Origin of the sequence: Streptomyces sp. NPDC048191, from assembly GCF_040652655.1 — a bacterium.
In the GTDB taxonomy this organism is placed as follows: Bacteria; Actinomycetota; Actinomycetes; order Streptomycetales; family Streptomycetaceae; genus Streptomyces.
This window is the reverse complement of sequence record NZ_JBEZMO010000041.1, coordinates 1-53,226: the sequence shown is the minus strand read 5'-3', so window position 1 is coordinate 53,226 and position 53,226 is coordinate 1. Positions and strand designations below refer to the sequence as shown.

Below are 53,226 nucleotides of genomic sequence, written 5' to 3'. Positions count from 1 at the left end.
GCTCCTCGACGCCCATCCTGCGGCGAACCCCGGTACTCATGCGAACACCTTACCGATCGGATCCGGCAGCGGTGTTCGCTGCCGGCACCGGCCTTCGGGTGCTGGGGTCCGTCGACTCAGTAGGCGGAGTTGACGTTGTCGATGGAACCGTAGCGGTGGGCGGCGTAGTTGGCGGCCGCGGTGATGTTGGCCACCGGGTCGGTGACGCTCTGGGCGGTGCCGGAGACGTGGTAGGCGTTGAACGTGGGGTCGATGACCTGGAGCAGGCCCTTGGAGGGGGTGCCCTGCTTGGCGTTGACGTCCCAGTTGTTCTGGGCGGCCGGGTTGCCGCCGGACTCGCGCATGATGTTGCGCTTGAGGCCCTCGTAGCTCCCGGGGATGCCCTTGGCCTTCATGATCTGCAGGGACTGCTTGATCCAGCCGTCGAGGTTGTTGGCGGAGCCGGCCTTGCCCGGGGAGGTGGTGTTGGCGTTGTTCGAGGAGGCCGTGACCACGGAAGAGGCGTGCACCTGCGTCGCTTCGGCGGCCTGTGCGGTCGTCGGCATCAGAGTGAGGGCGGCAGCCGCGGCGCCGGTGGTGGTGATGCCGGCGAGGGCGAGGTTGCGCAGACGGGCGATGCGGGTGCGGGTGGTCATGGTCAAAGGAAGTCTCCACAGAAGGACGTCGTCGGTGTCTGCCGACCGCTGTCGGTCGCGGTGGCGTGGGGCGGGGCCCCGTGCTGCGTCGGGGCGGCGGATCCGGCGGAGTCCCGCTCGGTCCGGCCAGTGGTTCCCGGCAACGACAGCAATGTTTAACGGCGGGCCGGGCGGCGCGCAATGATGTGACGTACTACCCGACTACGGAGAAAGCGCCGAAATCGGACATTGGGCTGATATATGAGCAGGTCAGGCGTGTGGCGGGGGTACGGCCTCGGCTAGGACGTGATGCGCGTCCTATGGGTGGCATCACATCCAGGGGCCGGTTTCCGGGGGTCCGGCGTCGACTCGCGGGGGGAAGATCATGGCCTGACGATGGAGGAACCAGCACCATCGACCCCTTGGACGGCACTATGTCCGTGACCCACTCCCAAGGCTCCGCGAGAGCCCGGCGCCGGATCATCCTGGGCAGCGCGCTCGGCGGCCTTCTCCTCGCCGGTGGGCTCGTCGGCTGCGGCAACGGCAACGGCCAGAGCGCCGGCTCCACGCCCACGGCCGGCACTCCCCGTACGCCGAACGTGTCGTCCTTCTCCGGTACGCCGCCGTCGGCCCTGGCCTCCTCGGCCTCCGCGGCGATCAGCTCGGCCCGGGCGTCCGCCTCCGCCGCGTCCGCCTCCGCCTCGGCGCGCGCCTCCGAGTTCGAGGCCTCGGTGGACGCCGAGACCCAGCGCAGGAGCGCGGCGGCGGAGAAGGAGCTGAAGAACGTGAAGGGCCGGGGCAACGCGCTCTCCGAGGTCGCCATGACGGGCATCCCCAGATCGCAGACCGGCGGAGTGCGCGCCGTCCTGGTCACCATCACCAACAAGACCGGCAGCGCGGCCTCCTACGCCGTTCAGGTCGATTTCAAGGACGAGGCCGGCAAGGTGGTCGAGACGCGGTACGTCGGCGCCGAGCACCTCGAGCCCGGGAAGAAGGAACAACCCATCGCCTTCAGCCACCAGCCGCCCACGGCGAAACTGACCCCCGTCCTCGCCAAGGCGCAGCGCTACTGACGTCGGGCCGCTCGTCCGGATGCCGCAACGAGCGTCCGTGCGCGCCGGTCGTGCCCGGGGGCCGGGCGTGAGGGCTCCGGGGTGCTGCACAGGTTGCCGCGCATGGCCGAGCGGGTGGGCCGCCGGTGCCTGCGGGGCAAGGATGGGGCCGGAGGTGTGCTACCCATGGTCCACGGTGACGTGCTCATGCACGTCGATGAGCACGGGCGGGTGACCGCGTGGCACCGTCCGGCACAGGAGAGGTTCGGATGGTCGGCCGAGGAGGCCGTCGGCCGGTCCGTCGCCGCCCTCGTGCGCGAGGCCGCCACCGAAGAGGAGTGGCGCCGGGAGCGGATCGGGCACGCGGACCATCTGCTGGTGAGGCCCGTGCTCACGGGCTCCTCGGTGGTGTGGGAGGTCCGTGCCGCGGCGGACGCCGTGTCCGGGCAGGACCTCGCGATCCTGCGGGCCATGTTCAGCCAGTCACCGGTGGGCCTGCACGTGCTGGACGATCAGCTGCGCATCATCCGCATGAACACGGCGACCCAGGCGCTGCGCGATGCGGCGGCCGACCGTCTGCTGGGCCGGCGCTTCACCGAGGCGTACCGGCTCGCCGACCCGGCCGAGGAGGAGGCGGCGGCGCGCGCGGTCCTGGAATGCGGGAGGCCGGCCCTGAACCGGCTGGTGCGGGGCACGTCGGGTGTGGCCGGTCACAAGCGCTGCATCTACTCCGTCAGCTATGTGCGCCTGGAGAGTGTGCGCGGTGAGGTCCTGGGCCTCGTGGCCTCCGCCGTCGACGTCACCGAACGCGAGCGGGCCCTGCAGCGCCTGGCGGTGCTGGACGAGGTCCGCAAGCACGTGGGGGAACGGCTGGATGTGATCGCCGCCAGTGAGGAGTTCGTGAACGCGGTCGTGCCGGCGTTCTCGGGGATCGCGGTGGTGGAGGTGATCGATGACGTGGTGCGGGGCGAGGTGCCGCCGCTGGTGCCCGTGGACCGCGACGTGCCGCTGCGCCGGGCGGCGTTCCGGGGCCGGATGTCGGCGTATCCGGTGGGTGACGTACGACACCTGCCCTACGGGACGCCCTTCGCGCGGGTACTGGCTGATCTGCGGCCGCGGCTGGTGTCGGTGACGGACGAGGACAGTCTGTGGCTCGCGGCCGATCCGGCCCGGGCGGAGGCCATCCGGCATTCCGGGGCGCACTCCCTGATCGTGGCGCCGCTGGCCCTGCGCGGCGAGGCCCTGGGCGTGGTGAGCTTCTACCGGCACGAGGACGAGGACCCCTTCGAGGAGGCGGACATCGCCCTGGCGTCGGACGTGTGCGCGCATGCGGCGCTGTGCATCGACAACGCCCGCCGCTACGCACGGGAACGGACCATCGCGGCCACGGTGCAGCGCAGGCTGCTTCCGCAGCGGCGGCAGGCGCCGTCCACCGTGAGCGTCTCCCACCTGCACATTCCCGGTTCCGAGGGGGGAGGCGCCTGGTTCGACGTGATCCCGTTGGCGGGGGCGCGGACGGCACTGGTCGTCGGCGACGTCGCCGGACGCGGAATCGCCGCGGCCACGACCATGGGACAACTGCGGACCGTCATCCACTCCCTGGCCGCGCTGGACCTGCAGCCGGACGATCTGATGGCCCGGCTGAACGACACGGCCGCCAGCCTGGCCGCGGAACGCGCGGCGCTGCCGTCGGGCGACCCCCTGCACCGGGAGACGCTGACCGCCGGATGCCTGATCGCCGTCTACGACCCGGTCGAACTCACGTGCACCATCGTCCGCGCCGGACTGTACGAGCCCGTCGTGGTCCATGCCGACGGCGGCTCGGCCACCCTCTCCGTGCCGGCGGGTCCCCTGCTCGCCGGCACCGGCAACGCCCCTTTCCCCGCCACCACCGTCGACCTCCCCGCGGGCAGCACCCTGGCGATCGGCACCGCCACCCTGGCGGAGAAGGTCCTCGCGCCCTCCGCACCGCTGCGGCCCCTGCTCGACGAGGCCGCCGTCCTGTCGCCGGGTGACCTGTGCGACACGATCGCGTACGCCCTCACCGACGACGACCGGTCGGAAGAAGCGCTCATGCTGTTCGCGCGCACCGACGCCCTGCCCGCGGAACAGGTCCTCACCTGCCCCTTGCCGGCCGGGCCCGAGGCGGCACCGCTCGCGCGCGCGGCCGTCAACCGCCGGCTGAAGACCTGGAACGTCGACGAGGAAACCGCCTTCACCACGGAACTCATCGCCAGCGAACTCGTCGGCAACGCGGTCCGCTACGGCGCCCCGCCCCTGCGGCTGCGCTTGATCCGCGACCAGGCCCTGACCTGCGAGGTCAGCGACGGTTCCCCTTCGGCCCCGCACCTCAAGCACGCGCGCACCATCGACGAGTCCGGACGAGGGCTGTTCATCGTCGCGACCCTCACCGAGAGCTGGGGCACCCGCTACCACGCCGAGGGGAAGACGGTCTGGGCGCAACAGTCCACCTGACGCCGGCCCGGTCGCGGCACAGCCTGTCGTAGGCAGGATCTACACTCAGTTGGTAGCCGCAAGCAACGGAACGTGCATGATGACCGGGACGGGGGACGTCCCGCGGCCGGCGGAAGGCCGGTGCCGTCGCACGCGTCCGCTGCAGCACCTCGACGACGACCTGGTGGACCGCACGTAACACGAGCCTCGAAGCCGGGCAGGGGCCCGGCCGGTGAGGCCAGGCAAGGAGATCCGCACGCATGACCACGTCCGCATCCCCGGCCCGTGGGGGAACCGGAGTGATATCCGCATCGGCTCCAGCCGGCAGGCTGACGCATCGTCAGATCATGACGATCCTCAGCGGCCTGATGCTGGGGATGTTCCTCGCGGCGCTCGACCAGACCATCGTCAGCACCTCGATCCGCACGATCGCCGACGATCTGCACGGACTGAGCGCGCAGGCATGGGTCACCACCGCATACCTGATCACCTCCACCATCAGCACGCCGCTGTACGGCAAGCTCTCCGACCTCTACGGCCGCAAGCCCTTCTTCCTGGCGGCCATCACGATCTTCATCGCCGGCTCGGCGGCCTGTTCGTTCGCCACCTCGATGACGGAACTGTCCGCCTTCCGGGCCTTCCAGGGCATCGGCGCGGGCGGCCTGATGTCCCTGGCGCTGGCGATCATCGGTGACATCGTGCCGCCCCGCGAGCGCGCCCGGTACCAGGGCTACATGCTCGCGATGTTCGGCTCCTCGAGCGTGCTCGGTCCGCTGATCGGCGGTTTCCTCGCGGGCCGGAGCAGCATCCTGGCCATCGCCGGCTGGCGCTGGGTGTTCCTGGTCAACGTGCCGGTCGGCATCATCGCCCTGTTCGTCGTCGCCAAGGTGCTGAACCTTCCGCACAGCCGGCGCGAGCACCGCATCGACTGGTGGGGCGCGCTCACCATCGCGCTCGGCGTGGTGCCGCTGCTGCTCGTGGCCGAGCAGGGCCAGGACTGGGGCTGGACCTCCACCAAGGCCGCCGTCTGCTACGGGATCGGCGCGGTCGGCCTGATCGTGTGGGTCCTCGTCGAGCGGGCCATGGGCGAGGAGGCCCTGATCCCCATGCGGCTGTTCCGCAGCGCGGTGTTCAGCAAGATGAGCCTGCTGTCCGTGCTCATCGGCATGGGCATGTTCGGCGGCATGATGATGGTCCCGCTGTACCTGCAGATCGTGAAGGGCGTCAGCCCCACCAAGTCAGGTCTGCTGATGCTGCCGCTGATGGTCGGCATGATCGCCGGGACCATCGTGGTCGGACGCATCATCCAGAAGACCGGCAAGTACAAGATCTTCCCCGTGCTCGGCACCGCGCTGATCATCGCCGCCATGCTCCTGTTCCACTACCGGGTGCAGTGGGACACGGCGCTGCCGGAGACCATGGCCTACATGGCCCTGTTCGGCATCGGCCTCAGCGGCTGCATGCAGATCCTGACCCTGGCCGTGCAGAACGCCGTCGAGCCCAAGGACATGGGCGTCGCGACGGCGTCGGCCACCTTCTTCCGGCAGATGGGCGGCACCGCCGGCACCGCGGTCTTCCTCTCCGTGCTGTTCAGCACCGTCGGCGACAAGATCAGCTCGGCCTTCCGGACCGCGGCCCACACGCCCGCCTTCCAGGCCGCGCTCCACGACCCGGCCGTACGGGCGAACCCCGCGAACGCGCCGGTGCTGGACATGCTCAAGCATCCCGGGGCGGGCGGCGGGAGCGGCTCGGGCGTGCTCGACGACTCCTCGTTCATCCAGCGGCTCGACCCGCGCCTGGCCGAACCGTTCAAGGTCGGATTCACCGACTCGATGCAGCTCGTGTTCCTGATCGCCGCGGCCGTGATGGTCCTGGGCTTCCTGGTCGCGCTGTGGACCAAGGAGGTGCCGCTGCGGCAGGTCTCCGGACTCGAGGCGCGGGCGGCGGAGGAGGGCGGCACCCCGGCACCGGAGCCGACCGGGCCCACCGCCGAGCCCGTCGCCGCCGAACAGGCACCCACCGAGAGCCGGCCGACGGCCGTGCCGGCGCCCGACCGGTTCGAGCCCGTTCCCGGCGCCGCACGGTACGGCGTCCACGGCCGCGTGCTGGACGGCACCGGCGCGCCGGTGCCGGAGGCCGTGATCACCCTGATCGACGTGGGCGGCCGGCAGCTCGGCCGCGCCGTCAGCGGCGCGGACGGGAGCTACGAGTTGGCCGTCACCGGCCCCGGCACCTATGTGCTGATCGGGGCCGCCGGTGCCCGGCAGCCGCAGGCCGTCACCGTGCTCGTCGGCGAGGAGCCGGTCGAGTGCGATCTCGCGCTCAGCGGCACCGTCGCCCTCAGCGGGACGGTCCGGGACTCCGTCGAGGGGCGCCCGCTGCCCGGAGCCCTGCTGGTCGCCACCGACGTGCGCGGCGAGGTGGTGTCCTCCGGGACCTCGGCCGCCGACGGCGCCTTCGTGCTGGCCGATCTGGTCCCCGGCGGCTACACGCTGGTGGTGAACGCGCCCGGACACCGCCCGGCCGCCCTCCCGGTCGACGTCACCCCGGGGACGGGTGGTGCGTACGAGGTCCGGCTCGAACCCGGCGCCCGGGTGGGCGGCGTCGTCAGCGGCGCCACCGGCAGCCCGCTCGACGACGCCAAGGTCACCCTGCTGGACTCGGCCGGCAACGTGGTCGGCACCGCGCTCACCGGCCCCGACGGCGCCTACGGGTTCACCGACCTCGACGGCGGCGAGTACACCGTCATCGCCAGCGGCTACGCCCCGGTCGCCACATCGGTCCGGGTGGACGGCAGCGGCACGAGCGGCGTCGACCTCGAACTGTCCCACGAGGACCCGTCCCGCTAGCCCGGTCCGCCGCGGCGCGGGAGCCCCTGCTCCGGTCTCCCGCGCCCCGGCCGCGACCTGGTCCGAGGCACGTGAGGTGCCCGGGCCGGGGCCGGTGACGATCCGCCGGGTTCCCGGCCGGCCGACTCCCGCGCACCGGGGGCGTGGCATCGGGACGGTCCAGGCCCCGGCGGAACCGCCGGTCTGCCGAGGACGTGCGCGGGCTCTCCTGCCCTGTTCGGTGGACGTGCGGTTCGCCTGGGGGTGTGGCCCGCCTGAGGTCACGCTCCCGGTCCGTGGGCGGGACGGGTGGCGCCCGCGGACTGGCGGGGTGAGGGTCCGCCGGGTTCCCGTCGCCGCTCCTCCCCGGGGCCGGTGTGCGGCCGGCGGTCAGTGGGGGGCTGCGGAGTCCTCGTCGGTGCGTGACGCGATGCGGAAGTCGAAGGCGAGCGTTCCCGGGTCCAGGGCCGTCGCGCCGCCGTCCACGGTGAGCACCGCCCCATTGACGTACGACGCCGCCGGCGACAGCAGCCAGCCGATCGCCTCCGCGACCTCCCGCGGCTCGCCCGGCCGTCCCGCGGGAACCACCCCGGTCGCTTCCGCGTAGGCGGCCTGTACGCCGCCGCTCAGGTCCGCCTCCTCGGCGAAGCGCGCCATGCGCCGGTCCGCCATCTCGGTCCGTACCCAGCCGGGGCACACGATGTTGGCCCGTACCCCCTGCCGCCCGTAGTCGACGGCCACGGACCGGCAGAGCTGGAGCAGGGCCGCCTTGGAGGTGGCGTACGGGGCGTTGCCCGTGCCGTTGCGCAGCGCGGACACCGAAGCGACGGCGACGACCGCCCCCCTGGACTCCAGCAGGTACGGGATCGCCGCCCGGAGCAGGAGAAGCGGGCCGGTGACGTTGGTGCGCATCACCTCGTCCCAGTCCTGCAGCGACATGTCCCCGACGGCCCCGCCCCGCCCTGTGCCGGCGTTCAGCACCAGCCCGTCGAGCCGTCCGTGCGCGGCCAGGGCGGCCCGTACGAGTTCCTCGGCCGCCTCCGGGTCCCCGGCGTCGGAGGGGCACGCCAGCGCGCCGGTCTCCTCCGCGAGGCGCCGCAGGGGTCCGGCCCGCCGACCGGAGACGACCACGTGGTGGCCCTCCTCGCGCAGCAGCCGGGCCGTGGCCTCGCCGATACCCGTGCCCCCGCCGGTCACCACGACGACCCGCTTCTCCGTCACTGTGGTCAGCCCCCTTCACCGAGATCCGCGACGCGTTCGACCCTAGGACCGACGGCCCGGCCGTCGACGACTTCCGGCCAGGGTCCTCCCGGGAGACGGCTTCGTGCCGACCGTCAGGCACGGTGAGCACTCGCCGTTGGCTCCTGTGCGTCAGTGCTTCGTCAGTGCTTGGGGCGCGTGTCCGACCCGGAAGTCGTCACGGTGCCCATCGACAGCGTGCACGCCTCATGTCGACCCGCGCACCGAGCATCGGCGTTCCCTCATGGTTGAGCAGCTCCCGGGCTGCCCCGCCGTGACAGGAGGCCGGTGTTCCGTCCGCGTGGACGACACGCCACCACGGCACGCCGACGCCGAGCAGGCTCATCGCCCGCCCGACCTGCCGTGGGCCGGCTCCGACCCGCTCGCCGATGTCACCGTACGAGGCGACGCGGCCGGCCGGGATGGCGGCCACTTCCGCACGTACCGCTTCGACGAGGTTCATGTCGCCTCGGGCACTTGGGAGGCGGGGGGCGGGTAGGTCAGGTGCCCGTCCTGAACGTGCGCGTGCCGGTTCAGGGTTGCCGGCTTCGCTGTCGAGGCCGAGATGATGTGCGCCACCTCCGCACCCGCGACGATCAACGCGTCGGTGATCAGTCTGCGATGGCAGCGCCACGGAACCGCCTCGCTGCACATGATCGCCGGCACTTCCGTGCTCAGCGATTTCGAGCAACTCGTTCAATCCTTCATTGAATTCGTCGCTCGCCATGTAATCGGCGTAATCCCGGAAGGCTTTCACCTGCCACGCGCCGTTCGCGCTCAGTACCCCTTTCGGGGTGTGCCGTCGGCCGCCGAGTCGCGGGATCCACCGGTATTCGATATCGGGGGGCAGTGCCTCGATGATGGCTGACTGATTCCATTGCGGGAACTTCCGCGACGAAGGGAACGAGCGAACGTCGACCAAGTGGGTTATCTCGTTGTTCCGCAGCATGGTCAGCATTTCATCGAAGTCGCGTGTGGAATGCCCCACCGTGCAGATGCGGTTCGTCATTCTGCCGCCTCAGCCTCCCGGCTCCGGGTTCAATCCCTTCCGGCTTCAGAGTTCCAGCGGACGTGATCGCCGACGGCGAAGTGCCGAGCCACGGCGATCCTCCTCACGGCATGCCGGACGCACGACAAGTACCCGCACGGACGACCTGCGCACAGGGTGAGGCCGACGCCTTCAGGGCCGGGACGGCGGCGTGCAGGGGCAGCCAACTCGCTCTCCGTGTGGCGGCCCGTCCGACGGCCGGTGAGACTGGGAGGCGGCGGAGCCTGGAGATGGGTGGGTCATGCATACCATCGAGGAAACGGTCGAGATCGCGGTACCGGTGCGTACCGCGTACGACCAGTGGACGCAGTTCAAGAGCTTTCCCCGGTTCATGACCGCGGTACGGCGGGTCGAGCAGGTCAAGCCCAATGTCACCACGTGGGTCATCGGCGTGGGGCCGGTGTGCCGCGAGTTCGAGGCGGAGATCCTTCAGCAGGAGCCCGACTCCCGTCTGGCCTGGCGCAGCCTCGAGCGGCGCCCCTCCCACCGCGGCGAGGTGACCTTCAGGTCCGTCGGGGAGCGGCGTACGTCGGTCTGCGTACGGCTGGAGGTGGAGGCGCGCGGCGTGGCCGGCGCGCTCACCGTCGTGCCCCGGCTGACCAGGCGTGTCGTGCGAGCGGAGCTCGGACACTTCAAGGAGTACATCGAGGGGCTGGGGGAGGCGGGCGGCTCCTGGCGGGGGAGCATCCGCAACGGACACGTACGGCCCGTGGAGCCGGAACCGCCGAGGAGCCGGGTGCCCTGCTGGCCGGTGGGCTGACCTCGTGCGGGATGACGACGAACGAGAGGCAACCCGATGACCAAGCCCCCCGGCGAACGGCCGAAGGACGAGCTCACCGTGACGCCGCCCAAGAAATGGGCCGCGGGCATTCCCGCCGTGGTGCACGCCTTGGAGTACTCCCTGCAACAGACGTCCCCGCGGAACACGGGGGTGGACCTGCTGACCATGAACCAGGTGGACGGCATCGACTGCCCCGGCTGTGCCTGGGCGGATCCCTCACCGGGGCACCGCCATCGCAACGAGTACTGCGAGAACGGCGCCAAGCACATCAACGACGAGGCCACCACGCGCCGCGTCACCGCGGACTTCTTCCGCGAGTACAGCGTCACCGAGCTGAGCCGGCAGTCCGACATGTGGTTGAACCACCAAGGACGGCTCACGGAACCGATGGTGAAGCGGCCGGAGTCCGACCACTACGAGCCGATCAGCTGGAACGACGCCTTCGGGCTGCTCTCCGCCGAGCTGACCTCCCTGGACACCCCGGACGAGGCCGTCTTCTACACGTCGGGCCGGGCCAGTAACGAGGCCGCTTTCGTGCTCCAGCTCTTCGCCAGGGCGCTGGGCACCAACAACCTGCCCGACTGCAGCAACATGTGCCACGAGTCCAGCGGCTTCGCCCTGCACGAGACGCTCGGCACGGGCAAGGGAACGGTCAGCCTGCACGACCTGCACCACGCCGACCTGATCTTCCTGGTGGGGCAGAACCCCGGAACCAATCACCCGCGGCAGCTGTCCGCGCTGGAACAGGCCAAGCTGAACGGCGCTCGCATCATCGCGGTGAACACACTGCCCGAAGCCGGCCTGCTGAGGTTCAAGAACCCGCAGAAGGCGCGCGGGGTGATCGGGCGTGGTGTGCAGATCGCCGACCGGTTCCTGCACGTCCGCGCCGGTGGCGACCTGGCGCTGTTCCAGGCGTTGAACCGGCTCCTGCTGGAGGCCGAGGAGGCCCGGCCCGGGCAGGTACTGGACCACGAGTTCATCCGCTCCAGCACCAGCGGCTTCGAGGAGTTCTCCGCGCACGTCCGCGCACTGCCCTGGGACGACATGCTCACCGCGACAGGGCTGAGCCGCAACGAGATCGAGCAGGTCCGCGACGACGTACTGCGCAGTGAACGGGTCGTCGTCTGCTGGGCCATGGGGGTCACACAGCACAAGCACGGTGTCCCCACCATCCGGGAGATCGTCAACTTCCTGATGCTGCGGGGAAACCTCGGCCGGGCCGGAAGCGGAGCCTGCCCGGTGCGTGGTCACAGCAATGTGCAGGGCGACCGCACCATGGGCATCTGGGAGCAGATGCCCGACTCCTTCCTGGACGCGCTGCAGCGGGAGTTCGGCTTCGACCCGCCGCGCGCCCACGGTCTGGACTCGGTGAACTCGATCAGGGCGATGCGTGAGGGCCGTGTCAAGTTCTTCCTCGCGCTGGCCGGCAACTTCGTCCGGGCCGCACCGGACAGCGAGGTCACCGAGGCGGCGATGCGCAACTGCCGCCTGACCGCCCACATCTCCACCAAGCTCAACAGGTCCCACACCGTCTGCGGCCGGACCGCGCTCATCCTGCCCACCCTCGGCCGCACCGAACGGGACGTCCAGGTGGGCGGGGAGCAGTTCGTCACCGTGGAGAACTCGATGAGCGAGGTGCACACCTCCCGTGGGCGGCTGAGGCCGGCCTCCAAGCTCCTGCTCAGCGAAGTCGCCATCCTGTGCCGACTGGCCCGCCGCACCCTGAACGGCACGGCGGGCATCCCCTGGGAGCAGTTCGAGGCCGACTACGGCACGATCCGCGACCGCATCTCCCGCATCGTGCCGGGCCTGCACGACTTCAACCGGCGCGTGGTCCGCCCAGGCGGCATCCAACTGCCCAACCCGGTCAACGAGGGTGTCTTCCCCACCGCCGTGGGCAAGGCGTTGTTCACCCGCAACGCCTGCGAGGCGCCGCACCTTCCCGAGGGGCACCTGCTGCTGCAGACACTGCGCTCCCACGACCAGTGGAACACCATCCCCTACACGCCCAACGACCGCTACCGGGGCATCCACGGCAGCCGTCGGGTGGTGCTCGTCAACCCGGCCGACCTCGGCGAACTCGGCCTGACCGAAGGACAACACGTCGACCTGGTCGGCGTGTGGAGCGACGACGCCGAGCGCCGTGCCGAGGACTTCGTGGTGGTCCCGTACCCGACCAGCCGAGGCTCCGCCGCCGCCTACTACCCGGAGACCCAGGTCCTGGTGCCCCTGGACAGCGTGGCCGACATCAGCAACCAGCCGACGTCCAAAGGCATCCTGGTCCGTCTGGAACCCACGGCACCGCAGCCGAGCACGAGCGCACGCTGACCTCGGCGACCGGAACCGGCCGGCACGGTGCACGGCCGTGGCGCGTCGCCCGACGCAGCGAGCGCGTGCGGCGGCTTGCCGACGAGCAGGCCGTGGTGCTCACCATGAGCCTGCCGGACGCCGACCGGGGAATTCGTGGCCGTGCGACGGCGGTGGCGCTCGGCACGGCGCGGCATCGGGTCACCGTGGCGGCTCACCACATCCCGTGCATGCCCCGGTCGGTCTCACCGCGGTCCCGGTCGGCAGGGCCGACGTCCGCGACTTCAGTCCGGACGCGTGCACGGACCACGGCTCCTCCGGTCAGGAGCGCGTCATTCCCACCGATGGCGCAGGAGTCGCTCCAGCGCCGAATAGCCGCGTTGCTCCGCTGCGGCGAGTTCGGCGGGGTCGATGCCCGCCAGCCACAGTTCGCCGGCGGCGGCATCGTCCGCTTCACGCAACTCCACCAGGGCTCCCGCCAGACGCACCTGGATGTCCGGGGGCGGTGCTCCGCAGTGAGGGACCAGTGCCCGTTCCGCGTCTTCCGTCGCCTGTGTGCACGCGGCCAGTGCGCCTTCCACACGCACAGCGGCATGGTCGTCGACCACCAGCAACGCGCAGACCAGGCCCATGGTGATCCCCAGGAAGCTGGCGAGGACGCGATCGTGGACCAGTTCACCGGCGGAGCCGGGGATGGCCATGTCGCTCAGGAGCAGGGCCAGTGGCGTCACGAACACGACCCCCAGGGCGTAGTTGCGGACGACAGCGAATTCCAGCAGGAACTCCAGAACCATGATCGCGACAGCGAGCACCGTGGGACCCGGGTGCGCGGCCAGCACCCCGAGGGCGATCAGCAGTCCGACGGCGGTGCCCAGCGTCCGCTGGGCGGCACGTTGTGCCGTCGTCCGGATGTTGACCGAGTGCAGCACGGCAGCTGCCGAGATCGCCGCCCAGTAGCCGTGCCCCAGGCCCAGAAGGAGGGCCAGCCCTCCCGCCACGCCGGTGCCCACGGCCATCCGCAGTGCCGGAATGACCAGGACCGAGATGTGGCTGGAGCCGCCTGGGCGCCATCCCAGCATCAGCTCGGAGGCGCGTCGGACGTCGGTGTCGGCGGTCACGGGGGGCGGCCCGAGCGCTCTGCGCTCCCCGGCCTCACCCTCACCCGCGGCCGCAGGCGCCGGCGCCAGTTCGGGCAGCAGCTCGGGAACCCGGCGGCGCCGGTCCGTGAGCAGGAGGGCCTGCTGCCGCAGGGTCTCCGGCTTCGGGGTGAGGTCGTCGGGTGACCGGCGCACCGAGCCGATCAGCAGGCACCACGACATGTCCGTCAGGTGCAGGCAGACCCCCTCGCGGTCGCGGTGCCGCAGGTCCGTCGGCGGTGCGAGACCGAGGGACTGGTACGCCTGCAGGACGGCCGCCGTCGCCCGATGCCGCTCTGCTTCGCCGCCATCCCGGTGCCGGCCCACGTCCAGCAGGTCCGCGAGCGCGAGCAGCGCCGTGGAGACGGCGATGCGCTGAGGCCGGTCCGGATGGACGAACCGACCCACCACGGCCAGTCCCCAGGCCACCGCCGACGCGGCGGCGGCCAGCCCGGTTCTCGGGAGCACATCGGCGGGAGCGGTGGAGGCGTTGGCGGCCACCGCGAAGGAGAAGAGGAGCAGCACCGCGCCCAACCCGCCCAGCCGGGCGGCATCACAGGAGAACTTGGCCAGCCCGGCGACGACGGCCGTCGCCGCCACCACCGCGATCCCACCGGCTCCGGCCCGCGGGTGCGCCACCGCGGCCAGCGCCGCCCCGCACCCCACGCACGCCGTCATCGCCGCCCCGACCAACGCGAGCACCCGAGCGCGGCGGCCGTAGGGCAGATTGCGCCCGAACGTGGTGGTGAAGGAGCCCAGCATGGCGTAGACCGCCAGATCGGGCCGCCCGGCCAGCACGATCGGCAGTGCCACCAGCCCCATGGCCAAGGCCGCGCGCAGGGCGAAGAGAAAGGCCCCGTCCACCCGGTGCACGGCCAGTGCGCCGCGCGGGGACAGCACCCTCGCCACGCCGGCGAACGAGCGCCCGCGGTCCCTTCTGGTCACGGCGGGGAGACGCCTACGCGAGAACGGCATGATCTGTGTATGTCCTCACCTGGCTCCCGGGGATCGACGTCCGGGATCAATTGTCCGGGCGGAGCGGCGGTCCGTCCTGAGCGGAGGACCTGCCGCCGGTGTGGTGGCGCATGAGCGCCTGCTTGCCGCCCTCCGGGATACGCGGGCCGCCGTGGAGTACCTCAACGCTGCTGACCTGCGCGAGCGGGCTGCCCGGGGAGCTAAAGCCGGACATGCGCTACAGACGGGTGTATACCGATACGTATGGGCGCGGGGCGTGTGCCGGTGGACCGCCTCCCGGAGCAGCAGCTGGGCCGCAGGCTGGTGGCGATCCCTCTTGCGCTGATCGTCGTGATCACCGTGGTGGACATCCATTCCCCGCCGGACGTCCACCTGGGCCCCTTGCTGGTGATCGCGCCGGCTCTGACCGCTTCCCTGGCCGGGCCGCGAGTGACCGCCCTCGTGGGAGCACTGGCTGTGGCCGCCCAGGTGCTCATCGCCGTGTTCCACGGCGGACTGACCACGCCCAACCACCTCTCGCAGATCACCGGCCTGACCCTGCTGTCCGCCTTGGTCGTCTTCGTCTGCCACGTGCGCGAGCGGCGCAGCCGTGAGCTGAAGCGGGCACGGTCGGTGGCCGAGACGGCGCAGCTCGTGCTGCTGCGGCCACCGCGCCGCCGGATCGGGCCGCTGCGGGTGGCGTGGCTGTACCTGGCGGCCGAGGACGAGACCCGCATAGGGGGCGACCTGTTCGCGATCGCCCGCTCCGAGAGCGGCACCCGCGTGATCATCGGCGACGTCCGCGGCAAGGGGCTGGCCGCCATCGGTGAGGCATCCATGGTGCTGGGTGCGTTCCGCGAGGGCGCGCACCGTTTCGACACCCTGCCCGAACTCGCCGCGGGCCTGGAGGTGAGCGTCTGCAGAAGCCTGGAGGACGTCGCCGACACCGAGCACGATCCGGGTGAGCACTTCATCACCGCCCTGCTGCTCGACATCCCCGACCACGACACCCAGGTCGAGATGGTCAATCTGGGCCACCCCCCGCCCCTGCTGCTGCACGACGGCCAGGTCACCGTCCTGCACGCACGACGCCCCGTACCCCCCTTGGGCATGTGCGCACTGCCCGCCCCCAGACACCGCGCCGACCCCTTCACCCTCGACGACGGCGACACGCTGCTGCTCTACACCGACGGCGTCACCGAAGCCCGCTCACCCACAGGAGCCTTCTACCCCCTCACCGAGCGCGCCGCCTCCGCCCCCACGTCCGGACCCGAAGCCCTGATCCGCCACATCCACCGCGACCTGCTGAACCACATCGGCCACGAACCCGGAGACGACGCCGCTCTCCTGGCCATCGAACGCTACGGCGCCCACCACCTCCACCGACCGCACACCCACGCCCACCCCCTCGACGGCCCCCGTCGACTCGACTCCGACTCAAAGCCGGCTGCGGAGAACCCTTCCTGAGCCCTCGACCCATGGGTCCTGATCGTCTTGCCGACACCCAGCAGGGCGTCCGAGTCCGGCGGAGGGGCGTGTCCGGCCTGCTGGACCGCCATTATGGGCCGGCGCTCGGTTGCGGTATTCCGGCATGCCGGTGACGCGTGCGGTGCGGCAGCCGCGTCCCGCACGGCGCCCACCATACGATCACGGCCATGGGTGAGCGGTGGTCTGCGGCGGCGCCGCCTCAGCCGCCCCGACGGGGCAGATGGCCCCGATTGACGTCGTCGCGTTTCCTGCCGGCGGTGGTGATCTCGCTGATCATCGCGGCCCTGGCCGGGCTCTTCGTCGGCGCCTACTGCTGGGCCATGGCCAATCCCGTACCGCATCGCATCCCCGTCGCGGTGACGGGAAAGTCGGTCGCGGGCGGCCGGTTCACCAACGCGCTGGAGACCACGCTCCGCACGTCGTTGGTCCTTCATCCGTACCCCGACTACGGCAGGGCCCTCGCCGCCGTCGACGCCCAGCGGGAGTTCGCGATCCTGCAGCGCCGATCGGACGGGGTGGAGGTCGATGTGGCGAGCGCGGCGGGGGCGTCGGTCGCCCGGGTCCTCGGCCGGAGTGCCCCGGCGGTGGGCCGGGCCCTCGGCATCCCGGTGCAGGTCAGGGACGTCAAACCGCTTCCGGCCACGGACCCGCAGGGGCTGGCTCTCTTCTACATCGCCCTGGGGTCGAACATCCTCGGTTTCGTCGGTGCCATCCAGCTCGGGGTGCATGCTCAGGCGCTGCGCCCCGCCGAGCGTATCGCCGCCACGGCCGGCTATTCCGTGCTGGGTGGCCTGTGGATCTGCGTCATGGCCGACTGGGTGCTCGGTGTGGTGCGGCTGCCGTTCGTCCAGTCATGGGGAATCTGCACCTTCACCATGATCACGGCGGGCATGATCTTCACCGCGTTCCACACCTTCCTGGACCGTTGGGCACTGCTCCCGACGTGGCTGTTGCTGGTCATCCTCGGCAACCCCTCGTCCGGGGGTGCGGTGGCCTGGCCGCTGCTCCCTCCGGTCCTGGGCTTTCTGGGGCGGTTCCTGCCGCCGGGCGCGTCGGTGAATGCCCAGCGCAACGCCGTGTACTTCCCGCACAACCAGCACGTCGAGCCGTATGTGGTGCTCGCCGTGTGGTGCCTGGTCGCCTCGTCGGTCTTCCTTGTGTGGCGTGCGCGTCACCCCGCCAGCCGGGCGGCCGCACAGGCCGCCACGCCCGGCGCTGAATGAGCGCACTGCCGCATCGCGGGCCCGGCAGCCCGGGAAGCGGGGTGCGGGACAGTTGCGCGTCAGTTCGTCGTGACGGTGGTGTGGTGCGGTCGGTTGTGTACCAGCAGGGCTGAGGCGAGGGCCGCGCACAGGAACACGGCGGCGATGACCGTCATTCCGGCGTGGACGCCGGAGGTGAAGGCGTCGCCGATCGCGGCGGTCACGTTCGGCGGGGCCGCCCGGTGGCTACCGCTACCGGTGGAGACGGCGTGCTCGACGGCGGGCCAGGCTGCTCGGGGGACGTGGTGGACGTCCAGCCGGGTCGGCAGTTGGGACCGGAGCCGGCTGGCGAGGAGTGCTCCGAGGAGGGAGGAGCCGGTGACGGATCCGATCTGGCGGAAGGCGTTGACGGCTCCGGAGGCCATGCCGGCGCGTTCGTGGGAGACGCTGACCAGGGCGGCGGCGGTGCTCGGCGCGGCAACCATCCCGCTCGCGGCTCCGAAGAGCGCGAACAGCCACCAGACCCGGGCGTAGGGGGTGGTCGGATCCAGCGTGGTGAGTCCGGCCGTGGCGGCGGCTCCGATGAGGAAGCCCAGGGTCAGTGGGAGCTTGAAGCCGGTGCGGCGGATCACGCGTCCGGTCGCATAGCTGACGATGACGTAGACGCCGAAGAAGGCCAGCAGTCGCCATCCCACGTCCAGGGCGGACAGGTGCTGGACGCGCTCGTAAAAGAGCACCGACAAGATGGCCAGTCCGGTGAAGCCGAACAGGGAGACGGCCGTGACGAACATGACCGCGCTGAAGGACGCCGACCGGAACAGGCTGATGTCCAGCATGGGTGTGCGGCCGGCGCGCTCGACGAGGACGAAACCGGTCAGGGCCGCGGCCGCGATGATCCAGGCGGTGAGGATGCGGGGGCTGGTGTAGCCGTCGTGTCCGCCTTCGATGAGGGCGTAGACGAGGGCGGCGATGCCCAGGACGGCCAGGACCTGGCCGGGGATGTCGAGTTTGCCATCGGGGCCGCGCGATTCGGCGACGAAGACGGCGGCGGCCATGGTGACCACGGCGAGGACGGCGGTCGACAGGAAGACCGTGTTCCAGTGGAAGTGGTCCAGCAGGGTGCCCGCGATCAGCGGGCCGGCGGCGAGTCCGATGCCGGAGGCGGCCGCCCAGATGGTGACGACTTCGGTGCGCCGGTGGGGGTCGGGGAAGGTGGCGCCCAGGATGGCCAGGCTGTTGGGCAGGATGAGCGCGCCGCCGAGGCCGGAGACGAGCTGGCCGGCGATGACGCCTCCGGCCGAAGCCGCCGTGTAGACGATGAGTGACCCAATGATCATGACGGCGGCGCCGGCGACGAAGGTGCGCCTGCGGCCGTAGAGGTTGCCGATGGTGCCCGCGGACATCACCAGACTGGCCACCAGCAGGGTGTACGCGGAGGGGATCCAGACGAGGCCGGTCGGGGAGACGTGCAGGTCGTCCTGGATGGCGGAGAGCGCCGACACCGATGCGGTGATCAGCAGAAAGGTCGTCATGGCGCCCAGGCACATCGCGATGAGCGTGACGGTGGCAGCGAGCCGGGAGGGCTGGTTCGGCAAGGGCCGGAGACCGGTTTGCCCGCCGGTCGGCTTGAGCCGGCCGGGGGCGGGGGAAGGAGTCGGAGTCACGGTGTCCTCGTCTCAGCCGAGCTGCGGGTAGAGAGCGGCGACGCCACCGGACAGGTCGGCCTGGACCTGGCGGCTGCGGTCGTCGACGACGATCTCGGCAGCTCCGGAGGCAATGCCGTCGGCGGCCGCGCGGGCGACGTCCGCCGGGTGGGTCTTGGGCCCGTCGACATGGCGGGCCATGTCGGTGTCCATGTAGCCGACGTGGAGTCCGGACACGGTGATGCCCCGGGGCGCGAGCTGCTGGCGCAGCGCGTTGGTCAGGCTCCACTCCGCGGACTTCGCGGCTGCGTAGGCGCCGACGGCGGGAAAGCTGATCCAGGACAGCACGGACAGGATGTTGAGGATGGCGCCGCCGCCCTGGGACTCGATCACCGGGGCGAAAGCCCGGATCACGCCGAGGGTGCCCAGGTAGTGGGTCTCCACCTCCAGGCGGACGGCGTCCCAGTCGCCGGTCAGCGGATCGGCGCCCGTGGAACTGCCCGCGTTGTTGATCAGCACCGTGACATCACGGGCCTCCTCGGCAGCCGCGGCGATCGAGGCGGGGTCGGTGACGTCGAGCCGTATCGCTTTCACGCCGGGCAGATCGATCTGGTCCGGTCGGCGCGCTGCCCCGTACACCGTGGCGCCGCGCGCGAGCAGTTCCTGGGCGAGCGCCCTGCCGAGCCCGCGGTTGGCGCCGGTGACCAGGACGGTTGCTGTGCTGATGTCCATGATTCCTTCCTCGGGATGCGCACACCCCACCTGACTAATGATTGAAGAAGTCAGCTACGACGGTATAGGCTGACTTTGCATGAGGCAAGCCAGGTGGAGGGTGGAGAGATGACGGATCTACTGGACGAACGGGACGCCTGGTCCATGGCCAACTGCTCCATCGCCAGGACCCTGGAGATCGTCGGCAACAGGACGGCGCTGCTGATCATGCGCGAGGCGTTCTTCGGCACCCGCCGGTTCGACGACTTCGCCAAGCGTGTGGGCATCGGCGAACCCGCCGCCGCGGCGCGCCTGAAAGAACTGACCGCCGCCGGTCTCCTGGAGCGCGTCCCCTACCAGGAACCCGGCCAGCGGACCCGGTACGCCTATCAACTCACCCAGAAGGGGCGGGACTTCCGGGCCGTCATCGTGGCGCTCCGGCAATGGGGCGACAGGTGGGCCGCCGACGAACAAGGGCCCCCCGTGGTCGTACGCCACGAGAAGTGTGGCGCCCCGGTGCACGCGGTGCTCCGCTGCGACAACGGCCACGACGTGCCGATCGGGGACTCGTTCGTCGATGCCGGCCCGGGTCTCATCCGCGTCGGCCAGGACAGCCCCTGAAGCCGGCGACGACTGGAGCACCCCGCAGGACGATTCCACCGCAGAAGTGGGCCGCCCCTGCCATGGCCGACCGGCTCGGCACGGTACACCGACAACACACGTCCCTGAGGAGCTGCCGCATGTCCGAAACGTCGAAGAAGTCCTTGCGCGCCGACGCGACCGGTGAGACAGGGGCGGCCATCCACAGATCACGCGTGTTCGGCTGGGAAGACCCTGCCGTTTCCGCCGACGCCGTCCCTCACCACAGCGGTCTCGACTTCCTCCGTGAGATCCTGGCCGGGCGACTGCCCGCCCCGCCGATCGCCGCCACTCTGGGCTTCACCTTGGAGGAGGCCGAGCACGGCCGGGCGGTCTTCGTCCTGGTGCCGGGCGAGGAACACTACAACCCGATCGGCAGCGTCCACGGCGGCGTCTACGCCACGCTCCTCGACTCGGCGGCCGGCTGCGCGGTGCAGTCCGTACTGCCCCAGGGCATGGGATACACCTCGCTCGACCTGACGTTGAAATTCCTGCGCCCGATCACCGTCGACACCGGCAAGGTCCGCGCCATCGGCACCGTCCTCAACAGCGGCCGCCGCACCGCCCTCGCCCAGGCGGAGCTCCGTGACTCCGGCGACCGGCTCCTGGCCCACGCCACCAGCAGTTGCATGCTCTTCCCGGTCCCGGCCCGCTGATCACCATGCCCGGCGCGACGGAGACCGACGACGATCAGCCGGACCTCGGTGTTGCTATGACCGCTGTTGGGGACCGGGCGAGGTCGGGGGCGGGAGAGTCTGCTCGGCCCAGACGGTCTTGCCGTCGAGGGAGTACCGGACGCCCCAGTTCTGTGCGAGTTGGGCGATGATGAACAAGCCGCGCCCGCCTTCGTCGATGGTCTTCGCGTGGCGCAGCCGTGGCGCGAGGGCATTGCCGTCGTGGACTTCGCAGGTGAGCGTGCGGTCCTTGATGAGCCGCAACCGCAGCGGTGGGGTGCCGTAGCGGACGGCGTTGGTGACCAGTTCGCTGACGATCATTTCCGTGATGTAGGCGGTTTCGTCGTCCACTCCCCAATGGGTGAGCTGGTGTTGGGTCTGGGTGCGCGCCGTGGCGACGGCCTTGGGGTGGTGGTCGAGATGCCATGCGGCGACCTGGTCCGCGGGGAATGCGTGGGTGCGCGCGAGGAGGAGGATGACGTCTCCGTGGCGGGTGTCGTTCCGCAGCCGGTAGAGCACGTCGTCGCACAGGTCCTGCAGTGGCCGGTCGGTGTGGGCGAGCACCCGTTGGAGGGTCTCCGGGGACTGGGAGGCGTGCAGGAGGGACGGGGTGTAGAAGGCGAGGACGCTGCCGTCGGCGACAGGAACCGTGGTGGCGGCGAAGGGGGGTCCTTCGGTACTGCCCAGGGGAGGTCCGCTCGGCAGGGGAGGGGTCTCGGTGCTCCCGTCGGGATGGGCGACGACGGGTGGGGGGTGGCCGGCCAGGGCGATGGTGCAGGTCTGGGCGAGCGGGTCGTAGACCGCGTACGCGCAGCTTCCCGTGAGCGGCATGGGGTCGCCGGGCGGCAGCGCCGCGCGTTCGTCGGCCAGGCTGACGGCGGTGTCGTTGAGGCGGGCGATCAGTTCGTCGGGCTCCAGGTCGAGCGCGGCCAGGGAGTGCGTGGCGGTCCGTATCTGTCCCAGGGTGGTGGCCGCGTGGATGCCTTGGCCGGCCACTTCACCGACCACCAGTGCGGTACGGCCGCCGGAGAGGGCGAAGGTGTCGAACCCGCTGCCTCCGCCCACCTCGGAGGGCACGTGCAGGTGCGCGGTTTCCACGGTGGTCCGCGTCGCAGCGTGGGGAAGCAGCAGGTGGCGCTGGATCGTCAGGGCGATGGTGTGTTCGCGGGTGTAGCGGCGGGCGTTGTCGATGCACAGCGCGGTGTGAGCGGCCACTGCGACGGCGAGGGTGACATCGCCCTGGTCGTAGACGTCTCCCTGGTCGGTGCGGTAGAGGCTCATCAGTCCCAGGACGGTTCCCCGCAGCGTCAGGGGTGTGGTGATGAGGCTGTGGGCCCCGGAGGCGCGGATCGCCTCGGTGCGTTGCGGGACGGCCGCCAGCCAGGGCGTTTCGGGGCCCAGGGCGACGAGGCGGGGCTTGAGGTCGCTCAACGTCTGCGCATAAGGCGTCGGGAAGGGCAGAGCGCGCACGTCACCCACCGGATGTGCCTGAACCTGCTCCTCGCCGCCACTGCGGGCGAAGGCGGCACGGCGCAGCGGTACCTCCCGCCCGAGAGGACTCGGCGGAGGTTCCTCGCCACGCACCACTGCGTCCACCACCTCCACCACGGCGATGTCGGCAAGATCCGGCACCACCTCCCGCACCAGTTCCTCGCAGGTGGCCACGACGTCCAGGGTCTGTCCCACGCGCTCGCGCACCGAGCCGAGGACGCGCAGACGGGCACGTACCTTTTCGCGTTCGGTGACATCGAGGATTTCCGCCAGCGCCCCCAAGATCCTCCCCTGCGCGTCTTCAAGACGAGATACCGAGACGGAGAACTGGTACTCCGGCCCCGGCGCGCCCTTCGGACGCACTCCCACCAGTCGCCCCCGTGCCGGCTCGCCGCTGTGCAGCACGCCGTGCAGCATCGCCTCGACCTCATCGGGCGCGGAGAGGTCGTATACGTCGGCGAAGCGCCGGCCCACGATCTGTTCAGGGGGCCCTGCGTGCAGGACGGAGGTGTTGACGTTGATCCGTAGAATCCGCAGCTCCGTGTCCAGGACCATCAGGCCATTCGGGGACTGGCGGAACAGAGCTTCCAGTACTGCCGCACCCTCGACAGGCGAAATGGCTTCGTTGTGCGCCACGGCACCCACCTCCCCCATCCAGCCTGCTCCTCGCTCCTGCGCGCCGCTCCCTCGCGCTCCGAGACGCGTTGGAGTTGCCTCCGTTGCGACCTCAAGGATTTCCGCAGGTCGTGTAACCGTCCGAGGAATCCCTGAGCGAATGTCCCAGGTGGGCGCTTCGGCGAGCGCTCCGGTTCCCATCGCTGTACGAGCAGCAGGGCGAGGTCCGGGGCCTGGCATCCCACTCGCGCCCGCCTCACGCGTGCGCGAGTGGGATCCGTTGGACCAACGACGGGAAGACGGCCTGGACCCGCCTACGAGTCTTCAGCGGCCGGCCACGATCAGCGCAGGAGGACGCCGAAGACCATGCGGAAGAAGGCGTCGAAGGGAGCGGAGGACTTGTCGGCCCGGGCCGCGATCAGCGTGCCCTCCCAGGCGCTGAGGATGAACAGCGCGGCCTCCTCGGCGTCAAGAGCGGCGTCCAGCTCACCCGCTTCCTGGGCTTCGGCGAGCACCCGCCGGATGTGCGCGGCCCACCGCTGGAAGCCACCCTGGACGGCGGAGCGGATGTCCTCGGAGTGGTCCGCCACCTCCGCGCCCAGGTTGCCCACCAGGCAACCACGGGCGAAGCCGCGGGCGACCGTGTCCTTCCCCAGGAACTCGAAGTGCGCCCGAAGCCGCTCCAGCGGAGGCCGTCCGGGCGTGTCGAGCAGGTCGAACCGCAACCCGGCGGCGTAGCGGCTCAGCGCCTCGAGGGCGCTCTCCTCCTTGCTGGCGAAGTGGTTGTAGAACGAGCCCTTGGGAGCCCCGGCCGCCGAGGTGATGTCGCTGATGCCCGTGGCATGGAAGCCCCTCGTGCGGAACTGCTCCAGGGCTGCCTGCGCGATCTCCTCGCGCTTGGACGCGCGTGCCATCCTCACCACCACCTCGGATGTCAATATGTCCGGTCGCCTTACCGCAGGTCAAACGAGGGGGAGCGGCTGCCGCCCACGACACCTCGTGACCCACGCCCCCTCGCTCCTTGACTAACTGTAAAGCGACCGGTCATATTGAAACGACCGGTCATATTGAATAGTCCCCGCCCCGAGCTCTCGGCCCTCCCCGAGTCGGCAGAGGCAGCACCGAGGAGATACGTCATGTCCACCTACCGAGCCTTCGAGGCCGCCGGTGTCCACCAGCTCCGGCTCGTCGAGCGCGAGCTCGTCGAGCCCGAGCCCGGACACGTCCGGCTCAGAGTGGAGGCGTGCGGTGTCTGCCACTCCGACGTGCTGGCCGTGGAAGGACTGCGCACCGACCCGTCACGGCCCGTCGTCCCCGGCCACGAGATCGTCGGCGTGATCGATGCCGTGGGCGCGGGCGTCACCGCCTGGAGGCCCGGCGACCGCGTCGGCGTCGGCTTCCTGAGCGGGCACTGCTGGGAGTGCGAACCGTGCCGCCGGGGCGACTTCGTCAACTGCCTCGACCAGGAACAGACCGGAACGACCGTCGACGGCGGATACGCGGAGGTGGCCTACGCCCGCGCAAGCGGACTGGTGCGCATCCCGGACGGCATGCCCGCCGTCGAGGCAGCTCCGCTGCTGTGCGCCGGACTGACCACCCTCACCGCGATCCAGCAGGCCCCCACCCGCGCCGGCGCCCTGGTCGCCGTACAGGGGATCGGCGGGCTGGGCCACCTGGCCCTGCAGTACGCACGCAGCCTCGGACACCGGGTCGCCGCCATCGCCCGGGGCCAGGAGAAGGAGCAACTCGCCAGGCAGCTGGGTGCCCACGAGTACATCGACAGCACCCTCACCGACCCCGGCACGGCGCTTGCCGACCTGGGCGGCGCGTCGGTCATCGTCGCCACGGCATCCAGCGGTTCGTCCATGAACCCCCTGGTCCGCGGACTGGCCCCGGGCGGCACGCTGGTGGTCGTCGGCGCTGCCCCCGACCCGCTGACGGTCGCCACGGCTGACCTGATCTTCGGCACCCGCCGCATCGTCGGCAGCCTGACCGGATCGTCGATCCAGAACGAGGACAACCTCGCCTTCAGCCTCGCCCACGGCATCCGCCCGGCCACCGAGACCATGCCCTTCACCCACGCCATGGACGCCTACGAGCGGATGCTCTCGGGCAAGGCCCGCTTCCGCGTCGTCCTCGACATGGACGCCTGACCACGCCACGCCGGCGGGCAGGCGAGTCAAGGCCCCCGCCCCTGGCAATCCCCTTGAGGTTCCCCATGACCGAAACGGTCGACACGACAGAGCACACCAGCCCGGCCCCTTGCGGCAGCCGGCCTGCGCGCCCAGCCGCCGACATCGTCCCCCACGTCGACGATCCGCATGCGACTCGCGCCGCACGGATCAGGCTCCTGTCCGTCTCCCTCGGCACCGCCGGACTCGGCGGAGCCTGGCAGGCGGCGGCACCCACCTTTCCGCCCGCTCTCCAGGTCAGCGACGCGCTGTTCACCGTCAGCGGACTCATCTGGCTGGTGCTGCTGGCCCAGTACCTGCGCCATGGCGGGACCCGCTGGCACAACCTCCGTCAGCACCTGCGCCATCCCGGCGACGGCTTCACCCTCGGGTATGTCCCCCTCATCGGGATGCTGATCACAGGACACTTCTCCCGGTTGGAGCTCACCTGGGCACGTTGGGTCTACGCGGTGTTCCTCATCCTGGCCGCCTTCGTCGCCGCCCGCCTGCTCGCCCACTGGCTCACGGGCACCCTGAGCACCACCGCTCTGCACCCGGGCTACCTGCTGCCCGTCTCCTCCGCACCCTTCGTCGCCAGCGCCGTCGCCTCCACCCTCAGACTGCCCGGCGTCGCCGACGCCGCCTTCGCGGTGGGGCTGCTGTACTGGCTCGCCTTCGGCACCGTCATCCTCGGCGGCCTCGTCACCGGCGGACCCCTGCCCGGGCCCGCTCGCCCAGCCCTCACCGTCCTGACCATCCCACCGGCGACCGGCGGAATCGCCTGGACCGCCGCTCACAAGGGCGTCTTCGACGCCGTCGGCTACGGCTTCGCCGGGACCCTGCTCTTCACCGTCCTCATCGTCGTCCTCCTCCTGCCCGAGCTGCGCCAGCCCTCGTTCCATCCGGGCCTGTGGATCTTCAGCTTCCCGGTGGCGGCATCCACCAACTTCACCATCCGCTGGATCCAAGCGTCCGCGTGTCCCGGGGCGCCGGCCCTCACCGGCATTCTCCTCGCCGGTGCGACCTCGGCGCTGGGCCTGCTGGCCATGGCCACCCTGCGCCACCGGGCCCGGCGACCACTTCCCCGCTGACTTCCGCTCCAGCGGCGGACAGACGCATGCCAGAGGCATCACCGTCACTCCAGCGCCGATCGCCGGCTTCACCGGAAGGTGACAGCCCGCAGCCCCGGTCTGCGCCCAGCGGACCCAACCCCCCCCGCCCATCTGCCCTACCTCACGAAACCTCTCCGAGGAGCCCTCATGCCCACGCTCGACCGCCACGACGCCGTCTTCGTCCTCCACCTCGGTGACGGGGAGAACCGCTTCCACCCCGACTGGATCGCTGCGGTCCACGCAGCCCTCGACGAGGTGGAGAAGTCGCAAGGACCCCGCGCCCTGGTGACCGCTGCGACCGGGAAGTTCTACTCCAACGGACTCGATCTCGAATGGCTCGCCGAGCACAGCGACGAGCACCTGGACTACGTCATCTCCGTCCACGGTCTGTTCGCCAGGTTCCTGTCCCTCCCGCTGGTCAGCGTCGCCGCGCTGCAGGGACACACGTTCGCCGCCGGAGCGATGTTCTCCCTGGCCCACGACTTCCGTCTCATGCGCGCCGACCGGGGCTTCTGGTGCCTGCCCGAGGCAGACATCAACATCCCCTTCACTCCCGGCATGTCCGCACTCATCCAGGCCCGGCTGACCCCGCAGACGGCCCACCACGCCATGGTCTCCGCCCGCCGTTTCGGCGGCCAGGAAGCCGCCGCTGCCGGAATCGTCGATCAGGCCGTGGACGAGAGCGCCCTGCGCACCGCCGCCCTCGAACTCGCCCAGGCCCACGCGAGCAAGGCCGGCGACACCCTCGGAACCATCAAGGCGCGCATGTACACCCCCGTCCTCACCACCCTCCGCGACACGACCAACCCGCGGGGCTGACGTCGTATCGGGGGGCGGTCCCCGGCCGAGCGGGGCACGACGTGTGCAGTAGCAGGCAGGGCGGACATAGTGACCGGGCCGGAGAAAAGTCGCCGCGGCGCTGGTTGATGACATGACAGCGTCGTGCGCCTCGCGCCAAGGCTGCTTATGACATGACAGCGTTGGGGCGGGAGCGCAAGCTGTAAGTGCAGGGTGACACCGGCGATCGGTCGGGCGAGGCGAGCTGTACGTGGGACGGCGACGCCCGCCGGAGGTTGCGTCGCTTCTGCCCGGACGTCCACGGTGTCCGTCGGGGTGCTGAGAGACGAAAGGTCGCTCATGCCGCAATCCATGCGCGCGCTCGTGGCCGGAGCGGTCGGCGAGCCGAACGATGTCCTGCGGCTGGAATCCCGGCCTGTTCCCACGCCGGAAACCGGCCAGGCGTTGATTCGTGTGAAGGCGACTCCGATCCACGCCAGCGATCTGCACGTGTTGCGTGGTCGCTACGGCTTTTCTCCCGAGCTTCCAGCTGTCGGGGGGCACATGGAATGCGTGGGCCGTATTGAGGCCCTGGGTCCGGGTACCGAGGGCCTGAAGATCGGCGAGCGTGTGGTGGTCGCCGCCGTCCCCGCCGTACCCGACCCTCATGTGGCGGGCACCTGGCAGGAATACCTCGTCGCCGCTACACACCGGCTTCTGCCGGTCCCCGGCCAGCTGAGCGACTCCAGCGCCTGTCAACTCGCTGTCAACCCGTTGACCGCGCTGCTCCTGGTGGCGCGCGAACTCGACGTACAGCCGGGGGAATGGCTGTTGCAGACGGCGGCGGGCTCCACCGTCGGCCGGCTCGTCATTCAGCTGGCCAGGCATCTGGGCATTCGAACGATCAATGTGGTGCGGCGGCGCTCGGCCGTCGACGAGATCAAGGCGCTCGGTGGCGACGAGGTCATCTGCACCGAGGACGAGGATCTGCTGCAGCGTGTGACCGAGATTGCCGGACCGGCCGGCGTGCGCAAGGCCATCGACTGTGTCGCGGGCCCCGTAGGTGCCCAGGTGTCCCAGGCACTGGCTCCAGGAGGAGAGGTCGCGGTCTACGGCGCGCTCTCCACCCATCGGCAGACCGACCCGGCGGCGTTGACGGTTCCGCTGTCGGCACGCTCGCTCATCTACGAAGCCAAAGTGGTCCGCGGCTTCTGGCTGAACCGCTGGTTCGGCACCGCCTCACCTGCGGATGTGCTGGACGCGCTGTCCGTGGTTCGCACCCTCGTCACCGATGGAGTGCTGACCATCCCCCCAGGCCGGCCGTTCCCACTCGAACGCTTTACCGAAGCCATCTCGTTCGCCGAAGCACCCGCTCATGGCGCCAAACCACTCTTCGTCTTCGACAACGACCGGGACGAAGACGAAGAGTAGGAGCCGGGACTTCGCCGCTGTACCGCCACCGGCGGCGCGTCGCTGTCAGTCGAAGTGGATGTCGCTGAGGTCGATCGAGACCATGACCTGATCGAGCACGGGATGGCCATCGGCGTCGCGGCGGTAGGCCCGGCGCCTCGTGGGCAGCGTGATGCCGTCCGCTTCCACGCAGTCGTAGACGTACTGCGCGGCGGCGAATCCGCCTGCCACATCGACGTGATAGTCGTGTCGGCGCAGCAGGCGGTCGGCGCCGAAGTAGAAGTCCTGGTGGGTGCTGTGGCTGACGATCTCGGCTGGGAACGTGGCGCGTAGCCCTCGCCACAGTTCGTCCCCTTCCCGCCACGGCTCGATCTCGGTGACCGTGAATCCGGGCATAGCCAGCAGGAACGGCGTGGTGAGGTAGGTCCACAGGGCGTAACCGTTGAAGTAGGCGCGGTCCAGTGCGTCCCAGGGGGTCTCCAGAGTGTGGCCGCTGAAGGACGACTGCGGGTCCTCGCGTTCGGCCACCACCCGCCCGTCGAGCTTTTCGATACTCACACGTCCGGGCGTGAAGTCGGTCCTCTGATCAGGGGCGCCAAAGGGTCTGACCGACGCGTGCTCCTCGTGCAGGAGAACGGTCATCTCGCGCGGCGCGGGATCCTGCGGCAAGCCCTTCACGGCGAACAGATGACCGCCGCTGACAAGGGTGGCTCGCGCCCGAGTCAGCCGGCGCCAGCGTGTGGTCCCGCCGTGCGCTTCGATCGCCTCGATGAGCAGTTCATTCATGTAGGTCTCCAGAGGCGCGGCGGCCCCAGCCTGAGCGGGACGTCAGCACGGCGCGAACGCGCCCGTGTGGACGGCGCGCATGGCGCGCTCGATCGTCTCCTGGTTTTCGCCGACCGGAGCAACGTAGCCGATGACGTCGCGCGCGGCGGCCTCCCCGAGCATGCGGGTGATGACCCAGGTGGCGAGGTACTGGGACGCCAGACAGCCTCCTGCCGTAGCGATGTTTCCCTCGGCGTGGAACGGCGCGTCGAGCACGGTGATGTCGCAGGCTTCGACAAAGGGTCGGCTCTTCATGTCCGTGCAGGCGGGCATGCCGTCCAGCAGTCCGAGCCGGGCGAGCACCAGCGCGCCGGAGCATTGCGCACCGATCAGTTGTCGCGAAGAGTCGAGCGGCAGCCGTGAGATCAGCTGGTCGTCGGCGACCACGTCTCGCGTCCTCACGCCACCGCCGATCAGTACGACCTCGGCGTCGGCCACGAACTCCAGGGGGCGCTGTCCCGTCACCTCGACGCCGTTCATCGACGTGACCACCGGCGTCGGCGTGGTGATGAAGGCTTCCAGGCCATCCTTGCGGCATCGGTTGATCAGCGCGGATGCGATGAAGCTGTCGAGTTCGTTGAACCCGTCGTAGGTGACCACGGCTACCTGCATCACGTCTCCTTCAAGCACGGCATCAGATCCGTACTCTTCCCTGGCGTGCCGGTTCGGGGCGGGAGCCCGGTCGGCGGCCGGCTCCGGTGCGGCAACCGCACCATGCGGTCGTGGTTCACCAGCGTGGGGCGCCGTCGGCAAGCTGAAGTTCACCCCGGCCGAAGGAGAAGTTCTCGTTCGGGACCGGAATCAACGCGATGAAGATGTCGTCGGGTGAGACGCCGAGTGCCTCGACCACCAGTTTGTTGATGGCCGCCGCCACGGCCCGCTTGTCCGCCAAAGGCCGGTGGGCCCCGAGCTGAAGCGTGATGATCATGGCGTCGCCGCTGCGCTGCATGCCTATGAACGTCGGGTCCAGGAAGAGTTCGTTCTCGCCATGCTCACTGATCATGATGAACCGGTCGCCCTCGGGTATCCCGAGGGCCTGGACCAGTGACTGGTTCAGCGCATCGGCGAGAACACGCTTCTGTTCCGAGGAGAAACGGTTGGCGGGGATGTGGGCGTTGAAGACGGGCATGAGCTGATCCTCGGGGGGTGCGGAGTCGGCTTGTGCAGTCAGGGGGATTGATGGGCTCCGTCCGCGGTGGGGACGGGAACATGCGGGACGGAGAGGCTGCTCGCGCTCCCTGCACAGCCGAGGCGGAGCTGATCAGACTTCTGACCACCGGCGGAAGGAGATCCATGGGTCAGCGCCGACCACCTAAGTCTCCATCTGGAACCCAGGCGGCGTCAAGGCTGAGTTCCAAAGCGGAACTCAAGGGGTACGCTGTCCCCATGGAGTGGCGAGAACTTGATCTGGGCAACTGCAGCGTCGCCGCAACACTGAGCCTGGTCGGCGAGCGATGGACACTGCTCATCCTTCGCGAGGTCTTCGCGGGACTGCATCGATTCGACGAGATGGCCGAGCACCTCGGGATCTCCCGCAGGGCCCTCACCGAGCGCCTTCGGCAACTGGTCGACGCCGGCCTGCTGGAACGCCGGAGCTACCAGGAGGCTGGTCAGCGCTCGCGCCATGAGTACCACCTCACTGCGCGCGCCCACGACCTGCAATGGGTCCTCGCCGCGCTGCTCCGGTACGGCGACACCCACCTGGGCGACCCGGCGGCCGCGCCGGTGGTGCTGCGCCACTCCGGCTGCGGCGGCCAAGTCCACGTTGAGTTGCGCTGCTCGTGCGGCCACGAGGTCGCCGGTTCCGACGTGGAGCCGGTCCTGGGCCCCGGCGCCGTCCGGCTGTCCACCTGACGCAGTCGACCCCCGTCTCGGCCTTCCGCGGCACTGCGCGGCGTCATGGAGGCTGATCGTTTCAGCAGGGCTGAATCCTGTTCCACTGAGAGGTTTTCATGATCGAGCGCAAGGATGTCGAGTTCGAAGCCGACGGCGCGGTCACGCTTCGCGGCTGGCTGTTTCTGCCGGCCGGGCCGGGGCCGCATCCGGCAATCACCATGGCCCATGGCTATGCGGGGGTTAAGGAACACGGTCTGGAGCCCTTCGCGCGAGCCTTCGCCGAGGACGGGTTCGTCGTCCTGGTGCACGACCACCGCACCTTCGGGGCCAGCGACGGCGAGCCCCGGCAGGACGTCGACCCGTGGCAGCAGATCGCCGACTGGCGGCGGGCCATCTCCTACCTGGAGAGTCGGCCGGAGGTCGATGCCGACCGGATCGGCCTGTGGGGGAGCAGCTATGCCGGCGGGCACGCGATCGTATTGGGTGCGACCGACCGCCGACTGCGCGCCGTGGTGTCCCAGGTGCCGACCATCAGCGGGTACGAGCAGGGCCTGCGCCGCGTGGCACCGGACGCCGTGGCGGGCCTCGAGGAGTCCTTCACGGAGGACGAGCGGGCCCGATTCCGCGGAGAGGCCCCGCACACCGTGGCCATCGTCAGCAACGATCCGGCGGTGCCCGCCTCCTACCGATCACAGGAGGCCGTCGACTTCTACCTGCAGCCCACGCCCGACGGCGCGTGGGAGAACAACGTCACGGTCCGTTCGACCCGCGCGGCGCGCATGTACGAGCCCGGGATCTGGGTCACGCGGGTCTCGCCCACGCCGCTGCTCATGGTGGTCGCCCTTGGCGACACAGTCACCGTTACCGACCTGGCGCTCGCCGCCTACGAACGTGCCCTTGAGCCCAAGCGGCTGCAGCTGATCCCGGGCGGTCACTTCGACCCGTACACCAGCCAGTTCGATCAGGCGAGCGGCGCCGCCCGCGCCTGGTTCCGTGAACACCTCGCCTGACGGGCGAACGCACCCCTTCCCCGACGTTCCTCAAGCGTTCCGCGGAGGAACCATCCCCCGTCTGCGCTGTATCAGCACGACAGACGGTCTCGGTGATGACGTTGGCGTGCGCGCAGACTTCCAACGCAAGCCGGTGACGCGGACCCGGCACCTCGTCCAGGGTGCGGGTCAGCAAACCGCGCACCACGTCGGGCAGGTCCCCGAGTGTGCGCGGCAGGACGCCACGCGACCGTCGATCGTGATCGGATCGGCGCCCGCAGCCACGGCGACATCGGCCAGAACATCCAGCAGTGCGCTCTCGCCGATGCCGCCGGGACCGTGAAGGAAAAGCACGCCTCTTGCGCCCAGCATCGAGCGGAACAGCTCGATCTCCCCGGTGCGCCCGGCAAAGGCACGCCGTCGTAGCTCACTCAGCCGCTGCCTGATGATCGTCACAACGGTGGGCGGATCAGTTGGTGAACGCCGTGGCCACGGCATCTCCGAGCTGATTCAAGACGTCCCGTGAGAGCTGTACCGACCCGGTGAACGAGAAGAAGGCGTGGGTGGCACCCTTGACCGGGAGGTGCGTGACCGCCACGCCGGCGTCGGCGAGCTTCCGCGCGTACCGGTCGCCCTGGTCCCGCAGCGGATCGTGTTCGGCGGTGACGATGACGGCGGGAGGCAGCCCGGCCAGCTCGTCGGAGCGCGCCGGTGAGACGCGCAGGTCTGCGCCTTCGTCGGGCGTGTTGAGGTAGAGGCCCCAGAACCACTCGAGCCAGCTGCGGCTCAACAGCGGTCCCGCCATGTTCTCGTACATGGAGGGGCTGTCGTCGAACCGGTCGACCGCCGGGTACGCCAGTACCTGCAGTGCGATCCGAGGTCCCCCGCGCCGCTGCGCTTCCTGCACGAGGGCCGCGGCGAGGTTGCCGCCGGCGCTCTCGCCGAACACCGCGATGCTTTGCCCGTCGCCGCCGAACCCTCCGGCGTTGGCCGCGACCCATGTCAGGGCGGCGTAGGCGTCTTCGATCCCCGCCGGGAAGCGGTGTTCGGGCGCGAGCCGGTAGTCGACGGAGACCACGATCGTGCCGGAGCGGTTGGCCATGATGCGGGCGATGTGGTCCTGGCTGTCCAGGTCTCCGAGCACCCATCCGCCCCCGTGGAAGAAGACCGTCACGGGCAGCGACCCGGAGCGCGGGACGGTGGCGGGGGCATAGACGCGGACGGGAACCTCGAGTCCTTCGGCGGCGGCCACCGCGTCGTGCACGCTGCCGACCGGCTCGACGTCGCCCGCGAGGGTGGAGAAGCTGCTCACGAGGTGGCGGTTCTCCGCGACCGTTCGACTCTCCGGTGCCGGTTCGCCTCCTTCGGCCAACTTCTCCAGCAGCGCGCCGATCTGGGGGTCGAGGGACATGATGAGGACCTTCCTGGAGCTGGCGAAACGACTCGGATGGGAATGACTGTTCCAGCCTCTGCACGTCGCAGGAGTGGAGCAGTGGCAGCGTGATGCCGTCCGGCGCTGGATCGCCGGCCCCGGCTGCGCTGTCGTATCCGTTCTGGATGTGGGCCCGCAGGGAGCGGTGCGCTGTGTGCGGATCAGCGGGCGATCGAGATCGCGAAGGGTGTGAATCCGCTGGACCGAATCACGTGCGGGACGAAGAGGATCGCGGCCTCGGTGGCGCGCGCGGTCTGGATTCCGCCGAGGTCGCTGATCCACTCCTGGTGCCAGCCGAGGTCGGTGAGCAGGTCACCGACAGCCTGCTTGGCCTGCGGGTCGTCGCCGGAGAGGAACGCGGTCGGGGTCTGGGTGAGCGTGGCCGGTGCGGTCATCACCGGGAAGAGCATGGTGTTGAGGGTCTTGACGACGCGGGTTTCGGGGAGGGCGTCCTGGAGTTGCTCGGCGAGGCTTGAGCCGGGGTGGATCAGGTCGGCGGGTAGTCCGTCCGGTCCGTCGGTGGTGGCGTTGGTGACGTCGACGAGGATTTTGCCGCGCAGTTCCTCCCGTAGGGCGGCGAGCCGGTCCAGCGAGCCGGCTCCCGGGGTGGCGTTGATGACGATCCGGGCTGTCCGGGCAGCGTCAGCGGCGGCGCCCGGTGTGCGGTCCGCCACGGTCACCTCATGCCCTGCCCGGGTGAGGGCTGTGGCCAGGTTGCCGCCGACGCGGCCGTTTCCGAGTACTGCGATCGTGGTCATGGTGATGTGGTCCTTTTCGTGGGTGCGGGTTGTGGTGCGTGGTCAGCGTGAGAGCGTGGCGACGGCCTGGGCGTGGATGCCGGGGGCGGCGGCCAGGAGGCTCTCGCTCTGCGGGGTCCAGGGGCGGCCCCGGGCGTCGGAGATCCGTCCGCCGGCCTCGGTGACGAGCAGCGCTCCGGGGAGCAGGTCCGCGCGGGCGCCGGCGAACTGCCAGAAGGCGTCGATGCGGCCGGCTGCCACGTTGGTCAGGTGCAGGGTTGCGGGCACGGCGGTGCGGACCACGAGCGCGTCGAGGAGCATCGAGGTGATCGAGGAGCCGACGCGGCGTACGACTTGCTCGTCCTCGTCGGGCCGGGCCTGGCTGGTGGCCACGATGCTCAGGCCGAGGTCCGCGGTCCGGGAGACGTGCAGCGGTCGGCCGTCGAGGTGGGCGCCCGCGCCGGTGAGCGCGGTGTAGGTCTCGCCGGTCAACGGCAGGTGGACCGCGGTGAGCACGGGCTGGTTGTCGCGCACGAGGGTGGCGGTCACCGCCCACTCCGGCAGGGCGTGCAGGTGGTTGATGTTGCCTTCGGCCGGATCCACGACCCACCATTCGCCGGGCGGCAGCGCCCCGCCGTCCAGTTCGTCCTCCACCCAGCCGGCGTCCGGGCGCAGGCCCGTGAGGCGGGGGCGCAGGATGTCGAGGGCCGTGTCGTCGTTGGCGGCGAGGGCGCGCATCAGATCTTCGCGGGTCTGGTAGCGGACCACCTCGCCGAAGCGCTCGCGCAGCGCCGAACCGGCCGCACGCACGGCGATCGCGGTCTGGGTGAGCAGGTCGGCGTCGGAGGCGGCGGCGTCAGTGGTGTGAAGCGTTTCGGACATGGTGAACTCCCTTGTGAGTAGGGGGTGATGAGGCTGTTCGAGTCGGACTGTGCGCTCGGTTCAGTGCTCTGGTCTCGAAGGTATCCAGGCCCTTGATTAACTTCAAATGCATGTAAAGCACGCCTAGGATTACTCGCATGCAATTGGATTTGAATCTGCTGGCCGCGCTCGACGCGCTGCTGGAGGAGGGCAGTGTGGCCGGGGCGGCCGCGCGCCTGCATGTCACCGCCCCCGCGATGAGCAGGAGTCTGGGCCGGATCCGGCGCACGACCGGGGATCAGATCCTGGTGCGCACCGGCCGCACGATGACCCCGACGCCGTATGCGATCGCCGTGCGGGAACAGGTGCACGAGCTGCTGCAGCAGGTCCAGGGAGTGCTGGCGCCGAGCCGTGAACTCGATCTGGCGACGCTGGAGCGCACTTTCGTACTCCGCTGGCACGATTCCCTGGTCACCTTGGGCGGCCCCGCACTGCTCTCGGCCGTGCGCGGACAGGCGCCGGGCGTGCGGTTGCGCTTCGTCGCGGAATCGAGCACTGACACCCCCGAGTTGCGGCGTGGAGAGGTCGACCTGGAGGCGAACGCCAACCGGCCGAGCGCACCGGACATCCGTGCCGAGAAGGTGGGCGAGAGCCGCCTCGTCATCGTGGTGAGGCAGGGGCACCCGCTCACCCGTGTCAGGACCGTCACCGCGAAGCGGTACGCCGCCGCTGAGCACGTCACTGTCTCGCGGCGTGGAAACCTCGGCAATGCCCTCGACGACGCCCTCGCGCGGCTCGGCCTCACCCGCCGCGTGGTGGCGACCGCCCCCACGGAAGCTGCCGCGCTGGAGTTCGCGCGCGGCTCCGATCTCCTGATCAGCGTCCCGGAAGCCACCGCGCGGTCCGCGGTCGCCGACCTCGGCCTGGTCGTGCTCCCCCTCCCGCTCGAACTGCCGTCGGCGCCGGTATACCTGTCGTGGCATCAGCGCTACGACACCGACCACGCCCACGCCTGGCTGCGCGGGCTGGCGCGGACCGCGCTGGCCATGGGCGGAGCGTCGTCGTAGCCGGCGCCGTCCGGCTGCTTCCCCCATACGTCCAGGCGACCACCTCGATGCCGCACGGCCGGCCGCTGTCACCCGCATCAGAGCACCAACCCCGCCGGTAGGCTCGCTGACCTGTTTGCCCTGCTCGGTCAGTCGGTCGGAGACAAGTCGCTTCAGGAGTCCGTCGCGGGAACGAGGTGGTCGAGTCCCTTCGCACTCCCCGTCGCGGCCTCGGTCGAGCGCGGCAGCATGATGCTCTCGTAGGCGCGGACGGCGTCGTCGACGCTGGACTCGGTGACCAGTGCGTGGGCGAGGTCGGCGCCGTCGAGCATGGCGAGGTTGGCGCCCAGCCCGACGGGTGGCATCAGGTGCGCGGCGTCGCCGAGCAGCGTGACGCCGGGAACGTGATCCCAGGTGTGCGGGGCGGGCAGGACGAACAGGGACCGGTGGACGAACCCGTGGTCGCTGTTGCGCAGGAGGTAGCGCAGGTCCTCGTCCCAGTCGTCGAACAGCCTCAACAGATATGTCCGCACGGCCCGCTGGTCGCCGAGGTCGACACCGGCGGCCTCATGCCAGTCCTCGGGCGCGCGGACCGCGATGTAGGCGCGGATGTGGCCGTTGCTGTTGCGCTGGGCGACCAAGGACCTGCCGGCGCCCTTCGCCAGCATCGATCCGTTGCCGACCAGCAGCGCGAGCTCGGGGTGCCGGGTGTCGCAGTCGTCGAACCCGGTCTCGACGAAGGTGACACCGGTGTAGCCGGGTACGGCGGGCGACAGAGCCGGGCGCACGCGTGACCAGGCGCCGTCGGCACCGACCACCAGGTCGAAGTCCTCGGCGGTGCCGTCGCCGAACAGCAGCCGGCAGGTGCCGTCCGCCAGCGGGGCGACGCCGGTGACGGCACGGTCCCACCGCACCGTGCCCTCGGTGAGCGAGTCCAGGAGCAGACCACGCAGCTGGCCTCGGTCGATCTCCGGCCGGCCGCCGTCGGGGGAAGGCCCCTGCTGCGACCGGAGGGCGGCGGTGGCGAAGTCGAGCACGCGCCACTCGTCTCCTTCGGGGCGGGCGAGCGCGTGGAATCGGTCGAGGAGCCCCGCCGCACCGAGGGCGGCCTGGCCGGTGCCGGGATGCATGTCGAGGGAGCCGCCCTGCGGGCGGGCGTCGGCGGATGCCTCGCGTTCGAAGACGGTGACGGAGCGGCCGTGTTGCTGGAGGACTCGGGCGCAGGTGAGACCGCCGAGGCCGGCGCCGACGATCGCGATGCGGGCATCACGAGCAGAGTTCATGGGAGTGCCCCTCGGAAGGTGGGTGAGCCGCCGGGAGACCCCCGGCACGACCAAGAAAGCACACTCGATAAATAAGCGCAATGACTAAACTTTTGCAGCGACTGTACTTCGAGGTACGGTGGGCGAGTGACCGAACCGACCGGGCGCCGCGAGCGCAAGAAGGCCCAGACCCGCCAGTCCCTGGCCGACGCCGCGCTCGAGCTCTTCCTCGAGCGCGGCTACGACCAGGTCGGCGTCAAGGACGTCGCCGACCGTGCCGACGTCTCGGTGACCACCCTGTTCAAACACTTCTCCGGCAAGGAGGCCCTGGTCTTCGATCAGGACGACGAACTGGAAGCAGAACTCGTCGCCGCCGTGCGCGAACGCCCCCCGGGCCAGTCGATCCCGCAGGCGCTGCGCGAGCACCTCCTGCTGAAACAGGCCCAACTCGCCGTCCACGCCAGCGACCCGCGGTTCGCCGACTTCACGCGCCTGGTGCAGGAGACCCCCGCGCTGCGCGACTACGCCCACCGCATGTGGACGCGCCACGAAGCGGCCCTGGCCAGGGCCGTCGCCGAGGCGGTGGGTGCGCCCGAGGATGACGTCAGCTGCGCCGCCCTGGCCCGCTTCGCCCTTGAGGCCCGCAGCCTCATCCTGCGGCACGCCGAACCGCGCCGGGCCGCCGACGAGGCCTTCGCGCTGCTCGAACACGGCTGGGCAGCCTCCCATCCGGGCAGCTGACCGGGCTGCCAGGCACCCCGCTGTGCGCGGTGGCGGTGGGCGCTCGGGACCCTCGGTGAGGCGCTCCTGCATCGGGGTTCGGCGCGCGGAGGCCGGCGTCGGGGTGTGGAGTTCCCCGAGGAACCCGCAAGTGACGCTGCCGGATCGTCAGGGCCGGACCGGGAGGTTGGCCTCCCATCATCCGGTCAGCGACCGCCCCACGGGAGTCTGCGGACATGCCGGGCTGCCGCAGGTGGCCCCGGCCGCATCGCGGTGCCCGCGGCTCGCAGGCGTGTGCCGAGGAAGCGCGGTTCTCCGCGCCGCCCCGGCACACTGAGCCTGCCCGGCCGGGTGGGCCGGCCGGGCGCTGTGCGGTCTGTCAGCCCATGTCCGTCAGGAGGGCGGTCAGTTCCTTCTCCTGCTGCGCGGGCGACATCGGCGGGTTCGAGTGGTCGATGCCGAACGTCTTGAGCATCTTGTCCATCTGCGCGTCGATGGAGGTCCAGCCGGTCTGGTCCAGCGGCTGCAGCGACGCCTGGTCGGCGTCCCACAGGTCACGCAGCTTCTGGGCGGCCGTGTGGGCCCCGGTCGCGTTGCCGGAGCGTGCGTCCTTGAGGGAGGTGGAGGCGAGGGTCTTCAGCGCGGCGACCTTGGCGGTCGGGAACTTCTTCACCGCCTGGCCGGGAGCCATCTGGACGGCGGAGGTGTTGTCCTCCTCCGGCGCCGGGCCGACGTGCGGCTGGCCGTGGGCCCAGACCAGCAGGCCCGCGGTGGCGATGGCGAGCAGTCCGAAGGCGGCCAGGCCGACGCGCTCCTTGCGCGGGTCGCGGGTGGCCGGTGCGGCGTGGGTCGCCTCGTGGGTCTCGGTCACGTCCGAGCGCGTCACCGTCAGGTAGACCACCGTCGCCAGGATCAGGCCCAGGAAGATCAGGCTGGTGGTGAACGTACCCAGGTCGAGACCAGTCGGTTCGCCCGGCTGGGCGACCTTGGGGGAGGCGAGCCAGTCGCCGATGTTCGCGCCCAGCGGGCGGGTCAGGATGTAGGCGAGCCAGAAGGACAGCACCGGGTTCGCGCCGAACTTCCACAGCAGCGTGATCGCCGCGATGAGGCCGAGCGGCAGCAGGACCGAGACGCCCGGGCTCCAGCCGGTGAGCTCAAGGGTCCAGTCGCCGGTCGCGGTGCCGAGCGCGAAGGTGACGAGAACGGCGAGCCAGTAGAACGACTCCCGCGGAAGCGTCGTGACCGAGTGGATCGACAGCGTGCGCTCCCGCAGCCACCACACGCCGAAGACCACCGCGAGCAGCACCGAGAAGACCGCGGAACTGATCCACAGCGGCACGTTCAGCTGGTCGGTCAGGATGTCGGTGTACAGGGTGCCCGTGACGCTGACAACGACCACGGTCAGCCAGTAGGGGAACGGAACGTACCGCTTCAGCCGCAGCTGGACGGCCAGGACCACCACGAACACCGCGGTGAAGATCCACGCCGTGTTCACCAGGCCGACGCCCAGCTTCATGTTGATCCAGTCGGCGAAGCTCTCACCGACGGTGGTGCACAGGATCTTGATCACCCAGAACCAGACGGTGACCTCGGGAACCTTGTTGAGCATGAGGCGCCCGCTGCGCGTGCGTGCTTCCGTTGTCGTTGTCATGCGGGGAGGTTTACGCGCGGAATCTGCACATAACCTGACTACGCGGTTGCACGGGCGGCGGCCGGGAGTGTCACCTCCACGTGACCGCGGCCGTCCGCGATCGCGCGGACCTCCACACCGGCCGAGGCGGCGATGCGCCGGACCACCGGCAGCCCCAGCCCGTACCCGCCGCCGCCGGTCACCCCCGCTTCGAAGACCCGGTCGAGGTCCGCGGGATCGAATCCGGGGCCGTCGTCCAGGACGTCGACCACGATGGCCTCGCCCTGGTTGCGGGCGGTGATCCACACCCGGGACTTCGCATGCCGCAGGCCGTTGTCCAGCAGGGGTGACAGCAGCGACACGGCGACGTCGGCCGCAACGGCGACCTCGACCTTCGCGGGGAAGGCGACCTCGACCGCGCGGCCGGCGATCGCCTGCCGTGCGGCGGAGCGCAGGTCGCACCGGGTCCCCTTGTCCGTCCGTGCGCGCGCGGCGCGCAGAAGCGTCGTGATCGCCGTATCAAGGCGGTCGACCTCGCTCAGCACCGCCTCCGTCGGCACCGGCTCGCCGGACAGCTGCGCCAGCTGCGCCTCGGCCCGCAGGACCGTGAGCGGCGTCCGCAGCTCATGGGCGATCTCATCGGTGAGTCGGCGCTCGTCCGCCAGCGCGTTGTCCACGCGCTCCAGGAGGTGGTCCAGGGTCCGCCCCAGTTCCCCGAACTCGTCGCGGGGGACGCCGAGGTTGAAGCGGCGCCCGGGTTCGTGCTGGCCCCAGTCGTCGGCGAGGGCGGCCATCTCGTGCACGACCCGCAGCGCGCGGCGCACCACGAGGTGTGCGACACCGCCGGCGAGGAGGATCGTGAGGCCGCCGAGTATCAGGGACAAGGTCAGGCTGCGCTGCTCGGACGTCTCGTACGGCGTGAGGTCCACCCGGACGATCACCATGACGTGGTGGCCGTGGATCGGGACCTGCCGCGCGTACAGGAGGTAATCGCCGACCGACGCGGTCTGCGATCGCCCCGAGTCCGCCAGCTCCTCGACGCGATCGACCAGGCTCGGCGGGACGTCTCCGTCGATCAGTCGGCCGTCGGCATACACCCAGGCGACCTCGTCCAGCGCCTCGCTGCTGTTCTCCGTGAGTACGACACGGCCGCCTTTGGCGGTGACGTTCGCCGCGACCGCCTCGGCGCGAGTACGTGCCAGATCGTGCGCGTCGGCGTCCGTCACCCGGCTCAGCAGCACGTGCGAGACGACGACCAGGATCGCGACCACGGCGGTGGCGATCAGCACGGTGAGTGCGACGACCCGCTTACGGAATCCCGTCATTGCCATCGGTAGCCCACGCCGCGGACGGTGGCCAGCCGCTCGGCCACACCCAGCGGACCGAGCTTGGCCCGCAGCCGGCGCACATAGGAGTCGAGGGTGTTGTCGTTGACCTGCGCTCCGTGCGGCCAGCCGGCAGCGATGAGGGCGTGGCGGCGTACCGCGTCGCCCTGCGAGGCGATCAGGCGGCCCAGCAGCCGGAACTCGGTCGGGGTCAGGCTCATGCTCACCGAATCGTGGGTCACCACGTGCTTCGCCGGATCGAGGACGACCTCGCGCGGTGCGGGCGCCGCGGTGGCCCGGCGCAGCAGCGCCCGGACACGGACCAGCAGTTCCGGGATGTCGAAGGGTTTGGTCATGTAATCGTCGGCGCCGGCCTCGAAGCCGCCCACCTTGTGATGCAGGCCGTCCAGGGCGGTGAGCATCAGCACCGGCGCGTCGACGCCGCGAGCCCGCAGGGCCAGGCAGACGTCGCGGCCGTCGGCGTCCGGGAGCCCGAGATCCAGGACGACCAGATGAGGCGCCGGTGCGAGCTGCCGCAGCAGGCTGTCGGCCGTGGCGGCGACGGAGACGGTGTGGCCGTCGTGCTCCAGGGCGCGCTTGAGGACACCGCGGACTGCCGCGTCGTCTTCGCACACCATGATGAAACCCACGGGCTGACCCTAGATACTCCCGGCCCAGTTCTCCATCTTCCCAGGTCAACCGCCTGACGGTCGGGAACGGTCCACCGGTGCCGCACGGCCCTGCCCTGCCATGAAGCCGCGACGGTCGGGCGCGAGGGGCCGAGCCCGCGGCAGCGGTGTTCGCGGGAGGACCACAATGGGTCGCATGGACTCTGTGCAGGAGTACGTCGACTCCATCGCGTCCGGTCACCGTTCGCTCTTCGACCGGGTGAGCGGGTTGATCCTGGAGGAATTCCCGCAGGCGAGCGTGGCGCTGTCCTACGGAATGCCCATCTACCGGGTCGAAAAGCGCAGGCTGCACATCGGTGTCTGGCAGCACGGCGTCTCGATCTACGGGTGGGGAACGGACCGCGATGGTGGCTTCAGCTCCCGCCATCCCGAGCTCATCAGCGGAAAGGCCACCATTCGGCTGCGGTCCACCGACATGGCGGCCGTCACCGACGATGAACTGCGCGCTCTCATCCGTGCCGCGCTGAAGCCCTGACCGGGAACCCGGCCCTGCACGCAGGCACAGCGAGGCGGCCCCTGGATGGCCCGACCGGCTCCCGCCCTCGCGGTTGAATGTGCGGTGCCGTTCGTTGGCCTGACCGTTGCGGGTGTGGTGGCACAGCCTGCCCGCGTCCCCAGGCTCCCGTCGTCGAGTCCACCGCGCCAGGCCGCCGGCTAAGCAGTGGAAGGCAGCACGTGGTCGCCGATCTTGTCCGTGCTCAGGCACAGGGAGCAGACGACCGCGTCGTGGGTGGCGCAGGCGGTCAGGTCCGGGCGCTCGTACGGCTGGTGGCAGACATGGCAGTCCAGGGTGACCGCGCTCGGGTTGCCCTCCGCGTCCAGCAGGGGCTCGGCAATGCCGTCGTCGGCGCGGCGGAGGTAGTACTTGCCCTTCGTCACGATCGCCATCAGCGGGGTCAGGACGAAGGCGATCACGGCCGCGGCGACCGGGGAGTACGGCTGGAGGGTGTCGCCCAGCAGATGGAAGTACATGGCGATCGACAGGCCGGAGGCGGCGACGAAGGCCACGACGCCGACCGGGTTCACGGCGTGGAGCATGCCCCGGCGGAACTCCGGCTGGAGCGGGGAGAGCTTCAGCAGGTACTTGTTGACGCCGATGTCGGTGGCGACGGTGACCACCCAGGCGATCGCGCAGTTCGAGTAGAAGCCCAGGATGCCGTTGAGGAAGCTGAACATGTCGGCTTCCATCAGGGCGAGCGCGAAGCCGAGGTTGACCAGGACGAAGACCATGCGGCCGGGGTAGTGCTTGGTCACACGGGTGAAGGAGTTCGTCCAGGCGAGCGAGCCGGAGTAGGCGTTGGTCACATTGATCTTGATCTGGCTGATGACCACCAGGGCCACGGCGAGCGGGATGACCATCCAGGAGGGCATCATCGCGTCGAAGGCGCCGCGGAACTGCTGGATGGGCTCGGTCGCGGCGGCCGGCCCGACCTTGGCGAGGATGTAGACGGCTAGGAAGACGCCGATGGCCTGCTTCAGCGCACCCAGCACCACCCAGCCGGGGCCCGCCATGACCACGGCGGTCCACCAGGTGCGCTTGTTCGCCTCGGTCCTGGGCGGCATGAAGCGCAGGTAGTCGATCTGCTCGCCGATCTGCGCGATGAGCGAGAGGCAGACGCCGGCGCCGAGCAGGACCGAGGCCGTGTTGACGCCGCCGTCGCCGTCGGTGCCGGCGTAGGAGAGAAAGCGGTCGACCGTGCCGGGGTCGGTGGCGATCAGGTAGACCAGCGGGCCGACCATCAGCAGCAGCCAGATCGGGGTGGTCCACACCTGGAGCTTGCTGAGAGCCTTCATGCCGTAGATCACCAGGGGGATGACCATGAGCGTGGAGATCAGGTAACCCAGCCACAGGGGCAGGCCGAGGCCGAGCTTGAGGCCCTGGGCCATGATCGAGCCTTCGAGGGCGAAGAAGATGAAGGTGAAGCTGGCGAAGATGACGCTGGTGAGGACCGAGCCGTAGTAACCGAAGCCGGAGCCGCGGGTGATCAGGTCGAGGTCGACGTTGTAGCGGGCGCCGTAGTAGGCGAGGGGGAAGCCGGTGACGAAGATGAGCACGGCGGCCACCGCGATGGCAACGAGGGCGTTGCCGGTGCCGTGCGCCAGGCCGATGCCGGCGCCGATCGAGAAGTCGGCCATGTAGGCGATGCCGCCAAGGGCGGTGGTCGCCACGACCATCGGGGTCCAACGGCGGTAACTGCGGGGAGCGAAACGAAGGGTGTAGTCCTCCAGCGTCTCCCTGACCGCCTGATCGGCGGCGGCCTTCGGCGCGCCTGCCGTGTGGGTTCGTGACTCGGTGGTGCTCATGTCGCGCCTCCCGATGATGCTGGTGCGGGTGCCTCTGCGGGAGGGAAAGCCCCGCTTGGCGTCATCGGCAGGACGGGGGAGCCGACGGACCGTCATGTTTTCCGTTCGGCCGTGTATACGACTCTGATCCCACGGCCGGTCACGCTAGGAAGCGGTTGTTACCGTCGGCGCCCGCCGTCGTGAAAGCGAAGTTTCCGAGAACTCACCTGTTGCCGATTGGGAGTTGGTTCGGCCCCGGTGGCTCGACGCCACCCGGAAGAGGCGGGGCTGGACGCCGCTTGCGATGGTGGTGGCCTTGTCCCTGTGGACTCGTGCCTCGGGGTTGGCGAGCATCGAGCGGTAGTGCTCCTCGCTCTCCCACTGGACGTAGTTGATGACGCGTTCGCCGTCCCCCTAGGGGCCTTGCCGAGTTTCAGGCGCCATCACGGTTCAGACCGCCCGGATGCAGGTGGCGGCGACCGAGTAGACGCGTGCGAGTGCCTGGGCGCACCCCTGGCCCGTCTGGAGGGCCGCACAGCCGTCGGTACCCTCCTGGAGCGCGCCGCGGATCTCGCGCTCGACGGCACGCCGGGCGAGTGGCTGCCGGGCCTGCTGATGAGGGGGATGCGCAGCCGTCCGGTGCGCTGGTAGAACTCCGCCGACCGGGCTCATCCGCACCGGTTCTCGTACGAGCCGAGGAGACCCGTCGCATGCTGCGCACCGCCGAGATCAGTGCCGGGCTGACCGGACCGCTCAAGGGGGACGGCTCCCACGCGCTGCACTTCCGCTCGAAGCTGGAGTTCACCATCGACTGTTTCGTGTGCGAGCGCACCGGCCGTACGACCGTCTTCGAACGCGGCGCCGAGCGGGCCCTGTGCTCGGGCAGCCGCAGCGGCCTCCAGCGCCACTACACGGCCGGCCGCATCGCCGCGTTCGACACGACGTCCGGCGCCGACCGGCTGGCGGTGCGGGCCCTGCTCGACTTCTGGTGGGCACCGTTCGACGACATCCGGGACCACCGTCCGAGCGCCGCGCCCACCAGCCATCCCTGGGTGCGACTGCACCTGGGCTACTACTGCCGTGAGGCCAAGGAGTCGGGTACGGACAGCATCCAGACCAATCTCGTACGGCCGTACGAGGTGCGCTGCGCCCACTGCAAGTCCCTCCTCGCCACGGACGCGACCACACCGTCGATACGGCTGCTCACCTGAACAGGCTGCCCGGCATGATCATCGCAGCCCCCAGGCCCATGACGACTCGCCGGACGAGGCGGCGATCAGGATGGTCTCGCCCGGGGCGGGGACTCCGAAGTCCTCCACGAGGACCACAGCGCCGACGGCCCAGTAGCCGTAGTGGCTGAGCAGCGGGGCCAGATGAGCCAGTGGCCCGGGAGGGGCGGGGCCATGCCTTCACCGTACGCGGCCGCCGAACCCGTGCGCCGGTCAGCAGGGCAGGTCGAGGACGACGGAGGCGCCGCGCCCGGTGTTCTCGGCGTGGGCGGTGCCGCCGTGGGCGGTGGCCACGGCGTGGACGAAGGCGAGTCCGAGGCCGGATCCCTCGCCGGTGCGGCTGGCCTCGGCGCGGGCGAAGCGGTCGAAGGCCCGGGGCAGGAACTCCGGTGGGAAGCCCGTCCCCTCGTCCGTGACGCACAGTCGCAGCATGCTGTCGTGGACGGTGGCAGTGAGGTGGACGGCTCCCTGGCCGTGGCGGAGGGCGTTGTCGAGCAGGTTGCCGATCGCGGGCCGCAGCCAGCGGGCGTCGACGTCGACGGTCGCGCCGACGGCGTCGACAGTCACCGCACGCCCGGCCCGATCGGCGGTGCGCAGATGCGGTGCGACGGCGGCGTCGACGAGGTCGGCGAGTTCCGCGGGGGCACGGGTGATGTGCTGGGTGCTGCCGAGTTCCTCCAGGTCCAGCAGTGCGTTGGAGAGATCGATCAGGCGCTGGACCTCGGCGTCCACCGAGCGCAGGGTCTCGGTGAGTTCACCGGCCGAGCGGGGGCGGTGCAGGGCGACGTCGACCTCGGCCCGCAACAGCGACAGCGGGGTGCGCAGCTCGTGGCTGGCGTCCGCGACGAACCGGCGCTCGCGTTCGGCGGACTCCTCGAGGCGGTCGAGCATGTGGTTGAGGGTGTGGCCGAGGCGGGTGATCTCGTCGTCGTGGTCGGCGGGCACGTCCAGACGCAGGTCCTGGGCGCCGTCGGCAAGGGTGGCGGCGCCGATGCGGTACCGCTCGACGGGGCGCAGGGCGGCGCGGGCGGTGCGGTAGCCGACGTAGGAGGCGGCGATCAGGGTCAGGCCGGAGGCGATGGCCAGTTGGGCGAGGAGTTCGCGCAGCGCCTCGTCGCGGTGACCGCGCCGGACGGCGGCGATCACGATCCGCGTCTGTCCGTCCGCCGTGACGCGTTTCGCTTGCAGGCGCAGGGTGCCAGGGGTGATCGGGAGCAGGGAACCGACGTCACGCCGGACCGTGGCGCCACGCGTGACGGCGCGCAGTTCGGCTGGGGTGAGCAGCGGCTGGTGGCTGAGGGAGTCGCTGGAGCGCAGGACGCGGCCGTGTGCGTCGAGGACCTGCTGGAGGCTGCCGCTGGGGCCGGGAGGGAGCCGGGTTCCGGCGCGCACCGCCTGGTCGAGACTGTGCCGGTAGGTGGTCAGGTCGTCGTTCAGCTGCTGGTCGAGGGCGGTTCTGACCCGCCAGTAGACCAGTCCGGCCGCCCCGGTCAGCACCAGGGACATGGTGATGGCGACGGCCAGCACGAGGCGTGTGACGACGGGCAGCCGCCTGAACCACGGCCGCAACCGGCCGGGCAGGGTCATGGGGTGGTCTCCAGGCGGTAGCCGCGCCCGCGCAGGGTCGTGATCGTCGTACGGCCGAAGGCGCGGTCGACCTTGGCGCGCACCTTGGAGACGTGAACGTCGATGGCGTTGCTGCGCAGGTCGGTCTCGCCGTCCCAGACCTCGTCGAGCAACTGCAGGCGGGTGACCACGCGCCCGGCGTTCGCCATCAGCACCCGCAGTACGTCGAACTCGCGGCGGGAGAGGTCGAGTTCGGTGTCCCCCCGCCAGGCGCGCTGCTGCTCGGGATCGAGGACGAGGTCGCCGACCTTCAGGCGCCCGGAGTGCTCGGGGCGGCGCCGGGATATCGCGCGCAGCCGGGCCAGCAGCTCTTCCATGGCGAAGGGCTTGACCAGGTAGTCGTCGGCGCCGGCGTCGAGGCCGGCGACCCGCTCGCTGATCGCGGCGCGCGCGGTGAGCAGGATGACGGGGATGTGTATGCCTTCCTCGCGCAGTGTCCGGCACACCTCGACCCCGTCCATGCCCGGCAGCATCACGTCGAGGACCACGGCGTCCACGCGCGGGTCGCGGGCGGCGGCGAGCCCGGACGGTCCGTCGTAGTGGCCCTCGGCGGTGTGCCCGGATTCGGTGAGGTAGCGGACGACCAGGTCCGTGAGGCGGGTCTCGTCGTCGACGACCAGATAGTGCATGCCGGTCAGGCTAGCCGCCCGCGCAGGTGTCCGGATTCCAGCCGCCGGGGAGGCTTCATGGTCTGTTCATGTGACTTCCCTACCGTCGTTCACGTCGCGGTGCTCCGCGGACCGCGACCGGTCCGCTGTTCCCACGCGCCGGGACGGAAGGGACAGACATGCACGCACTGGTGCTCGCCGCCAAGGGCATCACCAGCCACATAGCGCCCATGGACCTGATGACCCGCGGCGGTCTCGACGTCATCGCGCTGATGGTCCTGGTCGGCTGGCTCTACCGGCGCCGCCCCAGCGCCCCGGCGATGCCGCTGGTGCTGGCCGCGCTGAACATCGGCCTGTTCGCGGCGATGAGCACGATCAGCGCCGGGAAGTTCCCCGCCGGGGTCGGCTTCGGCCTCTTCGGCATCCTCTCCCTGGTCCGCCTGCGCAGCGCGGCGTTCACCCTACGCGACGTCGCCTACACCTTCGTCACCCTGGTCATCGCCCTGTGCACCGGGCTGCCGCACCGGCAGATGTGGCTGGTCGCCGCACTGGACGCCGTGGTACTGCTGGCGGTGCTGCTGGTGGACGACCCGAAGTCGTACGAACCCCCGACCCGCACGGTCAAGCTGACCCTCGACCGGATCTACCCGGAGCCCGCGCTCATCGCCCACGACGTGGCGCTCCGCTTCGGCCAGGCGCCCCTCTCGGTGGTCGTGGACGAGGTCGACTACGTCCGCGAGACCACCCGGGTCTCCGCCCGCTACCCCGCCGTACCGGGGGAGCCCGCCACCGCCCAGGACGCCGAGCCCCGCGAGCAGGTGACCGCCGCATGAGCCTCGCCTCCGACCTCGGCCTCGACGCCCCGCGCGGCGCCACGCTCGCCGAGGTCGATGCGGCGGCTGCTCTGCAGCATCGCACCGACCGCAAGTACCTGCTCCCCCTCGACCGCGCCCGCGACCTCGTCGCCAGGCTCGCGGACAGCCACCACGTCCTCGACCTGGCCGGCCGCCGTACGACGAGCTACCTCAGCACCTACTTCGACACCGAGCAGCTCGGCGCCTGGCGGGCCCACGTCCAGCGGCGCCGACGCCGCTGGAAGGTCCGTACCCGCCTGTACGCGGAGGACGGGCTGTGCCGGGTGGAGGTGAAGACCAAGGACGGCCGCGGCGCCACGGTCAAGCACGCCCTCAAGGTCCCGGCCGCCGCGTACGGCGAACTCGACGTGCAGGCAGCGGAGTTCGTGGACGAGGTGCTGGCCGCATCCGGTATCCCCGTCACGGCCAAGGAGCTGGCGCCCGTCGCAGAGATCCGTTACGTCCGGGCAGCCCTCGCCGACCTGGACCACGGCACCCGCGTGACCCTCGATGGCGCACTCACCTGCCACCACGGCGACCGCACCGCCGCGCTCGATTCCGGCCACGTGCTCGTCGAGACCAAGGGCGGAATCCGGCCGGCCCCGGCCGACCGGCTGCTGCAGAGCCTGGGCGGCAGGCCCGTCTCCCTCAGCAAGTACGTCGTCGGCCAGTCCCTGCTCACCCCCGGCCTCCCCGACAACGACGTACGCCGCCTCGCCCGCACCCACTTCACCACCGGGGCGAGCACGGTACCGCTCTACGAAAGGACCCCCGCCGCATGAACGTCCTGCGCGGCATCAAATGGCCGTACGCCCTGATCGCGCTGCTCGCCGTCGCGGCCGTCGCCGTCGGCGTGGTGCGACCGCAGCTGGTCTCGGCCGTCACCGGCTCGAAGAAGAAGCCCGGCGCGACGGCGCTGATCAAGCAGAACCCGCCGCCCACGCTCTTCACCGACGCCGAGATCGCCACGATCGGCACGCAGGCGGCGGCCCAGCGCAAGAAGGCGGACGCCCTCTTCGCCCAGTGGAAGAAGGCGCACGGCACCACCCGCGACGACAAGGCGTTCGCCGCCTGGGCCGCGCAGCAGGTCCCGGCACCGCCCGCGGCCGCGCAGCGCACCGCCGAACTCCGCCAGGACCAGCAGCTCGCGAAAGCCCGCACGGCAGCCGGCAAGAAGGCCGCGACCTGGCTGGAGCTCTACGGCAAGAAGGACATCTGGAAGCTCTACCTGCACGACCAGCGCGAACTGATCCCTGCCGCGCAGGGCACGGCGGAGAAGACCGAGCTCAAGGCGGCGCTGAAGATGGCCAAGACGATCAGCGACCAGCTGGCGGCCAAGGATAAGCAGCCGGCCCCGTTCGTCCTGGACCCGAGCCTACGCCCCGACAAGCACATCAAGCCCGGCGCCAAGGGCCCGTACTCCTACCCCTCCCGGCACGCGGCCCGTTCCGCCGCAGCTGTCACCTTCCTCAGCGCCCTCTCCCCGCACCGCGCCGAGGACTATCAGTGGATGCAGGACGAAGTCCTCTACTCCCGCCTCTACATGGCCGGCCACGTCACCAGCGACCTCACCGCCGGCACTCTCCTCGGCGACCTGATCGGCGACTACGAACTCGCCGTCAGCGGACGCTGACTTCCCTGAAGTCTTGGCGATCTGCCCGCCCCGCGACTCACGCGGGGCGGGCAGAGACTGTGGGGAGGGCACCTGCCCGACGCCTGTGTACGCACCGCCTGGGCGCGCGAGGAGATGAGGCGCAGGAGTCTGGGACACTCCGGCCCTTGGAACGCCGTGTGAGGGATACGGCGTGCGTTTCCCGACCGCGGCGCTGCGCTACTTCAACTCAGCCCTGGCCGCTTACCGGGCCTATCAGCAGGTGACCGGCCGGGCAGCTGCCCTCACGCGCCGAGCCACCCCGTTGCTTGCACTTCGGGCATCGGGAGTCTGATCGTCCGATGCCTCAAGCGATACGCAGCCCGCGAGGTCTTCAACCTGGTCAGACCGGTTTCCCGCGCCCCCGCGTTATAGGGGCGTCCGTGAGACGTGAGAGGGTCTGGGGCGTGAGTGAGACACCCCCGAACACCCTGCAATACCGCTTTGACGGGCCAGAAGACGCTCCGGTCCTGATCTTGGGTCCCTCACTGGGTACCACATGGCACATGTCGTAGAAGCCGTCCAGGGCCGTCCATCCAGTCCTATGCAGACATGTATGTCCAGTTTCGGGATCCTGCGCCGGGAGGGTGTCCACGGAGTTGGTGATTCGCGCGTGACACCTGACTGCACGACGAAGCCGCGTCGGTCTGGTCCGGCGGGGCTTTGTCGTGTGGCTGGTCAGGCTGGGCGGGAGCCTGCGCGAGGGCTCCATTGCACTCAGATTCTCCTCTTTCGAACACCGAAGCAAGGAGGCGGTGACGACACGCGGCACACGGCCGATGTGCAGCATGCGGCAGCGGAACTCCTCGCGACCAACCAGGTCGTGGTCTACGCTCTTGCAAAGTCGAAGCCTTCTACGGGGAGGACAAGCACTGCTACCTGCAGCAGACCCTCTTACTGCCACCTGACTTGACTCAGAGGACTCAAACGCCACGTCGCCCGCGAGATCTACCCGCAGATCCAGCCGGCGACAGCCTCCGTCGCCGCATCTTCTGCCACTTGACGCAGCATAGGAGTATCCTCGGCACCCACGTGCGTGCCGAGAAGCGGGCCTTCAGCGATGGCCAGGACTGGCTGACCGTCTTCCAGCTACCCGCCTAGGCGCCCGAGCTCAACCCCGTCGAAGGCGTGTGGTCGTTGCTACGACGCGGCTACACCGCCAACGTGGCCTTCTCCAACGCAGACCACCTCATCCGCACAGTCCGCCAGGGCCTTCGCAAGATCCAGTATCGCCCGGCGCTCCTCGACGGATGCCGCACAGAAACCGGACTCGTCTTCCGACCCAGATAACTCACGGCGACACCACGAGTTCAAGCTCAGTAAAGGCTCCTTATCCGCGCCATTACCGATCCAGTCGCCTTTTATTGCTGGAAGTCGGAGGCTGACTTCTAGGATTCTATAGAGATGTCGTATGTCGCCTCGCACTTATTGGTGTAAGACTGATCAAATTTCGGATTTGTGTAGGTGCGGGTGATAAAGCTATCGGGTTCGTAGCCCTTGATGTCATTGAGGAAAGAGGGACCCATTAGTAGATGGTCCGTGAAGGTGCACACCTCGTTCCCGTCGAAAAAATTTTTGAACTCGAGGTTGACATCTATGTTCTCCCATGGGTGCACCCATAGCCTGATACTGCCGGGAACCACCGGGGTGCCCGATAGGGGGATTGCATCCCCAGTGGCGCCATTGCAGACTTCATCTCCGTTTGTCGAGTTGCACATGTTGAGGTCATTGTCGTTCCAAAACGATGGGCCATCCCAGCCTCTAAGTTCGTCTCCAGGATGTGTTATTCGGGCCATTGTGTGCTGGAATGAAAAAAGACCACCGTCCCCGCCTGGGCCAACTCCCATGTCGTACCAGGGTCCGTTATGTGAATTATAGGCTCTTCTTGGCGCGTACGCCGCATCTCCCGTGGTAAGCCATTTCCAGTCATAGGTCGAAGTGGTCTGAGGTCTGTCGTCTGCACCGAACCTGCCGTAGACGGCCGCATATGCCGATGAATAGGTACCGCATCCCCGAGGTGCCGGATATGCGCATGTACCCATCACGCTCTCGTCGGTGTAAAGATCCGTGATATCGACGTATCCCAGGTGCACATCAACCCAGCAGCCGCTTTGGCAAATGCTTGCGTCGTATGCTTGTGCAGTCCCTGCGGGAATAGTTGCTGCGAGAAGAGCGAGAATCGACACCCCGAAAAATGTTCTGCGTGTGGTGGCACGCTGACCGGAATGGCGACGTGTGATTTCCTCTCTCTTGGCCGAGGTAACCGTCTTTTGAATGCGCTTAACCCATGATTTCATCTCATTTTCCTTGCTTTCTAGATGTATTGAAACAGGCACCCTGCGATGGCCGCTCGCAGGTCCCGCTGAGGTCCCACGCAATGTTGCTGAAAGACTGCGAAAAGCTCTCGGGCCAGCGATCTCCGCGAGACAGTCGTCTATCAGGCGGGGCAGAACTTGGTCTTCTAAGGAAGTAACCCCTCTCGCAGCAAGGCTATAGGAATTCATGAGCGACCGTGTGAGTAGTGGGTACTCCACTTACTGGACCGTGAGTCCTTTCAAACCTCAACTTGACATCGACAGGTGAAGCGTGAGGACGGCCTTGACCGCGGGGGATGCGGATGGCAACGGAGCTTACGCAGCAGCCGCCGGGTCTTTAGGGTGGCCATCGCCTGCTCACAGAGGGTGCGGATCTTGGCGTGGGACAGGTTCACGGCCCGCTGGCCTGCGGACAGCTTCTCCCAGAGGCCCCGGTAGGGCACTCGCACCGTGCCGCCGGCACCCTGGTACCCCTTGTCCGCCCCAGCAGCGCACCCCGGCCTCGGCCAGGGCGTCGACGATGCCGTGGGTGCGTGCGGCCCTGATGTCGTGGACTGCGCTGGGCAGCGCGGGTGAGGCCCAGAGCAGCCGACCGAAAGGATCGGTGATGATCTGGACGTTCATCCCGTGCTTCTTATACTTCCCCGAGTAGAAGGGGCCCCGACGCCGTGGAGCCTGCGCCGGATTGGGGTCAGCCGTGGACCCAGCCGCGAGTGCGCTATCCAGGCGACGGCGACGACACATCGGAGGTCATCGCGCTGCGTAGTTTTCGGCGGTTGTCCACCCCGACCTTGCGGTAGATGCGGTAGAGGTGGTTGCTCACAGTACGCACGGACAACGTGAGGCGTTCGGCGATCTCCCTGTCACTGAGCCTTTTCAGAGTGGCCACCGGTCGGGTGACAGGGTGGCCTCCCGCAACGCACGAGGCTCCTGTGCCGTTGAGAGAGGTGTTCGACGTCTCA

The 53,226-nt window shown here is 69.8% G+C and carries 46 protein-coding genes and 3 pseudogenes; 23 read left to right on the top strand and 26 right to left on the bottom strand.

Annotated elements, in window-relative coordinates; genetic code table 11:
- Positions 1 to 116: 116 nt before the first annotated feature.
- Positions 117 to 635 carry a transglycosylase SLT domain-containing protein gene (locus AB0D93_RS37925; protein ID WP_362130067.1) on the bottom strand — a complete coding sequence of 173 codons (519 nt, stop codon included), beginning with the start codon at positions 633 to 635 and terminating at the stop codon, positions 117 to 119.
- A 413-nt stretch (positions 636 to 1,048) separates the two neighbouring features.
- Between AB0D93_RS37925 and AB0D93_RS37920 the strand changes: the two genes are divergently transcribed.
- The 3 genes from AB0D93_RS37920 (at position 1,049) to AB0D93_RS37910 (ending at position 6,969) form a co-directional block, all read left to right on the top strand.
- Entirely contained in the window at positions 1,049 to 1,687 is a 639-nt protein-coding gene (locus AB0D93_RS37920; RefSeq protein ID WP_362130065.1) for a hypothetical protein, read from the top strand.
- 165 nt (positions 1,688 to 1,852) lie between these two features.
- Positions 1,853 to 4,141, top strand: coding sequence for a SpoIIE family protein phosphatase (locus AB0D93_RS37915; RefSeq protein WP_362130062.1), 2,289 nt, complete (start codon positions 1,853 to 1,855; stop codon positions 4,139 to 4,141).
- 239 nt (positions 4,142 to 4,380) lie between these two features.
- Positions 4,381 to 6,969, top strand: a complete 2,589-nt coding sequence (locus AB0D93_RS37910; protein WP_362130059.1) for a DHA2 family efflux MFS transporter permease subunit — start codon at positions 4,381 to 4,383, stop codon at positions 6,967 to 6,969.
- A gap of 369 nt (positions 6,970 to 7,338) precedes the next feature.
- Here the strand turns inward: AB0D93_RS37910 and AB0D93_RS37905 are convergent, their stop codons facing one another.
- From AB0D93_RS37905 to AB0D93_RS37895, 3 genes and pseudogenes are all read right to left on the bottom strand, one after another.
- Entirely contained in the window at positions 7,339 to 8,169 is an 831-nt protein-coding gene (locus AB0D93_RS37905; RefSeq protein ID WP_362130056.1) for an SDR family oxidoreductase, read from the bottom strand.
- Positions 8,170 to 8,365: 196 nt separating this feature from the next.
- Positions 8,366 to 8,650: an MGMT family protein gene (locus AB0D93_RS37900; RefSeq protein WP_362130053.1), complete on the bottom strand. Its 285-nt coding sequence runs from the start codon at positions 8,648 to 8,650 to the stop codon at positions 8,366 to 8,368.
- Positions 8,647 to 9,196 (bottom strand): annotated as a pseudogene (locus AB0D93_RS37895) (DUF488 domain-containing protein). The gene AB0D93_RS37900 and the pseudogene AB0D93_RS37895 overlap by 4 nt, the downstream one beginning before the upstream one ends.
- 280 nt (positions 9,197 to 9,476) lie before the next feature.
- Here AB0D93_RS37895 and AB0D93_RS37890 point away from each other — a divergent pair.
- Both AB0D93_RS37890 and AB0D93_RS37885 read left to right on the top strand, forming a co-directional pair.
- Complete coding sequence (locus tag AB0D93_RS37890; protein ID WP_362130050.1) at positions 9,477 to 9,995, top strand: SRPBCC family protein; 519 nt, start codon at positions 9,477 to 9,479, stop codon at positions 9,993 to 9,995.
- A 36-nt stretch (positions 9,996 to 10,031) separates the two neighbouring features.
- The gene (locus AB0D93_RS37885; RefSeq protein ID WP_362130046.1) at positions 10,032 to 12,344 is read left to right on the top strand and encodes an FdhF/YdeP family oxidoreductase; all 2,313 of its coding nucleotides are present in this window, start codon (positions 10,032 to 10,034) and stop codon (positions 12,342 to 12,344) included.
- Positions 12,345 to 12,655: 311 nt separating this feature from the next.
- On the opposite strand, the gene AB0D93_RS37880 is transcribed toward AB0D93_RS37885, so the two are convergent.
- Positions 12,656 to 14,434, bottom strand: a complete 1,779-nt coding sequence (locus tag AB0D93_RS37880) for an FUSC family protein (protein WP_362130043.1) — start codon at positions 14,432 to 14,434, stop codon at positions 12,656 to 12,658.
- Positions 14,435 to 14,677: 243 nt separating this feature from the next.
- Here AB0D93_RS37880 and AB0D93_RS37875 point away from each other — a divergent pair, with 243 nt between their 5' ends.
- Positions 14,678 to 15,880, top strand: coding sequence for a PP2C family protein-serine/threonine phosphatase (locus AB0D93_RS37875; RefSeq protein ID WP_362130040.1), 1,203 nt, complete (start codon positions 14,678 to 14,680; stop codon positions 15,878 to 15,880).
- 278 nt (positions 15,881 to 16,158) lie between these two features.
- Entirely contained in the window at positions 16,159 to 17,124 is a 966-nt protein-coding gene (locus tag AB0D93_RS37870; protein WP_362130037.1) for an ABC transporter permease, read from the top strand.
- Between the two features lie 59 nt (positions 17,125 to 17,183).
- Here the strand turns inward: AB0D93_RS37870 and AB0D93_RS37865 are convergent, their stop codons facing one another.
- Both AB0D93_RS37865 and AB0D93_RS37860 read right to left on the bottom strand, forming a co-directional pair.
- Positions 17,184 to 18,698, bottom strand: coding sequence for an MFS transporter (locus tag AB0D93_RS37865; RefSeq protein ID WP_362130034.1), 1,515 nt, complete (start codon positions 18,696 to 18,698; stop codon positions 17,184 to 17,186).
- 81 nt (positions 18,699 to 18,779) lie between these two features.
- Complete coding sequence (locus tag AB0D93_RS37860; protein ID WP_362130031.1) at positions 18,780 to 19,478, bottom strand: SDR family oxidoreductase; 699 nt, start codon at positions 19,476 to 19,478, stop codon at positions 18,780 to 18,782.
- Between the two features lie 108 nt (positions 19,479 to 19,586).
- Here AB0D93_RS37860 and AB0D93_RS37855 point away from each other — a divergent pair, with 108 nt between their 5' ends.
- Entirely contained in the window at positions 19,587 to 20,078 is a 492-nt protein-coding gene (locus tag AB0D93_RS37855; RefSeq protein WP_362130028.1) for a helix-turn-helix domain-containing protein, read from the top strand.
- Between the two features lie 179 nt (positions 20,079 to 20,257).
- Positions 20,258 to 20,752: a PaaI family thioesterase gene (locus tag AB0D93_RS37850; protein WP_362130070.1), complete on the top strand. Its 495-nt coding sequence runs from the start codon at positions 20,258 to 20,260 to the stop codon at positions 20,750 to 20,752.
- Positions 20,753 to 20,806: 54 nt separating this feature from the next.
- Here AB0D93_RS37850 and AB0D93_RS37845 read toward each other — a convergent pair whose 3' ends face one another.
- Both AB0D93_RS37845 and AB0D93_RS37840 read right to left on the bottom strand, forming a co-directional pair.
- A complete protein-coding gene (locus tag AB0D93_RS37845) occupies positions 20,807 to 22,915 on the bottom strand; it encodes a SpoIIE family protein phosphatase (RefSeq protein WP_362130025.1) in 2,109 nt (702 codons plus the stop codon).
- 302 nt (positions 22,916 to 23,217) lie between these two features.
- Positions 23,218 to 23,790 (bottom strand): TetR family transcriptional regulator C-terminal domain-containing protein, encoded by a 573-nt coding sequence (locus AB0D93_RS37840; RefSeq protein WP_362130022.1) that lies wholly within the window; start codon positions 23,788 to 23,790, stop codon positions 23,218 to 23,220.
- A 222-nt stretch (positions 23,791 to 24,012) separates the two neighbouring features.
- Between AB0D93_RS37840 and AB0D93_RS37835 the strand changes: the two genes are divergently transcribed.
- The 4 genes from AB0D93_RS37835 to AB0D93_RS37820 all read left to right on the top strand — a co-directional run bounded on the left by AB0D93_RS37835 (position 24,013) and on the right by AB0D93_RS37820 (position 28,367).
- Entirely contained in the window at positions 24,013 to 25,029 is a 1,017-nt protein-coding gene (locus tag AB0D93_RS37835) for an alcohol dehydrogenase catalytic domain-containing protein (RefSeq protein ID WP_362130019.1), read from the top strand.
- A gap of 65 nt (positions 25,030 to 25,094) precedes the next feature.
- A complete protein-coding gene (locus tag AB0D93_RS37830) occupies positions 25,095 to 26,138 on the top strand; it encodes a hypothetical protein (protein ID WP_362130016.1) in 1,044 nt (347 codons plus the stop codon).
- A gap of 168 nt (positions 26,139 to 26,306) precedes the next feature.
- Entirely contained in the window at positions 26,307 to 26,978 is a 672-nt protein-coding gene (locus AB0D93_RS37825; protein WP_362130013.1) for an enoyl-CoA hydratase-related protein, read from the top strand.
- 330 nt (positions 26,979 to 27,308) lie between these two features.
- Positions 27,309 to 28,367: a zinc-dependent alcohol dehydrogenase family protein gene (locus tag AB0D93_RS37820; RefSeq protein WP_362130011.1), complete on the top strand. Its 1,059-nt coding sequence runs from the start codon at positions 27,309 to 27,311 to the stop codon at positions 28,365 to 28,367.
- Between the two features lie 45 nt (positions 28,368 to 28,412).
- On the opposite strand, the gene AB0D93_RS37815 is transcribed toward AB0D93_RS37820, so the two are convergent.
- The 3 genes from AB0D93_RS37815 to AB0D93_RS37805 all read right to left on the bottom strand — a co-directional run bounded on the left by AB0D93_RS37815 (position 28,413) and on the right by AB0D93_RS37805 (position 30,300).
- Entirely contained in the window at positions 28,413 to 29,132 is a 720-nt protein-coding gene (locus AB0D93_RS37815) for a hypothetical protein (protein ID WP_362130008.1), read from the bottom strand.
- A gap of 42 nt (positions 29,133 to 29,174) precedes the next feature.
- Positions 29,175 to 29,783: a DJ-1/PfpI family protein gene (locus tag AB0D93_RS37810; RefSeq protein WP_362130005.1), complete on the bottom strand. Its 609-nt coding sequence runs from the start codon at positions 29,781 to 29,783 to the stop codon at positions 29,175 to 29,177.
- Positions 29,784 to 29,898: 115 nt separating this feature from the next.
- Positions 29,899 to 30,300, bottom strand: a complete 402-nt coding sequence (locus AB0D93_RS37805) for a tautomerase family protein (RefSeq protein WP_362130003.1) — start codon at positions 30,298 to 30,300, stop codon at positions 29,899 to 29,901.
- Positions 30,301 to 30,557: 257 nt separating this feature from the next.
- On the opposite strand from AB0D93_RS37805, the gene AB0D93_RS37800 reads away from it, so the two are divergent.
- Together AB0D93_RS37800 and AB0D93_RS37795 are read left to right on the top strand one after the other, a co-directional pair.
- Entirely contained in the window at positions 30,558 to 31,025 is a 468-nt protein-coding gene (locus tag AB0D93_RS37800; RefSeq protein ID WP_362130001.1) for a helix-turn-helix domain-containing protein, read from the top strand.
- 98 nt (positions 31,026 to 31,123) lie between these two features.
- Positions 31,124 to 32,017, top strand: a complete 894-nt coding sequence (locus AB0D93_RS37795) for an alpha/beta fold hydrolase (RefSeq protein ID WP_362129998.1) — start codon at positions 31,124 to 31,126, stop codon at positions 32,015 to 32,017.
- A 168-nt stretch (positions 32,018 to 32,185) separates the two neighbouring features.
- On the opposite strand, the gene AB0D93_RS37790 is transcribed toward AB0D93_RS37795, so the two are convergent.
- The 4 genes from AB0D93_RS37790 to AB0D93_RS37775 all read right to left on the bottom strand — a co-directional run bounded on the left by AB0D93_RS37790 (position 32,186) and on the right by AB0D93_RS37775 (position 35,047).
- Positions 32,186 to 32,452, bottom strand: a complete 267-nt coding sequence (locus AB0D93_RS37790) for a hypothetical protein (RefSeq protein ID WP_362129995.1) — start codon at positions 32,450 to 32,452, stop codon at positions 32,186 to 32,188.
- A 13-nt stretch (positions 32,453 to 32,465) separates the two neighbouring features.
- A complete protein-coding gene (locus AB0D93_RS37785; RefSeq protein WP_362129992.1) occupies positions 32,466 to 33,407 on the bottom strand; it encodes an alpha/beta hydrolase in 942 nt (313 codons plus the stop codon).
- Positions 33,408 to 33,589: 182 nt separating this feature from the next.
- Positions 33,590 to 34,186: an NAD(P)-binding domain-containing protein gene (locus AB0D93_RS37780; protein WP_362129989.1), complete on the bottom strand. Its 597-nt coding sequence runs from the start codon at positions 34,184 to 34,186 to the stop codon at positions 33,590 to 33,592.
- A gap of 42 nt (positions 34,187 to 34,228) precedes the next feature.
- A complete protein-coding gene (locus tag AB0D93_RS37775) occupies positions 34,229 to 35,047 on the bottom strand; it encodes a 3'(2'),5'-bisphosphate nucleotidase CysQ (protein WP_362129986.1) in 819 nt (272 codons plus the stop codon).
- Positions 35,048 to 35,184: 137 nt separating this feature from the next.
- Here AB0D93_RS37775 and AB0D93_RS37770 point away from each other — a divergent pair, with 137 nt between their 5' ends.
- A complete protein-coding gene (locus AB0D93_RS37770; protein WP_362129983.1) occupies positions 35,185 to 36,093 on the top strand; it encodes a LysR family transcriptional regulator in 909 nt (302 codons plus the stop codon).
- Positions 36,094 to 36,245: 152 nt separating this feature from the next.
- Here the strand turns inward: AB0D93_RS37770 and AB0D93_RS37765 are convergent, their stop codons facing one another.
- A complete protein-coding gene (locus AB0D93_RS37765; protein ID WP_362129980.1) occupies positions 36,246 to 37,355 on the bottom strand; it encodes an NAD(P)/FAD-dependent oxidoreductase in 1,110 nt (369 codons plus the stop codon).
- A 126-nt stretch (positions 37,356 to 37,481) separates the two neighbouring features.
- Here AB0D93_RS37765 and AB0D93_RS37760 point away from each other — a divergent pair, with 126 nt between their 5' ends.
- Positions 37,482 to 38,075, top strand: a complete 594-nt coding sequence (locus tag AB0D93_RS37760) for a helix-turn-helix domain-containing protein (protein WP_362129977.1) — start codon at positions 37,482 to 37,484, stop codon at positions 38,073 to 38,075.
- Positions 38,076 to 38,433: 358 nt separating this feature from the next.
- Here the strand turns inward: AB0D93_RS37760 and AB0D93_RS37755 are convergent, their stop codons facing one another.
- Genes AB0D93_RS37755 through AB0D93_RS37745 form a run of 3 tightly spaced genes read right to left on the bottom strand, consistent with a single transcriptional unit; the run spans position 38,434 to position 41,659 of the window.
- Entirely contained in the window at positions 38,434 to 39,705 is a 1,272-nt protein-coding gene (locus tag AB0D93_RS37755) for a hypothetical protein (protein WP_362129974.1), read from the bottom strand.
- Between the two features lie 38 nt (positions 39,706 to 39,743).
- Positions 39,744 to 41,009, bottom strand: a complete 1,266-nt coding sequence (locus AB0D93_RS37750) for a HAMP domain-containing sensor histidine kinase (protein ID WP_362129972.1) — start codon at positions 41,007 to 41,009, stop codon at positions 39,744 to 39,746.
- The gene (locus AB0D93_RS37745) at positions 41,006 to 41,659 is read right to left on the bottom strand and encodes a response regulator transcription factor (RefSeq protein ID WP_362129968.1); all 654 of its coding nucleotides are present in this window, start codon (positions 41,657 to 41,659) and stop codon (positions 41,006 to 41,008) included. The genes AB0D93_RS37750 and AB0D93_RS37745 overlap by 4 nt, the downstream gene beginning before the upstream one ends.
- Positions 41,660 to 41,834: 175 nt before the next feature.
- Here AB0D93_RS37745 and AB0D93_RS37740 point away from each other — a divergent pair, with 175 nt between their 5' ends.
- Positions 41,835 to 42,173 (top strand): DUF1801 domain-containing protein, encoded by a 339-nt coding sequence (locus AB0D93_RS37740; protein ID WP_362129965.1) that lies wholly within the window; start codon positions 41,835 to 41,837, stop codon positions 42,171 to 42,173.
- Between the two features lie 179 nt (positions 42,174 to 42,352).
- Here AB0D93_RS37740 and AB0D93_RS37735 read toward each other — a convergent pair whose 3' ends face one another.
- On the bottom strand, positions 42,353 to 44,002 hold the full coding sequence (locus AB0D93_RS37735) for an allantoin permease (protein WP_362129962.1): 1,650 nt from the start codon (positions 44,000 to 44,002) through the stop codon (positions 42,353 to 42,355).
- Between the two features lie 477 nt (positions 44,003 to 44,479).
- On the opposite strand from AB0D93_RS37735, the pseudogene AB0D93_RS37730 reads away from it, so the two are divergent.
- Positions 44,480 to 44,632 (top strand): annotated as a pseudogene (locus tag AB0D93_RS37730) (cytochrome P450); the annotation flags it as partial.
- Between the two features lie 59 nt (positions 44,633 to 44,691).
- Positions 44,692 to 45,192 carry a hypothetical protein gene (locus AB0D93_RS37725; protein WP_362129960.1) on the top strand — a complete coding sequence of 167 codons (501 nt, stop codon included), beginning with the start codon at positions 44,692 to 44,694 and terminating at the stop codon, positions 45,190 to 45,192.
- Positions 45,193 to 45,423: 231 nt separating this feature from the next.
- Here the strand turns inward: AB0D93_RS37725 and AB0D93_RS37720 are convergent, their stop codons facing one another.
- On the bottom strand, positions 45,424 to 46,797 hold the full coding sequence (locus AB0D93_RS37720; RefSeq protein WP_362129957.1) for a HAMP domain-containing sensor histidine kinase: 1,374 nt from the start codon (positions 46,795 to 46,797) through the stop codon (positions 45,424 to 45,426).
- Positions 46,794 to 47,465, bottom strand: a complete 672-nt coding sequence (locus tag AB0D93_RS37715) for a response regulator transcription factor (RefSeq protein WP_362129954.1) — start codon at positions 47,463 to 47,465, stop codon at positions 46,794 to 46,796. Before AB0D93_RS37715 ends, AB0D93_RS37720 begins: the two co-directional genes overlap by 4 nt.
- 158 nt (positions 47,466 to 47,623) lie before the next feature.
- On the opposite strand from AB0D93_RS37715, the gene AB0D93_RS37710 reads away from it, so the two are divergent.
- The 3 genes from AB0D93_RS37710 to AB0D93_RS37700 are packed head-to-tail and all read left to right on the top strand — an operon-like array spanning position 47,624 to position 49,931.
- Entirely contained in the window at positions 47,624 to 48,277 is a 654-nt protein-coding gene (locus AB0D93_RS37710) for a DUF4956 domain-containing protein (RefSeq protein ID WP_362129951.1), read from the top strand.
- Complete coding sequence (locus tag AB0D93_RS37705; protein ID WP_362129948.1) at positions 48,274 to 49,080, top strand: polyphosphate polymerase domain-containing protein; 807 nt, start codon at positions 48,274 to 48,276, stop codon at positions 49,078 to 49,080. Before AB0D93_RS37710 ends, AB0D93_RS37705 begins: the two co-directional genes overlap by 4 nt.
- On the top strand, positions 49,077 to 49,931 hold the full coding sequence (locus AB0D93_RS37700) for a phosphatase PAP2 family protein (RefSeq protein WP_362129946.1): 855 nt from the start codon (positions 49,077 to 49,079) through the stop codon (positions 49,929 to 49,931). The genes AB0D93_RS37705 and AB0D93_RS37700 overlap by 4 nt, the downstream gene beginning before the upstream one ends.
- Before the next feature lie 1,406 nt (positions 49,932 to 51,337).
- Here AB0D93_RS37700 and AB0D93_RS37695 read toward each other — a convergent pair.
- The 3 genes and pseudogenes from AB0D93_RS37695 to AB0D93_RS37685 form a co-directional block, all read right to left on the bottom strand.
- The gene (locus tag AB0D93_RS37695) at positions 51,338 to 52,135 is read right to left on the bottom strand and encodes a hypothetical protein (protein ID WP_362129943.1); all 798 of its coding nucleotides are present in this window, start codon (positions 52,133 to 52,135) and stop codon (positions 51,338 to 51,340) included.
- Positions 52,136 to 52,510: 375 nt separating this feature from the next.
- Positions 52,511 to 53,008, bottom strand: a pseudogene (locus AB0D93_RS37690) (transposase family protein).
- The coding region (locus tag AB0D93_RS37685; RefSeq protein ID WP_362129940.1) for a LuxR C-terminal-related transcriptional regulator at positions 52,983 to 53,226 on the bottom strand (244 nt) is incomplete at its 5' end. The pseudogene AB0D93_RS37690 and the gene AB0D93_RS37685, both read right to left, overlap by 26 nt.

Excerpts from the sequence above, each read along its gene's own strand:
- AB0D93_RS37820 (WP_362130011.1), top strand. The coding sequence starts at position 27,309 with ATGCGCGCGCTCGTGGCCGGAGCGGTCGGCGAGCCGAACGATGTCCTG.
- AB0D93_RS37885 (WP_362130046.1), top strand. The coding sequence starts at position 10,032 with ATGACCAAGCCCCCCGGCGAACGGCCGAAGGACGAGCTCACCGTGACG.
- AB0D93_RS37800 (WP_362130001.1), top strand. The coding sequence starts at position 30,558 with ATGGAGTGGCGAGAACTTGATCTGGGCAACTGCAGCGTCGCCGCAACA.
- AB0D93_RS37845 (WP_362130025.1), bottom strand. The coding sequence starts at position 22,915 with ATGGGGGAGGTGGGTGCCGTGGCGCACAACGAAGCCATTTCGCCTGTC.
- AB0D93_RS37785 (WP_362129992.1), bottom strand. The coding sequence starts at position 33,407 with ATGTCCCTCGACCCCCAGATCGGCGCGCTGCTGGAGAAGTTGGCCGAA.
- AB0D93_RS37780 (WP_362129989.1), bottom strand. The coding sequence starts at position 34,186 with ATGACCACGATCGCAGTACTCGGAAACGGCCGCGTCGGCGGCAACCTG.
- AB0D93_RS37875 (WP_362130040.1), top strand. The coding sequence starts at position 14,678 with ATGGGCGCGGGGCGTGTGCCGGTGGACCGCCTCCCGGAGCAGCAGCTG.
- AB0D93_RS37925 (WP_362130067.1), bottom strand. The coding sequence starts at position 635 with ATGACCACCCGCACCCGCATCGCCCGTCTGCGCAACCTCGCCCTCGCC.
- AB0D93_RS37835 (WP_362130019.1), top strand. The coding sequence starts at position 24,013 with ATGTCCACCTACCGAGCCTTCGAGGCCGCCGGTGTCCACCAGCTCCGG.
- AB0D93_RS37910 (WP_362130059.1), top strand. The coding sequence starts at position 4,381 with ATGACCACGTCCGCATCCCCGGCCCGTGGGGGAACCGGAGTGATATCC.
- AB0D93_RS37810 (WP_362130005.1), bottom strand. The coding sequence starts at position 29,783 with ATGCAGGTAGCCGTGGTCACCTACGACGGGTTCAACGAACTCGACAGC.
- AB0D93_RS37915 (WP_362130062.1), top strand. The coding sequence starts at position 1,853 with ATGGTCCACGGTGACGTGCTCATGCACGTCGATGAGCACGGGCGGGTG.
- AB0D93_RS37715 (WP_362129954.1), bottom strand. The coding sequence starts at position 47,465 with ATGCACTATCTGGTCGTCGACGACGAGACCCGCCTCACGGACCTGGTC.
- AB0D93_RS37920 (WP_362130065.1), top strand. The coding sequence starts at position 1,049 with ATGTCCGTGACCCACTCCCAAGGCTCCGCGAGAGCCCGGCGCCGGATC.
- AB0D93_RS37710 (WP_362129951.1), top strand. The coding sequence starts at position 47,624 with ATGCACGCACTGGTGCTCGCCGCCAAGGGCATCACCAGCCACATAGCG.
- AB0D93_RS37725 (WP_362129960.1), top strand. The coding sequence starts at position 44,692 with ATGCTGCGCACCGCCGAGATCAGTGCCGGGCTGACCGGACCGCTCAAG.
- AB0D93_RS37770 (WP_362129983.1), top strand. The coding sequence starts at position 35,185 with ATGCAATTGGATTTGAATCTGCTGGCCGCGCTCGACGCGCTGCTGGAG.
- AB0D93_RS37890 (WP_362130050.1), top strand. The coding sequence starts at position 9,477 with ATGCATACCATCGAGGAAACGGTCGAGATCGCGGTACCGGTGCGTACC.
- AB0D93_RS37815 (WP_362130008.1), bottom strand. The coding sequence starts at position 29,132 with ATGAATGAACTGCTCATCGAGGCGATCGAAGCGCACGGCGGGACCACA.
- AB0D93_RS37755 (WP_362129974.1), bottom strand. The coding sequence starts at position 39,705 with ATGACAACGACAACGGAAGCACGCACGCGCAGCGGGCGCCTCATGCTC.
- AB0D93_RS37825 (WP_362130013.1), top strand. The coding sequence starts at position 26,307 with ATGCCCACGCTCGACCGCCACGACGCCGTCTTCGTCCTCCACCTCGGT.
- AB0D93_RS37795 (WP_362129998.1), top strand. The coding sequence starts at position 31,124 with ATGATCGAGCGCAAGGATGTCGAGTTCGAAGCCGACGGCGCGGTCACG.
- AB0D93_RS37880 (WP_362130043.1), bottom strand. The coding sequence starts at position 14,434 with ATGCCGTTCTCGCGTAGGCGTCTCCCCGCCGTGACCAGAAGGGACCGC.
- AB0D93_RS37900 (WP_362130053.1), bottom strand. The coding sequence starts at position 8,650 with ATGAACCTCGTCGAAGCGGTACGTGCGGAAGTGGCCGCCATCCCGGCC.
- AB0D93_RS37720 (WP_362129957.1), bottom strand. The coding sequence starts at position 46,797 with ATGACCCTGCCCGGCCGGTTGCGGCCGTGGTTCAGGCGGCTGCCCGTC.
- AB0D93_RS37765 (WP_362129980.1), bottom strand. The coding sequence starts at position 37,355 with ATGAACTCTGCTCGTGATGCCCGCATCGCGATCGTCGGCGCCGGCCTC.
- AB0D93_RS37705 (WP_362129948.1), top strand. The coding sequence starts at position 48,274 with ATGAGCCTCGCCTCCGACCTCGGCCTCGACGCCCCGCGCGGCGCCACG.
- AB0D93_RS37860 (WP_362130031.1), bottom strand. The coding sequence starts at position 19,478 with ATGGACATCAGCACAGCAACCGTCCTGGTCACCGGCGCCAACCGCGGG.
- AB0D93_RS37840 (WP_362130022.1), bottom strand. The coding sequence starts at position 23,790 with ATGGCACGCGCGTCCAAGCGCGAGGAGATCGCGCAGGCAGCCCTGGAG.
- AB0D93_RS37700 (WP_362129946.1), top strand. The coding sequence starts at position 49,077 with ATGAACGTCCTGCGCGGCATCAAATGGCCGTACGCCCTGATCGCGCTG.
- AB0D93_RS37735 (WP_362129962.1), bottom strand. The coding sequence starts at position 44,002 with ATGAGCACCACCGAGTCACGAACCCACACGGCAGGCGCGCCGAAGGCC.
- AB0D93_RS37855 (WP_362130028.1), top strand. The coding sequence starts at position 19,587 with ATGACGGATCTACTGGACGAACGGGACGCCTGGTCCATGGCCAACTGC.
- AB0D93_RS37740 (WP_362129965.1), top strand. The coding sequence starts at position 41,835 with ATGGACTCTGTGCAGGAGTACGTCGACTCCATCGCGTCCGGTCACCGT.
- AB0D93_RS37750 (WP_362129972.1), bottom strand. The coding sequence starts at position 41,009 with ATGACGGGATTCCGTAAGCGGGTCGTCGCACTCACCGTGCTGATCGCC.
- AB0D93_RS37805 (WP_362130003.1), bottom strand. The coding sequence starts at position 30,300 with ATGCCCGTCTTCAACGCCCACATCCCCGCCAACCGTTTCTCCTCGGAA.
- AB0D93_RS37775 (WP_362129986.1), bottom strand. The coding sequence starts at position 35,047 with ATGTCCGAAACGCTTCACACCACTGACGCCGCCGCCTCCGACGCCGAC.
- AB0D93_RS37830 (WP_362130016.1), top strand. The coding sequence starts at position 25,095 with ATGACCGAAACGGTCGACACGACAGAGCACACCAGCCCGGCCCCTTGC.